This window comes from Acinetobacter sp. MB5 (genome assembly GCF_003261585.1).
In the GTDB taxonomy this organism is placed as follows: domain Bacteria; phylum Pseudomonadota; class Gammaproteobacteria; order Pseudomonadales; family Moraxellaceae; genus Acinetobacter.
In genome coordinates, this window is sequence record NZ_POVU01000009.1 from 57,672 (window position 1) to 99,597 (window position 41,926).

At 41.5% G+C, this 41,926-nt stretch carries 54 protein-coding genes, 3 tRNA genes and 3 pseudogenes (1 of these 60 running past the window's edge); 44 read left to right on the plus strand and 16 right to left on the minus strand.

Features of this window, described 5'->3' with window-relative positions:
- From rplW to C1A47_RS12005, 28 genes and pseudogenes are all read left to right on the plus strand, one after another.
- Positions 1–121, plus strand: partial view of a 50S ribosomal protein L23 gene (rplW, locus tag C1A47_RS11870; protein ID WP_111895254.1) — the end only. It extends 200 nt beyond the left edge of the window; the window shows 121 of its 321 coding nt (coding positions 201–321); its start codon lies beyond the left edge, outside the window; its stop codon occupies positions 119–121.
- An 11-nt stretch (positions 122–132) separates the two neighbouring features.
- Entirely contained in the window at positions 133–957 is an 825-nt protein-coding gene (rplB, locus tag C1A47_RS11875; protein WP_111895255.1) for a 50S ribosomal protein L2, read from the plus strand.
- A gap of 13 nt (positions 958–970) precedes the next feature.
- Positions 971–1,246, plus strand: a complete 276-nt coding sequence (rpsS, locus tag C1A47_RS11880; protein WP_004641066.1) for a 30S ribosomal protein S19 — start codon at positions 971–973, stop codon at positions 1,244–1,246.
- 11 nt (positions 1,247–1,257) lie between these two features.
- Positions 1,258–1,587, plus strand: a complete 330-nt coding sequence (rplV, locus tag C1A47_RS11885; RefSeq protein ID WP_004754247.1) for a 50S ribosomal protein L22 — start codon at positions 1,258–1,260, stop codon at positions 1,585–1,587.
- Position 1,588: 1 nt separating this feature from the next.
- Positions 1,589–2,405, plus strand: a pseudogene (gene rpsC, locus C1A47_RS11890) (30S ribosomal protein S3).
- Positions 2,345–2,758, plus strand: a complete 414-nt coding sequence (rplP, locus tag C1A47_RS11895) for a 50S ribosomal protein L16 (RefSeq protein WP_111895257.1) — start codon at positions 2,345–2,347, stop codon at positions 2,756–2,758. The pseudogene rpsC and the gene rplP overlap by 61 nt, the downstream one beginning before the upstream one ends.
- Positions 2,758–2,955, plus strand: coding sequence for a 50S ribosomal protein L29 (rpmC, locus tag C1A47_RS11900; protein WP_004934539.1), 198 nt, complete (start codon positions 2,758–2,760; stop codon positions 2,953–2,955). Before rplP ends, rpmC begins: the two co-directional genes overlap by 1 nt.
- The gene (gene rpsQ, locus C1A47_RS11905) at positions 2,952–3,209 is read left to right on the plus strand and encodes a 30S ribosomal protein S17 (protein ID WP_111895258.1); all 258 of its coding nucleotides are present in this window, start codon (positions 2,952–2,954) and stop codon (positions 3,207–3,209) included. The genes rpmC and rpsQ overlap by 4 nt, the downstream gene beginning before the upstream one ends.
- A 92-nt stretch (positions 3,210–3,301) precedes the next feature.
- Positions 3,302–3,670 carry a 50S ribosomal protein L14 gene (rplN, locus tag C1A47_RS11910; protein WP_004725701.1) on the plus strand — a complete coding sequence of 123 codons (369 nt, stop codon included), beginning with the start codon at positions 3,302–3,304 and terminating at the stop codon, positions 3,668–3,670.
- A gap of 9 nt (positions 3,671–3,679) precedes the next feature.
- Positions 3,680–3,997 (plus strand): 50S ribosomal protein L24, encoded by a 318-nt coding sequence (gene rplX / locus C1A47_RS11915; RefSeq protein ID WP_111895259.1) that lies wholly within the window; start codon positions 3,680–3,682, stop codon positions 3,995–3,997.
- Between the two features lie 15 nt (positions 3,998–4,012).
- Positions 4,013–4,549 carry a 50S ribosomal protein L5 gene (gene rplE / locus C1A47_RS11920; RefSeq protein ID WP_111895260.1) on the plus strand — a complete coding sequence of 179 codons (537 nt, stop codon included), beginning with the start codon at positions 4,013–4,015 and terminating at the stop codon, positions 4,547–4,549.
- Positions 4,550–4,558: 9 nt separating this feature from the next.
- The gene (gene rpsN / locus C1A47_RS11925) at positions 4,559–4,864 is read left to right on the plus strand and encodes a 30S ribosomal protein S14 (protein ID WP_004754234.1); all 306 of its coding nucleotides are present in this window, start codon (positions 4,559–4,561) and stop codon (positions 4,862–4,864) included.
- 11 nt (positions 4,865–4,875) lie between these two features.
- Positions 4,876–5,271 carry a 30S ribosomal protein S8 gene (rpsH, locus tag C1A47_RS11930; RefSeq protein WP_111895261.1) on the plus strand — a complete coding sequence of 132 codons (396 nt, stop codon included), beginning with the start codon at positions 4,876–4,878 and terminating at the stop codon, positions 5,269–5,271.
- 13 nt (positions 5,272–5,284) lie between these two features.
- On the plus strand, positions 5,285–5,818 hold the full coding sequence (gene rplF / locus C1A47_RS11935) for a 50S ribosomal protein L6 (protein ID WP_111895262.1): 534 nt from the start codon (positions 5,285–5,287) through the stop codon (positions 5,816–5,818).
- Between the two features lie 14 nt (positions 5,819–5,832).
- Positions 5,833–6,183, plus strand: coding sequence for a 50S ribosomal protein L18 (rplR, locus tag C1A47_RS11940; protein ID WP_111895263.1), 351 nt, complete (start codon positions 5,833–5,835; stop codon positions 6,181–6,183).
- A 2-nt stretch (positions 6,184–6,185) separates the two neighbouring features.
- Positions 6,186–6,683, plus strand: coding sequence for a 30S ribosomal protein S5 (gene rpsE, locus C1A47_RS11945; protein ID WP_001141025.1), 498 nt, complete (start codon positions 6,186–6,188; stop codon positions 6,681–6,683).
- A gap of 6 nt (positions 6,684–6,689) precedes the next feature.
- Positions 6,690–6,866, plus strand: a complete 177-nt coding sequence (rpmD, locus tag C1A47_RS11950; RefSeq protein WP_004985357.1) for a 50S ribosomal protein L30 — start codon at positions 6,690–6,692, stop codon at positions 6,864–6,866.
- A 3-nt stretch (positions 6,867–6,869) separates the two neighbouring features.
- Positions 6,870–7,310, plus strand: coding sequence for a 50S ribosomal protein L15 (gene rplO, locus C1A47_RS11955; protein WP_004899362.1), 441 nt, complete (start codon positions 6,870–6,872; stop codon positions 7,308–7,310).
- A gap of 45 nt (positions 7,311–7,355) precedes the next feature.
- Positions 7,356–8,669, plus strand: coding sequence for a preprotein translocase subunit SecY (gene secY / locus C1A47_RS11960; protein WP_171294383.1), 1,314 nt, complete (start codon positions 7,356–7,358; stop codon positions 8,667–8,669).
- Between the two features lie 20 nt (positions 8,670–8,689).
- Positions 8,690–8,806: a 50S ribosomal protein L36 gene (gene rpmJ, locus C1A47_RS11965; RefSeq protein ID WP_000867907.1), complete on the plus strand. Its 117-nt coding sequence runs from the start codon at positions 8,690–8,692 to the stop codon at positions 8,804–8,806.
- 109 nt (positions 8,807–8,915) lie between these two features.
- Positions 8,916–9,272, plus strand: coding sequence for a 30S ribosomal protein S13 (gene rpsM / locus C1A47_RS11970; protein ID WP_045792481.1), 357 nt, complete (start codon positions 8,916–8,918; stop codon positions 9,270–9,272).
- Positions 9,273–9,291: 19 nt separating this feature from the next.
- On the plus strand, positions 9,292–9,678 hold the full coding sequence (gene rpsK, locus C1A47_RS11975; RefSeq protein ID WP_001040166.1) for a 30S ribosomal protein S11: 387 nt from the start codon (positions 9,292–9,294) through the stop codon (positions 9,676–9,678).
- 12 nt (positions 9,679–9,690) lie between these two features.
- Positions 9,691–10,314, plus strand: a complete 624-nt coding sequence (rpsD, locus tag C1A47_RS11980) for a 30S ribosomal protein S4 (RefSeq protein ID WP_111895265.1) — start codon at positions 9,691–9,693, stop codon at positions 10,312–10,314.
- A gap of 18 nt (positions 10,315–10,332) precedes the next feature.
- Positions 10,333–11,340 carry a DNA-directed RNA polymerase subunit alpha gene (locus tag C1A47_RS11985; RefSeq protein WP_004754213.1) on the plus strand — a complete coding sequence of 336 codons (1,008 nt, stop codon included), beginning with the start codon at positions 10,333–10,335 and terminating at the stop codon, positions 11,338–11,340.
- A gap of 18 nt (positions 11,341–11,358) precedes the next feature.
- Positions 11,359–11,724, plus strand: a complete 366-nt coding sequence (gene rplQ, locus C1A47_RS11990; protein ID WP_004754212.1) for a 50S ribosomal protein L17 — start codon at positions 11,359–11,361, stop codon at positions 11,722–11,724.
- A gap of 102 nt (positions 11,725–11,826) precedes the next feature.
- Entirely contained in the window at positions 11,827–13,278 is a 1,452-nt protein-coding gene (locus C1A47_RS11995; protein ID WP_111895266.1) for a flavin-containing monooxygenase, read from the plus strand.
- Between the two features lie 80 nt (positions 13,279–13,358).
- Positions 13,359–13,616 (plus strand): succinate dehydrogenase assembly factor 2, encoded by a 258-nt coding sequence (locus C1A47_RS12000; RefSeq protein ID WP_111895267.1) that lies wholly within the window; start codon positions 13,359–13,361, stop codon positions 13,614–13,616.
- A complete protein-coding gene (locus C1A47_RS12005) occupies positions 13,603–14,037 on the plus strand; it encodes a hypothetical protein (protein WP_111895268.1) in 435 nt (144 codons plus the stop codon). The genes C1A47_RS12000 and C1A47_RS12005 overlap by 14 nt, the downstream gene beginning before the upstream one ends.
- 121 nt (positions 14,038–14,158) lie before the next feature.
- On the opposite strand, the gene C1A47_RS12010 is transcribed toward C1A47_RS12005, so the two are convergent.
- The 4 genes from C1A47_RS12010 to C1A47_RS12025 all read right to left on the minus strand — a co-directional run bounded on the left by C1A47_RS12010 (position 14,159) and on the right by C1A47_RS12025 (position 17,655).
- On the minus strand, positions 14,159–14,623 hold the full coding sequence (locus C1A47_RS12010; protein WP_111895269.1) for a hypothetical protein: 465 nt from the start codon (positions 14,621–14,623) through the stop codon (positions 14,159–14,161).
- 11 nt (positions 14,624–14,634) lie between these two features.
- Positions 14,635–14,856, minus strand: a complete 222-nt coding sequence (locus C1A47_RS12015; protein WP_111895270.1) for a YheV family putative zinc ribbon protein — start codon at positions 14,854–14,856, stop codon at positions 14,635–14,637.
- A gap of 44 nt (positions 14,857–14,900) precedes the next feature.
- A complete protein-coding gene (locus C1A47_RS12020) occupies positions 14,901–16,940 on the minus strand; it encodes a M3 family metallopeptidase (RefSeq protein ID WP_111895271.1) in 2,040 nt (679 codons plus the stop codon).
- 115 nt (positions 16,941–17,055) lie between these two features.
- The gene (locus C1A47_RS12025; RefSeq protein ID WP_205669590.1) at positions 17,056–17,655 is read right to left on the minus strand and encodes a TetR/AcrR family transcriptional regulator; all 600 of its coding nucleotides are present in this window, start codon (positions 17,653–17,655) and stop codon (positions 17,056–17,058) included.
- A gap of 115 nt (positions 17,656–17,770) precedes the next feature.
- Here C1A47_RS12025 and C1A47_RS12030 point away from each other — a divergent pair, with 115 nt between their 5' ends.
- Positions 17,771–18,121: a darcynin family protein gene (locus tag C1A47_RS12030; protein ID WP_111895272.1), complete on the plus strand. Its 351-nt coding sequence runs from the start codon at positions 17,771–17,773 to the stop codon at positions 18,119–18,121.
- Positions 18,122–18,213: 92 nt separating this feature from the next.
- Here C1A47_RS12030 and rnr read toward each other — a convergent pair whose 3' ends face one another.
- Positions 18,214–20,658: a ribonuclease R gene (gene rnr / locus C1A47_RS12035; RefSeq protein WP_111895273.1), complete on the minus strand. Its 2,445-nt coding sequence runs from the start codon at positions 20,656–20,658 to the stop codon at positions 18,214–18,216.
- Between the two features lie 266 nt (positions 20,659–20,924).
- Between rnr and C1A47_RS12040 the strand changes: the two genes are divergently transcribed.
- The 4 genes and pseudogenes from C1A47_RS12040 (at position 20,925) to C1A47_RS12055 (ending at position 21,971) form a co-directional block, all read left to right on the plus strand.
- Positions 20,925–21,014, plus strand: a tRNA-Ser gene (locus tag C1A47_RS12040).
- 9 nt (positions 21,015–21,023) lie between these two features.
- Positions 21,024–21,100: transfer RNA gene (locus C1A47_RS12045), tRNA-Arg, on the plus strand.
- A gap of 56 nt (positions 21,101–21,156) precedes the next feature.
- Positions 21,157–21,768, plus strand: a pseudogene (locus C1A47_RS12050) (HAD-IB family hydrolase).
- 126 nt (positions 21,769–21,894) lie between these two features.
- Positions 21,895–21,971, plus strand: a tRNA-Arg gene (locus tag C1A47_RS12055).
- 67 nt (positions 21,972–22,038) lie between these two features.
- Here C1A47_RS12055 and C1A47_RS12060 read toward each other — a convergent pair.
- Positions 22,039–22,701 (minus strand): nitroreductase family protein, encoded by a 663-nt coding sequence (locus tag C1A47_RS12060; protein WP_111895274.1) that lies wholly within the window; start codon positions 22,699–22,701, stop codon positions 22,039–22,041.
- Between the two features lie 197 nt (positions 22,702–22,898).
- Here C1A47_RS12060 and C1A47_RS12065 point away from each other — a divergent pair, with 197 nt between their 5' ends.
- Entirely contained in the window at positions 22,899–23,396 is a 498-nt protein-coding gene (locus C1A47_RS12065; protein ID WP_111895275.1) for a YcxB family protein, read from the plus strand.
- 18 nt (positions 23,397–23,414) lie between these two features.
- Positions 23,415–24,068: pseudogene (locus tag C1A47_RS12070) on the plus strand (fumarylacetoacetate hydrolase family protein); the annotation flags it as partial.
- A 29-nt stretch (positions 24,069–24,097) separates the two neighbouring features.
- On the opposite strand, the gene C1A47_RS12075 reads toward C1A47_RS12070, so the two are convergent.
- Positions 24,098–25,381 carry a YihY family inner membrane protein gene (locus C1A47_RS12075; protein ID WP_111895277.1) on the minus strand — a complete coding sequence of 428 codons (1,284 nt, stop codon included), beginning with the start codon at positions 25,379–25,381 and terminating at the stop codon, positions 24,098–24,100.
- A 112-nt stretch (positions 25,382–25,493) separates the two neighbouring features.
- Between C1A47_RS12075 and wrbA the strand changes: the two genes are divergently transcribed.
- On the plus strand, positions 25,494–26,084 hold the full coding sequence (wrbA, locus tag C1A47_RS12080; RefSeq protein WP_111895278.1) for an NAD(P)H:quinone oxidoreductase: 591 nt from the start codon (positions 25,494–25,496) through the stop codon (positions 26,082–26,084).
- Positions 26,085–26,176: 92 nt separating this feature from the next.
- Here the strand turns inward: wrbA and C1A47_RS12085 are convergent, their stop codons facing one another.
- The 3 genes from C1A47_RS12085 to C1A47_RS12095 form a co-directional block, all read right to left on the minus strand.
- A complete protein-coding gene (locus C1A47_RS12085) occupies positions 26,177–26,752 on the minus strand; it encodes a xanthine phosphoribosyltransferase (RefSeq protein ID WP_111895279.1) in 576 nt (191 codons plus the stop codon).
- A 94-nt stretch (positions 26,753–26,846) separates the two neighbouring features.
- A complete protein-coding gene (locus C1A47_RS12090) occupies positions 26,847–27,557 on the minus strand; it encodes a DUF3108 domain-containing protein (protein WP_111895280.1) in 711 nt (236 codons plus the stop codon).
- A gap of 94 nt (positions 27,558–27,651) precedes the next feature.
- Positions 27,652–28,308, minus strand: coding sequence for a hypothetical protein (locus C1A47_RS12095; RefSeq protein ID WP_111895281.1), 657 nt, complete (start codon positions 28,306–28,308; stop codon positions 27,652–27,654).
- A 208-nt stretch (positions 28,309–28,516) separates the two neighbouring features.
- On the opposite strand from C1A47_RS12095, the gene C1A47_RS12100 reads away from it, so the two are divergent.
- On the plus strand, positions 28,517–29,398 hold the full coding sequence (locus tag C1A47_RS12100) for an energy transducer TonB (protein ID WP_111895282.1): 882 nt from the start codon (positions 28,517–28,519) through the stop codon (positions 29,396–29,398).
- A gap of 28 nt (positions 29,399–29,426) precedes the next feature.
- Here the strand turns inward: C1A47_RS12100 and C1A47_RS12105 are convergent, their stop codons facing one another.
- The 4 genes from C1A47_RS12105 to miaB are packed head-to-tail and all read right to left on the minus strand — an operon-like array spanning position 29,427 to position 32,817.
- Positions 29,427–29,726, minus strand: a complete 300-nt coding sequence (locus tag C1A47_RS12105) for an antibiotic biosynthesis monooxygenase family protein (RefSeq protein WP_111895283.1) — start codon at positions 29,724–29,726, stop codon at positions 29,427–29,429.
- A gap of 21 nt (positions 29,727–29,747) precedes the next feature.
- A complete protein-coding gene (ybeY, locus tag C1A47_RS12110) occupies positions 29,748–30,227 on the minus strand; it encodes an rRNA maturation RNase YbeY (RefSeq protein WP_111895284.1) in 480 nt (159 codons plus the stop codon).
- Positions 30,228–30,236: 9 nt separating this feature from the next.
- Entirely contained in the window at positions 30,237–31,319 is a 1,083-nt protein-coding gene (locus C1A47_RS12115; RefSeq protein ID WP_111895285.1) for a PhoH family protein, read from the minus strand.
- 40 nt (positions 31,320–31,359) lie between these two features.
- Complete coding sequence (gene miaB / locus C1A47_RS12120) at positions 31,360–32,817, minus strand: tRNA (N6-isopentenyl adenosine(37)-C2)-methylthiotransferase MiaB (RefSeq protein WP_111895286.1); 1,458 nt, start codon at positions 32,815–32,817, stop codon at positions 31,360–31,362.
- A gap of 254 nt (positions 32,818–33,071) precedes the next feature.
- On the opposite strand from miaB, the gene C1A47_RS12125 reads away from it, so the two are divergent.
- From C1A47_RS12125 to C1A47_RS12140, 4 genes are all read left to right on the plus strand, one after another.
- Positions 33,072–35,039 carry a lytic transglycosylase domain-containing protein gene (locus C1A47_RS12125; RefSeq protein ID WP_111895287.1) on the plus strand — a complete coding sequence of 656 codons (1,968 nt, stop codon included), beginning with the start codon at positions 33,072–33,074 and terminating at the stop codon, positions 35,037–35,039.
- A gap of 73 nt (positions 35,040–35,112) precedes the next feature.
- The gene (locus C1A47_RS12130) at positions 35,113–35,733 is read left to right on the plus strand and encodes a ribonuclease I (protein WP_171294381.1); all 621 of its coding nucleotides are present in this window, start codon (positions 35,113–35,115) and stop codon (positions 35,731–35,733) included.
- A gap of 269 nt (positions 35,734–36,002) precedes the next feature.
- Entirely contained in the window at positions 36,003–36,989 is a 987-nt protein-coding gene (locus tag C1A47_RS12135; protein WP_111895288.1) for a malate dehydrogenase, read from the plus strand.
- 142 nt (positions 36,990–37,131) lie between these two features.
- Positions 37,132–37,383 (plus strand): DUF2789 family protein, encoded by a 252-nt coding sequence (locus tag C1A47_RS12140; RefSeq protein ID WP_111895289.1) that lies wholly within the window; start codon positions 37,132–37,134, stop codon positions 37,381–37,383.
- 50 nt (positions 37,384–37,433) lie between these two features.
- On the opposite strand, the gene C1A47_RS12145 is transcribed toward C1A47_RS12140, so the two are convergent.
- Both C1A47_RS12145 and C1A47_RS12150 read right to left on the minus strand, forming a co-directional pair.
- A complete protein-coding gene (locus tag C1A47_RS12145; protein ID WP_111895290.1) occupies positions 37,434–37,961 on the minus strand; it encodes a hypothetical protein in 528 nt (175 codons plus the stop codon).
- Positions 37,962–38,040: 79 nt separating this feature from the next.
- Complete coding sequence (locus tag C1A47_RS12150) at positions 38,041–38,643, minus strand: 2OG-Fe(II) oxygenase (protein ID WP_111895291.1); 603 nt, start codon at positions 38,641–38,643, stop codon at positions 38,041–38,043.
- Between the two features lie 120 nt (positions 38,644–38,763).
- Here C1A47_RS12150 and C1A47_RS12155 point away from each other — a divergent pair, with 120 nt between their 5' ends.
- From C1A47_RS12155 to C1A47_RS12165, 3 genes are all read left to right on the plus strand, one after another.
- Positions 38,764–39,621: a 23S rRNA (adenine(2030)-N(6))-methyltransferase RlmJ gene (locus tag C1A47_RS12155; protein ID WP_111895292.1), complete on the plus strand. Its 858-nt coding sequence runs from the start codon at positions 38,764–38,766 to the stop codon at positions 39,619–39,621.
- 39 nt (positions 39,622–39,660) lie between these two features.
- Positions 39,661–40,476: a CDP-diacylglycerol--serine O-phosphatidyltransferase gene (gene pssA / locus C1A47_RS12160; protein WP_111895293.1), complete on the plus strand. Its 816-nt coding sequence runs from the start codon at positions 39,661–39,663 to the stop codon at positions 40,474–40,476.
- A gap of 76 nt (positions 40,477–40,552) precedes the next feature.
- Complete coding sequence (locus C1A47_RS12165) at positions 40,553–41,572, plus strand: DUF6670 family protein (RefSeq protein WP_227539777.1); 1,020 nt, start codon at positions 40,553–40,555, stop codon at positions 41,570–41,572.
- The last annotated feature ends 354 nt before the right edge of the window (positions 41,573–41,926 follow it).

Genomic DNA, 41,926 nt, shown 5'->3' on the forward strand with positions numbered 1-41,926 from the left:
GCGCTTTGGTAAAACATTAGGACGTCGTTCTGATGTTAAAAAAGCATACGTCACCCTGAAAGCTGGCCAAGATGTCGAAATGGCTGACTTGGGCGATACCGCTGAAAGCGCAGCGGAATAAGGACGAAAATTATGCCGATTCAAAAATGTAAGCCAACGTCTCCAGGACGTCGCTTTGTAGAGAAAGTGGTTCATAGCCATCTTCACAAAGGCGCGCCTCATGCTCCGTTGGTTGAAGCAAAAAAACGTACTGGTGGTCGTAATAATAACGGTCACATTACAACTCGTCACGTAGGTGGTGGTCATAAACAGCACTACCGTCTTGTTGACTTCAAACGTAATAAAGATGGCATTCCTGCTACTGTAGAACGTATTGAATACGATCCTAACCGTACTGCACACATTGCATTAGTTTTGTATGCTGATGGTGAACGTCGTTACATCATTGCGCCTAAAGGCTTACGTGCTGGCGATAAAGTACAATCTGGTAACGATGCTCCAATTCGTCCAGGTAACTGCTTGCCACTTCGTAACATGCCAATCGGTTCTACACTACACAATGTTGAACTTAAAATCGGTAAAGGTGCTCAATTAGCACGTTCTGCTGGTACTTCTGTTCAGTTGTTAGGTCGTGATGGTTCTTACGCAATCGTTCGTCTACGTTCAGGCGAAATGCGTAAAATTCATGTTGAATGTCGCGCTGTAATTGGTGAAGTTTCTAACCAAGAAAACAACCTTCGCTCATTGGGTAAAGCTGGTGCTGCGCGCTGGCGTGGTGTTCGTCCTACCGTACGTGGTATGGCAATGAACCCAGTTGATCACCCACATGGTGGTGGTGAAGGGCGTAACAAAGGTATTCAACCTGTGAGCCCATGGGGTCAAAAAGCTAAAGGGTACAAGACACGTACCAACAAGCGTACGACTAAGATGATTATTCGCGATCGTCGCGTCAAGTAAAGGAATCTGATTAATGCCTCGTTCATTGAAAAAAGGTCCATTCGTCGATGCGCACTTGTTTGCTAAAGTTGAAGCTGCTATTGCTGCTAACAACCGTAAGCCGATCAAGACTTGGTCACGTCGTTCGATGATCCTCCCGGATTTTGTTGGTTTAACAATCTCTGTACACAATGGCCGTAACCACGTTCCAGTAATCGTTACTGAACACATGGTTGGTCACAAACTAGGTGAATTCGCGCCAACTCGTACCTATCGTGGTCACGGTGTTGACAAGAAGTCTAAACGTTAATAGGTGCTATGATGGAAGTAACTGCTAAATTACGCGGTGCCGCTATCTCGGCACAGAAAGCTCGTTTGGTTGCAGATCTTATCCGTGGCAAATCAGTTGCTCACGCGCTTAACATCTTAAACTTCAGCAACAAAAAAGCTGCAGTTTTAGTTAAAAAAGCATTGGAATCTGCAATTGCGAATGCTGAACACAATAACAGTTTAGATGTAGACGACCTTAAAGTTTCTACGATTTACGTTGATGAAGGCATTAGCCTTAAACGTATTATGCCACGTGCTAAAGGCCGTGCAGATCGTATTACTAAGCGTACTTGTCACATCACCGTTAAGGTAGGGGTTTGATATGGGTCAGAAGGTTCATCCAATCGGTATCCGCCTAGGTGTTGTGAAACGTCATAACGCTAACTGGTATGCGAATCCGAAACAATACGCTGAATACTTGCTTAAAGATTTACAAGTTCGTGAGTTTTTGACTAAAAAACTTAAGAACGCAATGGTAAGCAATATTCTTATCGAACGTCCAACAGGCGCTGCTAAAGTAACTATTAGCACTGCCCGTCCTGGTATCGTTATCGGTAAAAAAGGCGAAGACATTGAAAAATTACAGCGTGAACTTACCAGCATTATGGGTGTTCCAGCGCAAGTAAGCATCAACGAAATCGATCGCCCAGACTTAGACGCTCGTTTAGTTGCTGAAGCTATCGCTTCTCAATTAGAAAAACGTGTAATGTTCCGTCGTGCTATGAAGCGTGCGGTACAAAACACGATGCGTGCTGGTGCTAAAGGTATCAAAGTTGAAGTTTCTGGCCGTTTAGGTGGTGCAGAGATTGCTCGTACAGAATGGTATCGTGAAGGCCGTGTTCCTTTGCATACACTTCGTGCGGACATCGACTATGCAACTATGCGTGCTGAAACTACTTACGGTACGATTGGTGTTAAAGTTTGGATCTTCCGTGGTGAGATCTTGGGCGGCATGAAACAAGTCATGAACCCAGCTCCAGCTGAAGAGCGTCCAGCTAAACGTGGTCGTGGTCGTGGTGAAGGTCAAGAGCGTCGTGGTCGTCGTTCAGACCGTGCTGCAGACAAGGGAGAATAATCCATGTTGCAACCAAAACGTACCAAATTCCGTAAAGTGCAAAAAGGCCGTAACACTGGTCTAGCACATCGTGGTAGTACAGTATCATTTGGTTCGATTGCGATTAAAGCTACTGAACGTGGTCGTATGACTGCTCGTCAGATCGAAGCTGCGCGTCGTACTATTAGCCGTCGTATCAAACGTGGTGGTAAAATCTTCATCCGCGTATTCCCTGACAAACCAATTACCGAAAAACCATTAGAAGTACGTATGGGTAACGGTAAAGGTAACGTGGAATACTGGGTTTGCGAGATCAAACCAGGTAAGATCCTGTACGAAATTGAAGGTGTGAACGAAGATCTAGCGCGTGAAGCATTTGCTTTAGCTGCTGCTAAACTTCCGTTTAAAACCACTATCGTGACTCGGACGGTAATGTAATGAAAACTAAAGATCTACGTGAAAAATCGGTAGAAGAGTTGAAAGCTTTGCTTGATGAGCAACAGCTTAACCAATTCCGTCTTCGTATGGCAAAGGCAACTGGTCAATTGGGTAAATCTCATGAAGTGCAAGTTGCTCGTAAAACAGTTGCTCGTATTAAGACACTCCTTACCGAAAAACAGGGGAACGGACAATGAGTGAAAAAACAGTCCGCACGTTAACCGGCAAAGTCGTAAGCGACAAAATGGACAAGTCTATTGTTGTTCTTATTGAACGCCGCGTTCAACACCCGTTGTATGGCAAATCAATCCGCCGTTCAACAAAATTACACGCTCATGATGAGAACAATACTGCTAAAACTGGCGATATCGTGACCATCAAAGAAAGCCGCCCAATTTCTAAAACTAAAGCTTGGACTTTAGTGGAAGTAGTTGAAGCAGCTGCTGAGTAATTAGACGTTCTTGTTGCATCATCGGTCAATTTCGAGTACCCTATGCGTCTTTCGAAATTGCGACCGGTGATGCTCGGTTTTGGAGTAGGGCAATGATTCAAACCGAAAGTATGCTCGACGTAGCAGACAACAGTGGTGCTCGCCGCGTACAATGTATTAAAGTACTTGGTGGTTCACATCGTCGTTATGCTTCTGTTGGCGACATTATTAAAGTTACTGTAAAAGAAGCAATTCCACGTGGCCGTGTTAAAAAAGGTGACGTGATGAATGCGGTAGTTGTACGTACAAAATTCGGCATCCGTCGTCCAGATGGTTCAGTGATTCGTTTTGACGATAACGCAGCTGTTATTTTGAACAACAACAAAGCTCCGATTGCAACTCGTATCTTCGGACCAGTGACTCGTGAACTTCGTACTGAACAGTTCATGAAAATCATTTCATTGGCTCCTGAAGTTCTATAAGAGGCGATCATGGCTAAGATTAAAAAAGGCGATCAAGTAATTGTGATCGCAGGTAAAGAAAAAGGCAAACAGGGTACTGTTCTGTCTATTTCTGAAGACCGCGTTAAGGTTGAAGGCCTTAACTTAGTGAAGAAGCATCAAAAGCCGAACCGTGTAACTGGCGCTGAAGGCGGTATTGTTACTCAGGAAGCTTCGCTTCACATCTCTAATGTGGCAATTTTAAATGCTACAACCCAAAAGGCTGACCGTGTTGGTTACCAAGTGATTGAAGGCGTGAAAACTCGCGTTTACAAATCAAATGGTGAACCAGTGGCGGTAGCGAAGTAATAGGTTGAAACGGCAATGGCCAGACTTAAAACACGTTACAATGAAGAACTTAAAGCTAAGTTGAAAGAAGAGCTTGGCATTAAGAATGTGATGGAAATTCCTCGCATTACTAAAATCACTCTTAACATGGGTGTAGGTGCTGCATCAGCTGATAAGAAATTATTAGATGGCGCGCTTTCTGACATGCAAGCTATTGCTGGTCAAAAACCAGTGCTTACTCTTGCACGTAAATCTATCGCTGGTTTTAAAATCCGTGATGGTTGGCCAATCGGTTGTAAAGTTACTTTACGTGGCGAACGCATGTACGAATTCTTGGATCGTTTGATCGCAATTGCAATCCCTCGTATCCGTGACTTCCGTGGTTTCTCAGCGAAATCTTTCGACGGTCGTGGTAACTACTCTATGGGCTTGAAAGAGCAAATCGTTTTCCCTGAAATCGATTTCGACAAGATTGATCGTATTCGTGGTATGGATATTACTATCACTACTACTGCTCGCACCGATGACGAAGGCCGTGCGCTTATGCGTGCATTCGGCTTCCCGTTCAAATAAGAGGTCGATATGGCTAAGAAAGGTATGATTAATCGCGAATTAAAACGCGAAAAAACTGTTGCTAAATTTGCTGCAAAACGTGCTGAATTAAAAGCAACGATTGCAAATGTAAATGCAAGCGACGAAGAGCGTTTTGAAGCGATGATGAAGTTACAAGCATTGCCACGTAATGCATCTCCTGTACGTCTTCGCAACCGTTGTGGTTTAACTGGTCGTCCTCATGGTTATTTCCGTAAGTTCGGTCTAAGCCGTAACAAATTACGTGACACTGTGATGCAAGGTGATGTACCAGGCGTTGTTAAGGCAAGCTGGTAAGGAGCGACTAAATGAGTATGCAAGATACCGTTGCCGACATGCTAACACGTGTTCGTAACGCACAAATGGCTAAGAAATCAACTGTTTCTATGCCAAGCTCTAAACTAAAAGTTGCTATTGCAAACGTATTAGAGCAAGAAGGTTATATTTCAAATGTAGAAGTTGCTGACAATGAAGGCAAAGCTACTTTGACTATTACTTTGAAATATTTTGAAGGCAAGCCAGTTATCGAAACTGTGAAACGCGTAAGCCGTCCAGGTCTTCGCCAATATCGCGGTAAAGATAAACTTCCTAGCGTTAAGCAAGGTTTGGGTATTGCAATTGTTTCTACAAGCAAAGGCATCATGACTGATCGCGCTGCACGTGCTGCGGGCGTTGGTGGTGAAGTTATTGCTTTTGTTTCTTAATAGGTGATTCCTCATGTCTCGTGTGGCTAAAGCCCCAGTAACTGTACCTAATGGTGTAACAGTTACTCAGAACGGCCGGCAGGTCGAAGTGAAAGGCAGTAAAGGTACTTTGTCTTTCAACCTGCATGCGCTGGTCGAGCTAAAACAGGAAGAAGGTAAACTTCAAATTGCTCCAGTTAAAGAGTCAAAAGACGCTTGGATGCAAGCTGGTACTGCTCGCGCTGTATTGAACAACCTTGTTAAGGGTGTTAACGAAGGTTTTGAACGTAAGTTACAACTTATCGGTGTCGGTTATAAAGCTGCGATCAAAGGAAACGTGGTTAATTTAAACCTCGGTTTCTCGCATCCAATCGATTACACATTGCCTGAAGGTGTAACAGCAGAAACTCCAACTGCAACTGAAATCGTATTGAAATCAGCTAACAAGCAATTGTTGGGTCAAGTGGCTGCGAATATCCGTTCTTACCGTTCACCAGAGCCATATAAAGGTAAAGGTGTTCGTTACTCGGATGAAGTTGTTCTTCGTAAAGAAGCTAAGAAGAAATAAGGCGCGAGGTTCTTATGAACGAAAAGAAACAAACCCGTTTGCGTCGTGCGAAAAGCACACGCTTGCACATCCGTGCATTGGGTGCGACTCGTTTGTGTGTAAACCGCACTCCGCGTCACATCTATGCTCAAGTTATCTCAGCAGATGGTGGCAAAGTTTTAGCGCAAGCTTCTACTTTGGATGCATCTTTACGTGCTGGTACAACTGGTAACATTGAAGCAGCGACTAAAGTTGGTGCATTAATCGCAGAACGTGCGAAAGCAGCTGGTGTAACTAAGGTTGCATTTGACCGTTCTGGTTTTAAATATCATGGTCGTATTAAAGCCTTGGCTGATGCTGCTCGTGAAGGCGGCTTGGAGTTCTAATCATGGCGAAAGTTGAACAAAACGAAGGTCTCGTTGAGAAGCTGGTTGCCGTTGATCGCGTAGCCAAGGTTGTTAAAGGTGGTCGTATCTTCTCTTTCACAGCATTGACTGTGGTTGGTGATGGTAATGGTCGCGTAGGTTTCGGTCGTGGTAAAGCACGTGAAGTTCCAGCTGCTATTTCTAAAGCACTTGAAGCTGCTCGTCGTAACATGATTACTGTAGACCTTGCTGGTACTACTTTACAACATCCTGTGAATGCTCGTCATGGCGCAAGCCGTGTATACATGCAACCTGCTTCAGAAGGTACTGGCGTAATTGCTGGTGGTGCTATGCGTGCCGTTCTTGAAGCTGCAGGTGTACATAACGTACTTGCTAAATGTTATGGTTCTACAAATGCTGCTAACGTAGTAAACGCAACTTTTAAAGGTTTGCGTGATATGACTTCTCCTGAGAAAGTCGCTGCGAAACGTGGTAAATCAGTAGAAGAAATTCAAGGGTAATCGATCATGAAAACGATTAAAGTTACCCAGACTAAATCTGCTTCGCATCGCTTGAAAAATCACAAGCTTTGCCTACAAGGTTTAGGTCTGCGTCGTATCGGTCATACTGTAGAAGTGCAAGACACTCCTTCTAACCGTGGTATGATCAATAAAGTCTACTATATGGTTAGTGTAGAGGAATAAGCCATGACTCTGCGTTTAAATGAACTTGCACCTGCAGAAGGTGCTAAGCGCGAACACCGTCGTCTTGGCCGTGGTATCGGTTCAGGTGTTGGTAAAACAGGTGGTCGTGGTGTTAAAGGCCAAAAATCGCGTAAAAGCGGTGGCGTACGTCCAGGCTTTGAAGGCGGTCAAACAGCGATTTATCGTCGTTTACCTAAATTTGGTTTCACTAGCCAAATCGCTCTAAAAACTGCTGAAGTACGTTTATCTGAACTTGCTAAAGTAGAAGGCGATATCGTTAGCCTTGAAACTTTAAAAGCTGCAAACGTAGTACGTCGCGATCAAATTCGCGCGCGTGTTGTACTTTCTGGTGAAGTAACTCGTGCATTCACTGTTAAAGGTGTTGCTTTGACTAAAGGCGCTCAAGCTGCAATTGAAGCTGCCGGCGGTAAAGTCGAGGAGTAATCACTAGTGTCTATGTCTCCTAGTTCATCAGGTCATGTTAACATGATGAAAGGTCAACCATTTTACGTGAAATATCGTGAAATTATTCGCCGGATGGTTTTTCTTATCTGTGCTTTGTTGGTCTTTCGACTAGGATCGCATATTCCAGTACCAGGCATTAATAATGCTGCGCTTGAACGACTTTTTAATGCAAACCAAGGGACTATCCTTGGTTTGTTTAACATGTTTTCAGGTGGCGCATTACAACGAATGTCTATTCTTGCCTTGGGGATTATGCCGTATATTTCTGCCTCTATTATTGTGCAGTTAATGTCTACGGTAATTCCTTCGCTCGAAGCTTTGAAAAAAGAAGGTGAGCAAGGTAAGCGCAAAATTAACCAGTATACGCGTCAAGGCACATTGTTGCTCGCAGTTGTTCAAGCAACGGGGATGTGTGCAGGTTTAATTAGTCAAGGTATCACTTTGACGAATGGCTTAGCATTTTATGTACCGGCAGTCTCTTCTTTGGTTGCTGGAACAATGTTCTTGATGTGGCTTGGAGAGCAAATTACCGAACGTGGTATTGGTAATGGGATCTCAATGATTATCTTTGCAGGGATTGTTGCAAATTTGCCCAATATGGTGATGCAATTTTTCTCAGCCGATAGTCAAACAAGCTTAATTGGTGTGGTTGTTTTTGCTTTGATTGCGCTTGCTGTATTGGCTGCAATCGTGTTTATTGAAAAAGCGCAGCGACGTATTTCAGTGAATTATGCGCAAAAACAGCAAGGCCGTCGTATTTTTACGGCTCAGCAAACCCATTTGCCATTAAAAATTAATATGGCAGGGGTGATTCCTGCAATTTTTGCAAGCTCATTGTTATTATTCCCAGCAAGTTTGGGGCAATGGGTAGGAAGTTCTGATCCGAATGCTGGTGTAGTGAAGCGTACACTGCAAGATTTGGCACTTGTTTTGTCGCCTGGACATACTTTGTATTTGGTGCTCTTTGGTGCGTTAATTATCTTTTTCTGTTATTTTTATACGGCTTTAGTATTTAGTCCAAAAGAAGTAGCAGAAAACTTAAAACGCAGCGGAGCTTATGTGCCTGGTATACGCCCAGGTGAGCAAACTGCTCGTTATTTAGATCATATTCTCAATCGTTTGACTTTTATTGGGGCAATTTACATTACAGTGATTTGTCTGATGCCAATGATTTTACAAAGTGCTTTTAGCATGCCTGTGAATATTGGTGGAACATCTTTACTGATTGTAGTTGTTGTTGTGATGGACTTTATGGCTCAATTGCAGGCCCATTTAACTTCACACCAATATGATAATCAGACGCTCATGAGAAAAACGACTGCTCATCCGAAGGGATAAGCGCACTTAGAGGTTTCATCATGAAAGTACAGGCTTCTGTAAAGAAAATTTGTGGTAGCTGTAAAGTTATCCGTCGTAATGGGGTTATTCGCGTAATTTGTAGCGCTGAACCTCGTCATAAGCAGCGTCAAGGTTAATTTATAATCTAGACCTGTTGATTTCAGTAGGCGAATCGGGTTACTATCCGCCCCTCAAGAATTTGATGGGGCGGTTGATTGTCTCGACCTGCCTTTTTGGAGAAAGTGAATGGCTCGTATTGCCGGTGTAAACATTCCGGATAACAAGCATGCTGTTATCTCCCTCACTTACATTTTTGGTGTTGGTCGCCACACTGCTAAGAATATCTTAGCTGCTGTTGGTATTGCTCCAACAACTAAAGTACGTGAATTGGATGATGCTCAGCTTGATGCGATTCGTGCAGAAGTTGCTAAGGTTCCTACCGAAGGTGACTTGCGCCGCGAAATTTCCATGAACATTAAACGTTTAATGGATTTAGGCTGCTACCGTGGTCTTCGTCATCGTCGTAGCTTGCCTGTCCGCGGTCAACGCACCAAAACTAACGCACGTACCCGTAAAGGTCCGCGCAAACCGATTAAAAAGTAAGATTTCTGGAAGCTAAAAGATGGCTAAAGATACTCGCACACGCAAGAAGGTCACTCGTACCGTCTCTGAAGGTGTTGCACACATTCACGCGTCTTTTAATAACACCATTGTAACGATTACCGATCGTCAAGGTAATGCATTGGCTTGGGCTACCTCAGGTGGACAAGGCTTCCGTGGTTCACGTAAATCAACTCCGTTTGCTGCTCAGGTAGCTGCTGAAGTTGCTGGTAAAGCAGCTTTGGATTACGGTTTGAAAAATCTGGACGTCCTTGTAAAAGGTCCTGGTCCTGGTCGTGAGTCTGCGGTTCGTGCATTAGGTGCAGTGGGTTATAAGATTAACAGCATTACCGATGTGACACCAATCCCTCACAACGGTTGCCGTCCACCTAAAAAACGTCGCGTGTAAGGAGAAACATTCATGGCTCGTTATATTGGTCCAAAATGCAAACTCTCTCGCCGCGAAGGGACAGACCTGCAACTTAAATCTGGCGTTAAACCGTTTGACGTCAAAACTAAAAAGCATGCAAAAGCGCCTGGTCAACATGGCCAAGCTCGCGGAAAGCAATCTGAGTACTCACTACAATTACGTGAAAAACAAAAAGTACGTCGTATGTACGGTGTGTTAGAGCGTCAATTTAGTAATTACTATAAAGAAGCAGCTCGTGTTAAAGGTGCAACAGGTGAGAACTTGTTGAAATTGCTTGAAAGCCGCCTTGATAACGTAGTTTATCGCATGGGTTTTGGTTCTACACGTGCAGAAGCTCGTCAGTTAGTATCTCACCGTTCTATCACTTTGAATGGCCGTCGTGTAAACATCGCGTCTATCCAAGTTAAAGCTGGTGATGTTATTGCTGTTCATGAAGGTGCTAAACAACAATTGCGTATCAAAAATGCAATTGAATTAGCGACTCAACGTGGCATTCCTTCTTGGATTGAGATTGATCATTCTAAGTTTGAAGGTACGTTCAAAGCTGCACCAGATCGTTCAGATCTACCTGCTGAAATCAACGAAAGCTTGATTGTAGAATTGTATTCTAAATAATCCTTGAGGTAGCAATAAATGACGCGTACTGCAAACGAGTTTCTAACTCCGCAAGCGATCAAGGTCGAAGCGGCAAGCGGGACCTCGGCAAAAGTGATTCTGGAACCTTTAGAGCGTGGCTTTGGTCACACTTTGGGTAATGCTTTACGTCGCATTCTATTGTCTTCTTTACCTGGCGCTGCTGTGGTTGAAGTAGAGATAGAAGGTGTCGAGCACGAGTACAGTACTTTAGAAGGCTTGCAGCAGGACATCGTCGAGCTCTTGCTGAACCTTAAAGGATTGTCTATTAAGCTGTTCGATCAAAACGAAGCTTACCTAACATTAGAAAAACAAGGTCCAGGAGACGTAACAGCTGCTGACCTTCGTTTACCTCATAATGTTGAATTGGTGAATCCTGAGCATTTGATCGGCACATTAAGTGCTACAGGCGCATTGAAAATGCGTTTGAAAGTGTCTCAAGGTCGTGGTTATGAAACATCTGACTCACGTTTCCCTGAAGGTGAAACACGCCCAGTAGGTCGTTTGCAGTTAGATGCTTCTTATAGCCCAATCAAACGTGTGTCTTATACCGTAGAAAATGCGCGTGTAGAACAACGTACTGACCTTGATAAGCTGGTCATTGATCTTGAAACCAACGGTACAGTTGATCCTGAAGAAGCAATCCGCAAAGCGGCAACAATCTTGCAACAACAAATTGCAATTTTTGTTGATCTTCAGAAAGATCAAGCTCCTGTTGCTCAAGAACCTCGCGAAGAAGTTGATCCAATTTTGCTTCGTCCAGTAGATGATCTCGAGCTTACTGTTCGTTCTGCTAACTGTTTGAAGGCAGAAAATATTTACTACATTGGTGATCTTGTTCAACGTACTGAAGTTGAGTTATTAAAAACTCCTAACTTAGGTAAGAAATCGTTGACTGAGATTAAAGATGTTTTAGCTTCGAAAGGCTTGCAACTCGGCATGCGTTTAGAAAACTGGCCACCAGCTAGTTTACGCATGGACGATCGTTTCGCCTATCGTAGCCGTTAATTAAGTAGGACTATCACCATGCGTCATCGTAATAGTGGTGTGAAATTAGGCCGTACAAGCAGCCATCGTAAGGCGTTGTTCCAAAACTTAACAAATGCTTTAGTAGAGCATGAGTTAATTAAAACAACTTTGCCTAAAGCGAAAGAACTTCGCCGTGTTGCTGAGCCTTTAATCACTTTAGCTAAAAACGATACAGTAGCAAACCGCCGTTTAGCGTTTGCTCGTACTCGTAATGCAGCAACTGTTGGTAAATTATTTACCGTTCTTGGCCCTCGTTACAAAGAACGTAACGGCGGTTATCTACGTGTTCTTAAAGCGGGCTTCCGTGCAGGTGATGCTGCGCCGATGGCTTACGTTGAGCTAGTAGATCGCGAAGTTAAATAATTTCGCAAAAGAACTTAGTTGTTCGAAAAAGGTCGGTTTATACCGACCTTTTTTTATGGAGAAATCAGTTAGAATAATCCAAAACACAAGATGATATTGCCAATGGAACATCATGTCGATGTATTGATTATTGGAGCAGGAATTTCGGGAATTGGCGCAGCTGTACATTTGCAGCAGTCATGCCCTGAGCTCAGTTTTAAAATTTTAGAACGCCGCTCAAATATTGGGGGAACTTGGGACTTATTTCGCTACCCAGGAATCCGATCTGATTCAGATATGTCGACGCTAAGCTATCAATTTTATCCTTGGTTAAAAAGTCAGACTTTAGCAGATGGTCAAGCTATTCAAGATTATTTAGAAGAAGTCGTAGATCATTATGATTTGTCTACTTTGATTGAATTTGAAAAGCATGTCAAAGCAGCCAATTATGATACTCAGAGCAAATATTGGCGATTGCATGTAGCAAATAAAGAACAATGTACGGAAACTTGGCAAGCACGCTTTCTTATCAGTTGTACAGGTTATTATGATTATGATCAGGGCTATTTACCAAAATTTCCTCAACAAGATAATTTTCAGGGACTATTGATTCATCCTCAGCATTGGCCAGCAGATTTGAATTATCAGAATAAAAATGTGGTCGTGATCGGTAGTGGAGCAACTGCGGTAACCCTTGTGCCAGCATTAGTCAAAACAGGCGCACGACATGTCACATTATTACAGCGTTCACCGAGTTATGTTGCCAAAGTATCAGCACAAGATTCAACGTATCAATTTTTACATCGACATCTTTCTGCAAAATGGGCATATCGTTTTGTTCGTGGCCGAAATATCTTGCTGCAACGCATAGTCTTTCAGATGTCTGAAAGCATGCCAAAACTTACGAAACGTTTGCTACTTAATGCTGTTGCGCAGGAAGTGCAAGGTAAAGTCGATATGCATCATTTCACTCCAAATTATGCACCTTGGGATCAGCGTTTATGTGCAGTCCCAGACGGGGACTTATTTCAGGTGCTACGTGAAGGGGCTGCAAGCATTGTGACAGATCATATTGAATGCTTTACCGCTTCGGGTATTCAATTGAAGTCTGGGAAATATTTGCCTGCAGATTTGATTGTTGCAGCAACAGGGCTACAAATACAATTGCTCGGAGGTCTAAAGCTAACGATTGACCACCAACCTGTTAAACTTTCTGAAAAGATGCTGTATCAAGGGGTATTGCTCAGTGATGTTCCTAATTTTGCATTGATGATGGGTTATAGCAATGCATCATGGACGTTAAAAGTGGATATCGCTGCGCAATATGTATGTCAATTGCTCAAATATATGCGTAAACATCATTATAAGGAAGTTGTTGCACACACAGATTTTCAGCAGAGGACTCAGAACGGTATTATGGGAAAACTGTCTTCAGGTTATTTGAAGCGAGCTACCGATATTATGCCAAAGCAAGGAAAACGTTTACCTTGGCGAATTTCCCATAACTATTTGCTGGATAAATTCATCTTAAAGTATGCAAGTTTCCGCGATAAAAATTTAAGCTTTCGTGACTAAATAAAATCCTGAATTGAGCTATTTCGTTTTTTTAAATTCTTGTTACACTACATGCCATAACAATGGGACTGGAAATCAATATGTCAGACGATATTAGTTTAGAGGAACGTAAAGTCATCTACCGTTCACGTCGTGGATTAAAAGAAATTGATGTATATTTTGATCCGTATGTTCGTCAATATTATTTGCAAGCAAGCCCTGAAGAAAAAGCTTTATTTGCTGAGTTAGTTGATCAGGAAGATCCTGATTTACTGGATTGGTTCATGGAAGTGGGTGAGCCACCACGTACAGAACTTAAAGACTTGATTACCAAATTAAAGAATTATGTTCACCAATAATCTCAGTTTTCAGTTAAAACCAAGCAAGATTGCTTGGTTTTTTCAATTTGGGTGTTATTTAGCATTTGTCTTGCTGAGTTATTCGATATTGCAGTGGTATTTAAGTTTAGTGATTGCGGGCTTAGGCCTTGTGACTTGGTATGTATTTGCACATAAACCTAAAATGATTGCACTGGCTCAGCTTGGTCATGATCTTTGGAGTGTTCAATATCAGCAAGTCAATCAGATTCAGCAACTTGCCCTGAAGCAATTGGTGGATCACCATGTTTATATTGTGCTGTACTGGCAAGAAGAAAAAGCGCCTTGCGTGGTGTGGATAGATCAACTGGATTTACACGCATGGAAACAGCTTAAAGTTTTAGCAAGATTGTACCGTGCACAAATGATTAAAACTGTTGATGATAAGATGGTGAATCGCTGACTTGGATTCTAGAAATGGATGTCAGATTATAAAGATATAAAATGAGTTTTAGAGTTTGAGTAGCATGATGATTTGATTTAATCATCATGCTACTTTTTTAGATCAATAACTTTTAAGAAGACTATTTTTGCTGTTCTGCAAGCTGTTGTTCAAGCAGTTTGATTTGCTCTTGCTTCAACTGAATGAGTTTATCTGCATCAGCATGTTGAGCTTTTAAAGTGGATTCCTGCTGTTTTAACTGCTTTTGTATATCTTCAAGCTTAGAAACTTCTTCTTTAGCTAAAGATGGATTTTGCGGCACAGGTTGTTTGATGACATCTGAATTGACCAATTGTTTTGGTGCTTGATTAGATGTGCTTTGAGTTTCTGATGCAGCAACAGTAGGTTCAGACACGAATGTTTCTGGTTCAGATGCAATTGGCTTTGCCATTGGAGGAGCTTGAGTTTTGTGTTCTACGGTTTTTGGTGTTTGTGATGGTTGAGAGCCAACAAACCACGTTTGCCAAACGAAGACACCTAGACAAATGGCTAACAGAATGCCGACAAGAATCCAAAGTAATAAGAAATTTGATTTATTTGTTTTCATAGTCGTGGCAATTAATGGTCTGACGTGGTTGGTTGACGTGGGCGAAATTGAATTACACCCACTTCATCGGCTACAGCTGGAGTTTCAGGCTCTTCGACATGCGTTGGTCGATTTTCACTGTAGCCACATTCAATACATTCGATCCATTCATGTTCATTTTCAGTCAGCATTACCACACGATCTAACGCTTCACATTTTGGACATTTTGCACCTGCAATGAATCGTTTTTTCATAAGATGATACCTGCACCATGAATCATGAATTTTGAGCGCATAGTTTAAGCGTTTTTAGGCGCTTTCGTCCAACCCTGATGACGTAATAACGCATCAATTTTAGGCTCACGACCACGAAAATGTACAAAAGCGTCCAATGCGGTATCTTTGCCACCTACAGCTAAAATTGCTTTACGGAATTCGTGTCCAGTGGTCATGTTAAAAATACCTTCATTTTCAAAGCGATCAAAAGCATCACTGGCTAAAACCTCTGCCCATTTGTAAGAGTAATAACCTGCCGCATAACCACCAGCGAAAATATGGCTAAAACTGTGCTGGAAGCGGTTATATGCTGTGGTTGGTAAAACTGAAATACGCTGACGAATCTGGTTTAAAGTGTCTTGGATCTGAGCTGTGTTGAGTGCAGGTGTATGTTGATGGATTTCAAGGTCAAATAAAGCAAACTCAAGCTGACGTAAGGTTTGCATGCCAGATTGGAAGAAACGCGCATCTAGCAAGGCATTGAGTAAATCTTGCGGTAAGGTCTGCTTGGTTTCAATGTGTTCACTGATGAGGTCTAGACTAGCTTTGTCCCATGTCCAAAATTCCATAAATTGACTTGGAAGTTCTACCGCATCCCATGCAACACCATGTGTTCCTGCCACTGAAATATTGTCGACTTCGGTAAGGAGGTGATGTAAACCATGTCCAAATTCATGGAATAACGTGGTTACTTCATCATGTGTCAACAGGGCAGGTTGCTCACCTACAGGTGGGGTAAAGTTACATACCATGTAGCAGATTGGTTTTTGTAGGGATCGTGCTGTTTGCATACGTGAGCGGAAGCCACTCATCCATGCACCACCACGTTTGCCATGACGTGCATATAAATCTAAATAGAAACCGCCCAGTACTTGTTCTTGATCTTCAATTTCAAAATAACGCACATCGGACTGCCATACTGGTGCAGCACGTTCTTGAATTTGAATGCCATATAAACGATGTACAATTTCAAATAAACCTTGCACGACTTTGGGTGCAGGGAAGTACGGTTTTAAGGCTTCTTGTGATAGGTTAAATTGTTGCTGTTTGAGTTTTTCTGAATAGAAGCTACTGTCCCAAGGTTGTAATTCATCAATTCCATCTTGTGCGGCAATGGCTTTTAGTTCGGCAATTTCTTGTAAGGCAGGCGTGCGAGCATGTTCAGCCAGTTCATTTAAAAATTCAAAAACAGTCGCGACATTCGGCGCCATTTTGCTGGCAAGTGAATATTCAGCGTAGTTGTCAAAACCGATCAGTTGAGCCATTTCCTGACGTAAACTCAAGATTTCCTGCATAACCTCTGAATTATCAAATTCAGTATGCTGAGACTGCTCGGAAGCACGTGTGGTATAGGCTTTATACAGTTCTTCACGTAAAGTGCAGTCTTGGGCATAGGTCATGATTGCCAAGTAAGATGGAAAATCCAGCGTGGCAACGGCTTGTTCTAATTCACGTTGCTGACCATATTGTTTTAAGAGAGCAACACTACTTTCGGATAAACCTTGTAATTGAGGCTCTTCGAGGGGTTTAAAGTAGGCTTGTGTGGCATCTAATACGTGATTCGAAAAGTCTGAAGACAATTGAGACAAACGCGCAGAAATTTCTGCATAGCGCTGTTTAGCTGCACCTTCAAGTGCCACACCTGAAAGTTTAAAGTCACGTAATGCAAGGCGAATCGCACTTTGCTGAGCAGGGGTTAACGTTGAAAATTCCGTACCATCATGAAGATGCTGGTAAGTCTGATACAGCGCCGTATGTTGACCAAGTTGTGTGTAGTATTCACTGAGGAGTGGTAGTAGTGACTGATAAACTTCACGCGTTACGGCATTGCTCATGACTGAATTTAAATGGGCTAAGACGCCCCAAGACTCACTCATGTTATTTTCAAGGGTATCCATTTGCTCAAGCACTTGAGTTTGAGTAGCAAAATCAGTTGGAGCTTGAGTCAGTTCAACAAGAAACTTTAATCCTGCTTGGATTTGTTGCTGAATTTGCGCTTTTAATTGATCGAGTTGAATTTGATCAAACTGGGGAGTAGGAAGCGTTGCTTGTTGTAATGTCATTCTGTGTGCCAAAAAATATAAACGTTGTTTCTAGATTTAAGGCTTAAAGTGACAGAAATCAAGGGTGATTGGCTAGGTTCTTAAATGAAACGGTGGTTTTCTCATTGAATTGGAATTAAAAAAGTCCTAGATAACCATACACAGCTTTTTTAACTCGTGATTGTAAATTCTCCAAATCTGTTTCACCTGTAATTGCGGCGACATTTATCATGCCTTTACTGAGCGCAATGATATCTCTAGCTGATTTTTGTGAATGAGGGGTTTGAAATTGAACCAGAAGATCCGTCATGACCTCTTCTAGAGAATGCTGAAAATGCATTTCTTCATAATCTTGACCAATGAAAGCAGAAGCGTATTCAAGGCTTAAAGCCAGTTTTGGTCGATTGAATTGATGATCAAGTGATTTTTTAATGATCATGTTTAATATGGTTTTTAAATCTACATTTTTATTATTCTGGATTATTTCCTTAATAGCATAAGAAAGTTGATCTCGTTCTTGTCGAAGTAATTCAACAATCAAAGCCTCCTTTGATGGAAAATATTGATATAGACTGCCAATACTTACGCCAGCTTTTTCTGCAACATGATTGGTATTTAACTCGTTAAATCCACCCGATTCTAAAATGCGAGCAGCAGCCTCTAAAATAATATTAAACGTCACTCGTGAGCGCGATTGGCTAGGCTTTTTACGTGGGTTTGGCGAGTTTGAAAGCATGTTTGGAAACGCGAGTATTGAATGTGAGCAATAACTCATATACTGACTAGGTCGTTTTGCGATGACAAGCAAAAATTTTATCAATAGCACAACATAATTTGTAAATGGCTAACCTATGTCTGAAAAATATACTTTTTTTATGCACCTCAAAGCATTGCCAACTTGGTTACGACTTTCCAGAGAAGATCGCAATAAATTTAATGCGCAAATTATTCAGCCGATATTGAAGCAATATTCAGCAGTCAATCTTCGTTGGTATGATGCGGAAACCTTTACTACAAAAACCAGTGATATCGCTGTTTTTGAAGTCCATTCTCTGCGTGATTATTACTTTATGGTTGATGCTTTAAGAGACTCACCAATGTTTTCTATGCCCTATTTTGAGCTGATAGATATTTTTCCTGCGATAGAAGAGGGGTATCTAGAATATGAGGCATCTAGAGGATTGGATTCTAGTTGTAAATGAATTGATTAAAATTATGTAAAGTGGAAATAAGAAAACCGAGCCAATCGCTTAGCTCGGTTTTCTATATTTCTAATTGATTTTAAAGACTCTATTTAATCCTGCCGAGTTTTGGCATTGGATTTTTTCTTTTTCACTTTGTCTTTTTTCTTGGCTTTGTCTTTGCTTTTCGCTTCAGCTTTCACTGTCGATTTTTTTGCTGGTTTTTTACCATAAGAACTCGGTTTATTTTTGTCCTTTTTCTTGCGGACAGGTTTCTCACCCGCTTCTTGTGGCTCAGCAGAGGGTGCTACAACTTCTGGTTGATTGAAGACTTGCTCACGTAGTGCAGGTTTGCTACTTACACGTGGCGCACGACTGCGAATGGCTCGACCTGCATGACTGATCTGTTTCAGTAATTCAAAGTCAATTTTACGTTCTTCAAGATTTACACCCGAGACTTTAATATTCAACTCATCGCCTAAGCCAAAGATCTGACCACGATTTTGCCCAATCAGTGTTTGGCTGGCAGGGTCGTAGACAAAGAAGTCATCACCAAGTTGGCTAATATGAATCATGCCATCGACATATAAGTCTTTGAGCGTGACAAATAAACCAAACTCAGCCACCGCACTGATAGTACCGACAAATTCATCACCCAAATGCTGTTGCATATAGTGGCATTTTAACCAAGTCGTGACACTACGCGATGCTTCATCGGCACGACGTTCGGTTTGCGAGAAGTGCTCACCCGCATCATCGAGTGCTGCGCCTGAAAGCACAGGTTTTTTCTTGCCTAAATGTGCTTTGATGGCACGGTGCAAGAGCAAGTCAGGGTAACGACGAATTGGAGAGGTGAAGTGGGTATACGCTTCATAAGCTAAACCGTAATGTCCTGCATTTTTTGCGCCGTAGAATGCTTGCATCATCGAGCGTAACAACACCGCATGAATACTGGCTGCATCAATACGGTCTTTGGTGGCTTCGATGACTTTTTGATAATCGGCTTGTGTCGGTTGCTCAGGGAATGGGATACCTAAATTCAACAGCTTCACAAAATCACGAACTTTTTGAATACGTGAAAATTCAGGGGCTTCATGCACACGGTACAGCATTGGAATATCATGTTCCAAAGCGTATTCTGCTGCTGCAACGTTGGCGAGCAACATACATTCTTCAATCAGTTTGTGAGCATCATTACGAGTGCGAGGCAAAATTTCTTTAATGCCGCCCAACTCATCAAACGTCATATAAGTTTCAACAGTCTCAAACTCCATGGCATGACGTTCAGCACGCAAGCCTTTCAGGGTTTGATAGAGTTGGAACAAGATATTGATCGACTTGCGAATTTCACGGTCTTCGGGAATGGCTTGAGAGTCACCTTCCAAATATTTTCCGACTTGGTCATAGGTCAAACGGGCTTTGGAATGCATCACCGAAGGATAAAACTCAAAGCCAGTCACTCGGCCTGCACGCGATAATTTCAAATCACAGACCATACATAAGCGGTCAACGTGAGGGTTTAACGAGCACAAACCATTGGAGAGTGCCTCAGGTAACATCGGCAAGACAAAGTGTGGAAAATACACCGAAGTCCCACGATCTTGTGCTTCATTATCTAAAGGTTTTTCTAAACGCACATAATGGCTGACATCGGCAATCGCCACCACGACACGGTAGCCACCGCCCGAACGTTTCTCTGCATAGACGGCATCATCAAAGTCACGAGCATCTTCACCATCAATGGTGACGAGCGCTAAATCACGTAAATCGACACGTCCTTGAATATCTTTTGCTGAAGGTTCCTTAAAGCTTTCGGCTTCTTTAACCACTTCTTCAGGAAATTCATACGGTAAACCAAACTCTAAAATAGTTTGAGGAATAATGATTTCCGTGTTGGCTTTGTCTGCCATTGATTGAACAATATGTCCTGTCGCCAGCTCTTCACGCGTCGGATAATCATCAATCGCCACACGTAAACTGTCACCAACTTTGGCCTGAGCATGTTCAATCAGTTGTTTTTCGAGCGTAATCGGCTGATGGCTGTTCGGCGTACTTGGTTGAATAAAGTATTCACCTTCATGTTCTGCCAATTTGCCAATCACTTGTTTGACGCGGTGTTGTACAACTTCAGCAATATGTCCCCAAGCTTTACCTTTGCGATCTACCGAAGTTTGACGGACTTTGACGCGGTCACCGTTAAATACCAAACGCAATTCGCGTTCTGGCAGTAACAAATCATCTTGACCATCAATATGTGCTGAGCCGAGTCCTTTACTGTTGATATAAACTGTCGCTTCATGCGTTGGCTGATCTGTCATGAGTTGAAACTTCAAGCCATCCTTGCCCAATTGACCATCTCGTACCATAGCGCTCAGACGATGACTCAGTGCTTCAATGCTTTTTTGATCTTGTAAATTGAAATGATCAACCAATTCAGCATGTGATTGAGGTATTTTGAATTGTTCTAGGCTGGTTAAAATGAGAGTACGGCTAGGAATTGGATTGTCATAACGTTCCGCTTCCGCTTTGGCTTCAGGATCGACCCAGTTTTTCATCATATTGTGTGGCTTCTTATCAGCAGATAGGTTTAGCATAAGTCATGCAGAAATAGACTGCACGCAATTCATTGCAATAATGTGTTGAAGTGTCAGTTTTTTATGCGTATAGCAAATACATAAAATTATGTTAGCAATAAAACTGCATAAAAATTCAGCTAAAATGTGGAAATTGTTTAAAAAATAGATGATTGAATCAAAAAAAGTGAAAAAAACAAAAACTTTACTTGATGAGCTGCATTTTAGTTTGTATTATTGCGTCCTGTTACGGTGAGATGGGTGAGTGGCTGAAACCACGTCCCTGCTAAGGACGCATACGGGCAACTGTATCGAGGGTTCGAATCCCTCTCTCACCGCCATTTACTTACGCGCTCATAGCTCAGCTGGATAGAGCACTTGGCTACGAACTAAGGGGTCGGGAGTTCGAATCTCTCTGAGCGCACCAACTTGATAAAATACCGCTTTTATAAAGCGGTTTTTTTATGTCTGAAATTTATAAAAATAAATCGTAGATATAACAATAAGAATCTCGCACTTTTTGATTTTGACCATACCATTACCCATACAGACAGTTTTGCTCAATTTTTAAAATATTCACTATCTTATCGTAAACTGTTCTTCGGTAGTTTTCGGACTGCGCCGTGGTTTATGGCATTTCGAGCGGGATATGTCAGCGATCAGCAAATTCGAATGAGATTATGTCGAGTTGCCTATAAAAATTACCCTGTTAAAAAACTGGAACAGCAAAGTTTACAATTTTCAAAATCAATTTTGCCGAATTTGCTGCATGAACATGCTAAACAACAAATTGTTTGGCATCAACAGCAGGGCGATCAGGTCGTCGTGGTGTCGTCTTCTTTAGATGTGTATTTAAAAGACTGGTGTCAGCAGTAGGGCATTGACTTGATTTGTAATCAGCTTGAAGTTCGGGCGGGTCGTTATACTGGAGAGTTACAGCAAGGTGATTGTGGTTATGTAGAAAAAGCCAATCGCGTACAGCAGAAGTATAAACTCAGCGACTTTGATGCAATTTATGCGTATGGCGACAGTCCAAATGATCATGCCATGCTGGCATTGGCAGATTATAAGTTTTATCAGTGGCAAGAAATCTAGATTTAAGGTTTATTTTTAAACAAGGAAGTCTAATTTTGCTTAATAACTATTCATTCGCTATTAATTTTCGAAAAAAGGCTAGGTATTTTTTCAAAAGTGCGTATAATGCCCATCCATCAAGACAATGCGCTCATAGCTCAGCTGGATAGAGCACTTGGCTACGAACTAAGGGGTCGGGAGTTCGAATCTCTCTGAGCGCACCAACTTGATCAAGATTGAAAAAACCGCAGATTAAATGCGGTTTTTTTGTGTCTATATTTTATGGTTGCTTTATGCAAACGTTTTAAAGCGTGCTGCATCATCCATAAATGTTTTTTCACCAGCTTCAGCTTCAATTGAACCAAATACCAATTGTGCACGTAATTTCCAGTGTTCAGGAATCGCAAAAGTTTGTGCGACTTCTTCATCAATGATTGGATTGTAGTGCTGTAAAGATGCACCAACATTGTGTTCAGCCAGTGCTGACCATACTGCAAATTGAGCAATTGCGGTTGAATGTTCTGACCAAACTGGGAAGTTATCTGCATAAGCGGCAAATTGTTCTTGCAAGCCTTTTACCACGTTTTGATCTTCATAAAATAAAACGGTGCCTGTACCCGCGGCAAAGCTTTGGATTTTTTGTTGTGTTGCTGCAAAAGCATCGCTCGGTACCAGTTTACGCAGTGTTTCTAAGACGATTGACCAAAAGTTTTCATGAGACTGACCGAATAAAATGACAGCGCGTGAAGATTGTGAGTTAAAAGCTGATGGGCTGGCTTTAACTGCATGTTGAATCAGTGCTTCAAGTTCAGCAGGGGATTGTTGGAGATTGCGGCCAATCGCATAAATAGAACGGCGTTTTTCCATAATTTCCAAGAAAGAAACTGATGCAGTTTCAACTGGAGATTCGACGGGTTGGCTGTTGAAACCAAAGAGTTTAGTAAAGAATGACATTGAATTATTCCTAAAATATATAGTGCATGAGAGTTATTTTAGAGTTTTATATTTAAGGTTAAATATTAAATTTATGATCCAATATTCTATTTATGCAACAATATGAACCCTGTTGCAAAATAGCACAGAGATTGATTTTAAAAGCCAAGGTGATTGTGGTCTAATAGCGATACTTTTTTGAGTATTTGCAGCATGTTATGACAGATCAAAAACCTGCCCTATCTTTGCGTTACGCCCTAAATTTAGAAGAATCACAGGACGGCTTTGGGCTTGCAACTTTTGGTAAAAAACAAATTACCCGTTTTCTTACACCACTGATTAGTCTAGGAATTATTGTCTATGGCTTTTATATCGGTTTTTCTGGTGTAGGTCGTTACTATGTGGGTTTAGGGGTATTCTTTTTAGTATTGCAAATTGCGATGCGTTATTGGTTATTGCCAATGCTTTTCAAACGTCAGTTCGTTAAATATCAGGCAGCGAAAAGCGAGCAGGGTATTGATCTTTATCAGCATTATTTTGAATTGTATTCGGGTGGGCGTAAGCAGCAGTATCCATACAGTGAAGTGCAGAATTTTGCCCAAGGCAAACTGACGTATATGTTGGAACTGAAAACACGTAATGTACTGATCGTACCGAAACGTGCCTTTGCGCAGCCTGATGAACAGCGTCTTTTTGAACATAGTTTTAAAAAATAATCGAGTCATCAAGAGAACAAAGGAAGTCGTATGAGTGTTCGTCCAAATAAAATCGTGTGTGTGGGTCGTAGTTATGCAGATCATGCCAAAGAACTTGGCAATGCTGTTCCAGATCGTCCAGTGCTATTTATTAAGCCTTCGAGCAGCTTAATTGGTTTGGATGACGGTATTTCATGGAATTCGGCACTCGGTAGTTGCCATCACGAATGTGAGCTGACTTTACGTATCGACAAAACCTTGAAAGCTGAGACTGATCCAGTAAAAGCTTTACAAGCGATTGGTGCAGTGACGTTGGGCTTGGATTTAACTTTGCGTGATTTGCAGACTGAACTAAAAAATAAAGGCCAGCCTTGGGAACGAGCTAAATCTTTCGATGGTGCTTGTGTACTTGCCGACTGGGTTGATGTTAGTGAAATTGAAGACTGGAAAAATGTTCACTACACACTTGAAGTGAATGATGTGGTTCGTCAGTCTGGCGATACGGCATTGTTACTGTTCCCAATTGGTGAAATGCTGTGTGATATGAGTCAGGCATTTACCATTGAAGCAGGTGATGTGGTGATGACAGGAACACCAGCAGGCGTGGCAGCACTTGCAGCTGGTGATCAGATTAAAATGACACTGAAAGCGAAAACCCAAGATTTTGTTTGGACAACTTTTGTGAAAGCCTAAGTTGTTCTGAAATAAAAAACCGAGTGTAATCACTCGGTTTTTTTTGGGTCGCTGATTGGTGCAGGCAGTAGGTCTAGTTCAAATAAACTGGAAAGTGGGATGGATAACTGATTTTTTAAATAATCATCTGCGTCATTGAGTAAAGGCTCAAGTGTTTGCATCCAAGTACAATCCTCATGAATGTTGTGGAGGTCTTTACGTAAAGGCAGCGTAAAAGGCAAATTATTATAAAAGCTCCAGAAATCGACTTGTGAAAGATTACGAATCAGGACATATTCGTCTCCATCGGTGCGTTTGATTAGATGCTGACGTTCTAGCAGATCAACATAAGCGGGCCAACGACCAATTTCATTACGTCCTAAAAATTTTAAAGCTTCTTTGTCGTTGAGAGTTTCCCCTAATTTTTGCTTTTTATAAAATAGATCTAAAATATCGAGCAGCATGAGTATGGGATGGCGCTTTTGCCGATTGCCTGTACTAAATGAGGTGAGTGCAAAGCTGACTTCGACTCCGAATAAAATAATATTCCACGACAAATAAATCCAAAGTAGAAAAATGGGGATGGCGGCAAATGCGCCATAGATCAGCTCATAACTGGTAAAGTTCGCCATCATAAAGCCAAAGAAACTTTTTAATAATTGAAAGACCGTTCCGCTAAATATACCTGCGATTGCTGCGGCTTTTATGGGAATTGAGCGATTAGGAATGGTCCAGTAAATAATAAAAAAACCCAAAATAATTAAGATATAGGAAAGAAATCCTAAAAATAGAGTGCCATCGATTTCATAGCCGACAAAGTTATTACTCAAAATGTTGAGTGAAGCGACAGTGGAAGAAATCACAAATGCACTGCCCAATAAAATGGGGCCCAAAGAAATAATGGTCCAATAACGCATAAAACCAATAATTCCACCACGGTGCTGCTTGACTCGCCAAATACGGTTAAATGCTTCCTCAACACTGGTTAACATCATCACGGATGTGAGGAATAAAAACAGAATCCCGATTGCGGTGAGGTTGCTGGACTTTTCAGTAAAAGAATTAAAGACCTGGTCAAAGGCGATACTGCTTTTGGGAAGAAGATTGGTGTAAATTAGATGTTGTAACTGCTGTCGTGCAGGTTCTAGTGCTTTAATTGATGAGATAATCACCAAAAACACAGTGAGCATCGGAACGACTGCAAATAGAGTGGTGTAGGTTAGAGAAGCTGCTTTTTCACGGCAGCGATCATTTTCAAAGCGATTCACCGTAAATAAAAGAAACTGAAACCATTTTTTTTCATAAAATGGTAGGCGCGTCAGAAGTTTTTGCATAACCTTGTTGCCCTAATTGTTTTAATACGAATTTATGTAATATTTCTCTAAGGCTACCCAAAAAAATCACAAAATACCGTATAGTTTTCATTTTTATTATCTTTTAATTCCAATGCAAGCATATATTCTCGTTCTTTATTACAGCAAATATGGTTCAACCAAAGAAATGGCACATCTCATTGCAGATGGTGTTGAAGCCGCGGGGATGTCTGTAAAAATTCGCACCGTTCCGCAATTGGCGACAGCAGTGGAAGTGGCGGCACCGAGCATTCCTGAAGAAGGCGATATTTACTGTAGTTTAGAGGATTTGGCAGGCTGTGCAGGTTTGGCACTGGGTTCGCCAACGCGCTTTGGCAACATGGCGAGTGAAATGAAATACTTCTGGGATCAGACCACAACCTTGTGGCTGAGTGGCGCATTACATAACAAACCTGCCTGTGTCTTTACTTCATCGGGTTCGATGCATGGCGGGCAGGAAAGTACCTTGCTCAGTATGTTACCGCCGTTATTTCACCATGGCATGATGATTTTAGGTTTAAGTAATGCACATCCCGCATTGTCCAATACTAAATCAGGCGGAACGCCATATGGAGCGAGTCATGTGAGTGGGCCACGTCATGATCAAGGCTTAAGTGCAGAAGAAAAAGCATTGTGTGTTGAACAAGGTAAGCGTTTGGGTGAGGTTGCATTGAAACTGCAATAAGAGAATTCATTTTGGTCGATAACTGGGCAAGCATTCCAATCTATCGACCAAATGGTCCAAAAAAAAGAGCGAATCAATCGCTCTTTTTTTATTTAGTCTCGAACAAAGGTCACTTGACCATTGACCAGAGATTCGACACGCGCGAGTGATTCAACACGATAGCCTTTTTCAAGTAACAGTTGTCGACCTGTTTGGAATGATTTTTCAATCACAATACCTACGCCAACTACTTCGGCTTGTGCTTGGTGAACCAGATCAATTAAACCTAAAGCTGCTTGACCATTTGCCAGGAAATCATCAATCACAAGGACTTTATCTGTTGCATGTAAGTACTTGTTTGAAATCGCAATGGTGCTGGTGGTTTGTTTGGTAAATGAATAGACTTTGGATTCGTACAAATCATTTTTCAGGGTTAAAGACTGATGTTTGCGTGCAAAAATCACGGGAACACCGAGTTCTAAACCAGCCATTACCGCAGGTGCAATACCTGAAGCTTCAATGGTGATGATTTTGGTAATGCCTAGATCTTTAAAGCGAGCAGCAAATTCATGTCCAATTTGTTGCATCAAGACAGGGTCGATTTGGTGATTTAAGAAAGCATCTACTTTCAGAACTTGATCAGATAGAACGATACCTTCACTTAAGATTTTCTGTTCTAGTGCTTGCACAGGGAGGAACCTCTAAGGAACGGATGCTTTTTTAAGCAAAGGCGTATTTTAAAAAGCATCCGAAAAATTGCAAGTTAAAATTGCAAAAATGCGTTTATTTGGTCGGTCCTTGATAGCCTGTGAGCAAAATACCATAAGAGCTGCTGCCATCATTATGTGCAACTTTGACGGGTAAATAATCCAGTTTAGGGGCTAACCAGAAAATGGTATTGCGGTCAGAGCCTCCATGATCCAGTTTAACTTTAATCGTGCTAAAAGTACCGTAAGGGGTCGCTAGATTTTCCGTACCTAATTTTACAAACTTACGAGGGTCGACGCCTTTTGCACCCGTGATGAAGTAATTGCTTTTTAAGCCAGATTTTTTTAAATCTTCACGAACTTGTACTTCAGCATTGAGTTCGTCTAAAGCACCTGTTTTCCATGCAAAAGAGCGTGCTTTACCTTTGCGGTTGGTCGCAATGGTTTTTGCATTTGGATTGAAGTTAATTTTGAAAGAGTCGGACAGCCCTATATAGCTTGCATTGCGGCTAAAGTTATTAGAGACGACGTTGTTATCTACCCATGAAAAGTGGCTCGTTTCAGTGGCTGAAGCCAAAATACCTGCTTTTGCTGCAAAGATATAAGTCCAGTTATTGCCATTTTGTTGAAGGGTTCGTGTTGCAGAACCCATATTGTGACCATTATAGGAAAACTGATAAGTGGCCTTAAATGGACTGAGTGCCATGGCTTGACTTGAACAGATTAATGCCGCTCCAGCAAGTACAGCAGCACTAGCAGAAAAAGAGGTAAGTTGTTGCTTGAGCATAAACATATCCTATCGGTTTAAATATTTTATCGTTGCATAGATTAATGGGGAAACCATGAGCAAAAGCATATTTTTTTGTATACGAATCATCGCATCATGTGTTGTTTGGACTGGCTTGAGTTGACTCTGTATTGTTTGACTGAGGCGTTGTTTTACCAAATAAAGCCTCTAGATTGACATTGCCCAAGACCACTAATTCTGCTTCACGTAATACGGCATGATTGACATGAACTTTCGCTAAGGTTTCAATAATTGACGGGTTTTTACCAAGCCAACGGTTCAAATCTAAATACAGTAAATCATCTTTTACCTGAACCACATTGAAGCGCTGTAAAATTGTACCGAGTGGATCTTTATCTAAGACCTTTTGATAAAAAAACAAGGTAAATTTAAAAGCAATTTTTTGGAAAAAGTTTTTATATTTAGCTTCAATGACTTGTGTTTGACTAATTTGTTCAAAAATGAGTAATTGGGTCTCTTTATTCAGTTCCATCTGGAGTAGTTTGAGGTCTACAGACAGCGTTGTATATAAGCCTTTAACATCCAGAGTGGCATACAGGCGTAACCAGTCATCATGTACATCGGCATGAAGATCCTGCAAAATTTTCACGTTATCGGTGACAAAACGCTTAAAAGTTGCATTCAGAAATACTTGTGATAACGCGAACTCACGCTCTTCTTCAATATATCCTCCCGCCTTGCGGTATACCTCGCGGATACGTTTAGAAATACTGGAAATTAGCGTCTGCATAGATCAGGTCCGAAAAATAGTTTTTTATACTAGTTGCAATCTTATTGAATTAGATGAAAAATTCACATCTATTTTTTATACTAGCCATTGCAGAATGAGTATTTGATGTTCGGATGCAGAAAAATAGTATAAAACAGATTTTTTATCTAAAAAAATCGCATAGTTATATGTTACGTGTATTTTAGGCAAGTTTGGTCGTTTTAATGTTATGACAAAGCAACACTCGATTCAGCAAAAAATAGCCCTGTCTTGGTGGAAAGATTCGGTGTTTGTTATCGCGGTCATTTCAGCATTGCTGCTACATTTGACAGTGTTGTGCATCCGCTTTGCGATGCCGCAACCTGATCAGTCGATGCATCAGGAAATTGCCGTGACGATTCGACCAAGCAAAGAAGCAGTCGAAAATGCTGACTTTATTGCGCAGGCAGATCAGCAGGGTTCAGGGATTTTTCACCAGAAACATCGGATGTCGACCAATCTTGCTCCAGCAGATGAGTCTCAGTCAGCTGGCGATCAGCAGTTACAACAACTGGAAATGATTCAACAGCATCGAGAGTTAAAATTTCAAGAAAAAGTGCTGATGACTGTCTTGAGTTGGCAAAAGCAGAGTGAAGACCAGCATCGTAAAAAAGCCATGGATGAACTGAAAAGCCAATATCAGGCAAAAGCGGCGATGGTGGCAAGTTTGGAAGCTCAGTACTTACAACGCCAACAAGATTTTAGTCGCCAGCAAAAAATTAAAACGGTGGATGGTATTCAGGCGAAACGGGATGCTTCAGCCGCCTATTTGAATAAATTCCGTGAAAAAGTTGAACTATATGGAAACCGTTACTATCCAGAAGAAGCCAAACAGCAGCGTTGGTCTGGCGAGGTGCGTTTAATGGTGATCTTGAACAGTGAAGGTGGTGTGCGTGCTCTGCATTTACTGCAAAGTTCGGGACATGCTGTTTTAGATGAAGCAGCCAAAGATTCTGTACGCCGTGGAGCACCTTTTGGGCGTTTCGATGCCAGCATGAAAGATATTTCTGAGTTACGTATTGTAAGAACGTGGCGTTTTGATCCCGCTGAAGCTGAATTTGAAGTGAGATAAAAAAATCGGGAGTGAATCCCGATTTTTTTTATGTGGCTTGATTGATTTGATACTGTCGCTGCAATTCACAGATTTCAACGCTGTAGTTTTTGTACCAGCGTTCTCCTCCGATCTGTTGAGCGATTTGATGTTCAGGATCTTGTTGCCAACGTTGAATACTGGCGAGGTCTGTCCAGTATGACAGTGCAATTTCTTGCTCATTTTCAGTATAGGACTCGAACTTCAAGCAACCATAGTCAGAAAAGGCTTTTTGACGTAATCGCTGTGCAGTCTGGCTATATTCTGAATCGAGCTGTGCAATCTCTGCTTTGAAAATCACCACAAACATCAATTGCACTCCTTTTATTTTTTACTGATCCTGATATGGATTGGCTAAACCGAGTTTGGCTAAAATCTCAATTTCCAAAGCTTCCATTTCCTCAGCATCTTCATCGCTAGTTTCATGGTCATAGCCAAGCAAATGCAGTGTGCCATGCACCAACATATGGGTGAAATGATCGAGCGGTTTTTTATGCTGTTGATCGGCTTCCTGCAAAACGACTGGAATACAGATCACCAAGTCACCCAGTGGAAAAGCATCTAACATGGGGAGGACTTCTTCAGGAATGTCACTTGGAAAGGACAGAACATTGGTTGGTTTGTCTTTTTGACGGTATTGTAAATTCAGTTCATGACTTTCAGCATTATCGACACAAGCAACCCCGATTTCACAATCTTGCTGCATGTCGACATGGCGTAAAGTAGTTTCAATGACTTTTTTAAGATAACCACGTTTTAGCACCAGTTCAGGTGCTAAAACGTCTTGTTGTAATGAAAGATTAAGTTTCAAAATGAGTCCTTAAGCGTCCTGATGTTGGGCGTCTGCCGCCACATCATTTTCTTGAATCAGAGCTTCTTGGCGTGCTTTACGGGCAGCACGTTCTTCAGCACCAATTCGGTGTTGCTCACTGTCCCAACCTTCATAGGCTTCGACAATTTTTTGTACGAGTTGATGGCGAACCACATCACGAGAGTGGAAGCGCGTAATATGAATTTCAGTCACATGTTCTAAAACACGCAAAGCATGAGCTAAGCCTGATTGCTGACCACGTGGTAAATCGACTTGGGTAATATCCCCTGTAATGACGGCGCGGGAACCAAAACCTAAACGGGTGAGAAACATCTTCATTTGTTCAGGTGTGGTGTTTTGTGCTTCATCCAAAATGACAAACGAGTGATTTAGTGTACGACCACGCATGTAGGCAAGGGGTGCAACTTCAATCACTTGGCGTTCGATGAGTTTGGCTACTTTTTCAAAACCAAGCATTTCATACAAGGCATCGTAAAGTGGGCGTAAATAAGGGTCAATTTTTTGACTTAAATCCCCAGGGAGGAAACCTAGTTTTTCACCTGCTTCAACCGCAGGACGAACCAAAAGAATCCGCTGGATTTCGTTACGTTCGAGCATGTCAACTGCTGCAGCAACGGCTAAATAGGTTTTACCCGTTCCCGCAGGTCCAATACCAAAAGAAATGTCACTTTGCAAAATACGCTGTACATAGCGTTTCTGGTTTGCACCACGCGGGTTAATACGCCCTTTACGGGTTTGTAACCAGACGCTGTCCAGCCCAGTATGCTCCTGACCCTCATCATCCATAAGATCACGCTCGGTCTGGCTTCCTTGAATCATCATGTGCAGTTGATCTGCACTAATCGGAGAGGACAGTTCAGCTTCTTCATGAAGTCGCTGTAGTAGGGTTTCTGCTCTCTCCACCGCCTCAATGTCACCATCGATATAAAAAACATCGCCTCGATGGGTAATTTGGACGTCTAAACGTTGTTCAATTTGTTTCAAGTGACCGTTGTAAGCACCGAGCATGCTTTTTAAACGGTCCATTGAAATACCTGGAAAAGATACTGTACGTCGGATCGCTGCAGTCAAGACAATTCCTTTTAAGTGTTGTTTAGTCTATAGCCCTACATTACGCCACGTCAGGCTCAAGATTCAAGAGCTCACCATAGACTAAATTCAAAGTTTTAATCTCGGTAATCTCAATTTCTGCGAAACGACCAACCCAAGTCGCATCTCCAATAAACGTCACTAAACGGGTGTTGTCTGCTGTGCCGACCAAAAGATTTGGGTCTTTATCAGAAACATTTTCAATTAAGACACGTTGCACTGTGCCTAGCATGGCATCAGTTTTGTCGATGCTTGATTGTTTAATAACTTTTTGAACTTGTGCAAGACGGTCTTTTTTCACATCTTCAGGCGTTGTATCTTCAAGTTCTGAGGCAGGTGTCCCAGGACGTTTCGAGTAAATGAAGCTATAAGAGTGATCGAAGTCTAAGTCTTTAATAAATTGCAAGGTTTCAGAGAAATTCTCATCAGTTTCACCTGGGAAACCAATAATAAAATCACTCGACAAATGCATGTCTGGACGAATCTGACGTAACTTGGCAATTTTATCGATATAGATATCAATGGTGTGGTTACGCTTCATGGCCTGTAACACAGCATTTGAACCACTTTGTACAGGCAAGTGTAAATGTGACACCATTTGTGGAAGATCGCGGTAGCACTGAATCAGGTCTTCAGAAAATTCAAGTGGATGCGATGTGGTATAGCGTAGACGACCAATCCCTGGAATTTCTGCAACTAAACGTAACAAATCAGCGAAGGTACAGATTTTACCATCAAAGGTTTCACCACGATAACCATTCACGTTTTGACCTAAAAGACTGATTTCACGAACGCCTTTTTCAGCAAGACCTGCAATTTCCGCCAAGACATCATCAAGTGGACGAGAAACTTCTTCACCACGTGTGTAAGGCACAACACAGAATGAACAATATTTTGAACAACCTTCCATGATCGAAACAAAGGCTTTATAACCTTCAACACGAGGTTCAGGCAAGAAGTCGAATTTTTCGATATCAGGGAATGAGATATCGACCAGTTTAATTTTGTCTTGCTTTGGCTTTTCAACTTGATCGTTGTGTTGATCGAGCATTTGCGGTAAACGGTGCAAAGTTTGTGGGCCAAAAACCATGTCGACATACGGTGCACGTTTTTGAATGTTGTCACCTTCTTGTGAAGCAACACAACCGCCGACACCGATCACAAGATCAGGATTTTTTTCTTTCAGTTTGCGCCAACGACCAAGCTCACTAAACACTTTTTCTTGAGCTTTTTCACGAATTGAACAGGTGTTCATCAAAAGAATGTCAGCATCTTTTGGATCGTTGGTGAGTACATAGCCGTGTGAGTCGCCGAGGAGGTCGGCCATACGGTGACTGTCATATTCATTCATTTGACACCCTTGAGTTTCAATGTACAGTTTTTTCACTGCGCTTGAAACGTCAGAGGTGTGCAAAGGCTGGGAGACAGTGTTTTCTGAGGCAGCTTCGGCACGTGCTGGAATGAAGGTCTGAACCGTCATGTAGGCTCCTGAAAAATAAGGCTAAGTGTTCAGGTCTACATTGGTATGAGCCTGTAACACTTTGGCAGGGAATAAAAGGAGCGATATTTTAGCATTTTTTGTTTTGAAGCTATAGCTCTTTTAGTTTTTATGCAAGGTGTGGAATAGACTGATTTGCTGTGCAAAATGATTACATAACATAACAACAATCGCGTATGTGTTAACATTAAACTGAGGGCAAAAATAGCAGAGCAAGTAAGGGTATATTCGGCTATATGAAAACATTGCGGGTTTTAAGTGCAACAACATATCAATTCTATGGTCGCCTATTTGCTTTGAGCTGTTTTCTCGGATCTAGTTTCGCTGCGTCCGCAGCCGAAGAGCAATTTAATGATGCTTTGCAAGCTGCAAATTCTGGCAATGTCGCATTATTAGATCAATATGCAGCGAACATGCAGCAAGATGTTTTGGGCTATTATCCTGAATATTGGAAACTCAATATGAATTTGGGGTATCAGCCTTCGGGAAATATTGTGGATTTTGCTAAACGCTATCCGCAGTCTGCAATGGCTGAGAAACTGGCTGCTGATTATGTCGAAGAAAAAGTCAAACAAGCGGATTATAGTGATGCTCAACCCGTTATTCCTTATGTGACCAATCCCGATCAAGCCGAAAGCTGTGCCGTTGCACAAGTACGTGCCAAGTCTGGCGATCCACTGGTTTTTGCTGAATTTAAAGATCTCTGGTTAAGCACAGGGGATTTACCTGAATCTTGTCAAGGTCTGGGACGGATGATGCTGACTAGTCCTCTCATGAGTGCGCAAGATAAACAACAGCGTCTATGGGGTGAATTACGTTCAGGTCAAATGAGTAAAGCCCAAACCACTGCTAATGCAATGGGAATCACGCTGTCATTGGATCAGTTAAATCAAATTCAAAGTAGTCCGTTGAACTATTTATGGTCAGCCCCGAAAAATAACGATACAGATTATGCTTATCTGATTTTTGCACTTGCTCGTTTAGCAGAATCCGATTTGGACTCGGGACTGAATGCTGCCAATCGTGCTGCTGAAGGTGTGCCTGAGCCTGTACAGAAATATTTATATCGCACAGTTGCTTATATTGGTGGCACTACAGTACTTAAAAATAATTTTAATCAAATTGTTCTGAAATTCTTTGATGCTAGTTATGGCTTGCCATTTAGTCCTGAAGAAGCCGAAATTTATGCACGACAAGCAGTGCGTTTTGGTGCTTGGGAAAGTGTCATGCGTGCAATTAATAGTATGAGTGTCACGCAGCAACATGAAGACCGTTGGCAATACTGGCTAGCACGTGCTTATGAGCAACGTGGCGATGCCAACTCTAAAAAAATCGCAACAGGAATTTATCAACGTTTGGCTCGCAGTGGTGATGATTATCATAACTTGCTGGCTCAGGCACGTTTAGGTGAAGGTTATCGCGAGGGTTCACAAGCACAGCCGACGGCGAGAGATTTTCAGCGCCTAGATCAAGATATTCATTTCCGCCGTGCATTTACACTGAAAAAAATTAATGCGCCTGATAGTTATACAAATAGGGAATGGAACTGGGCGGTTCGACAAGCGTATTTGCGCGAAGATGATGGCTTGTTACTGGCAGCTGCTCAGCGTGCAGCAGATATGGGTTGGTATGATCGGGCAATTTATGCAGCGAATCGCACTGTCAATAAACACAATGACAGCCTGAGCTATTTAACGCCACATCAAAATACTGTGCTGAGCTATAGTCAAAATGTGGGTCTGGATCCGGCATGGGCATATGGCTTAATGCGTCAGGAAAGTCGCTTTATAACGCATGCCCGTTCCAATGTTGGAGCGGGAGGTTTAATGCAAATTATGCCTGGAACTGCGAAACAAGTCGCAAAAAAAATGGGAGAAACGTATAATCCAGCCGTATTAACGGACATGAATACCAATATCCGTTATGGAACCTATTATTTGTCGATGATTCAGGGACAGCTGAATGATAATGCTGTATTGGCAACAGCAGGTTATAATGCAGGGCCGACCCGTGCGCGTCGTTGGCAGGCGAATACAGGTGCAATTGCTGCGGATCAGTATGTCGAAAGTATTCCATTGTCGGAAACACGTGACTATGTGAAAAATGTGATGACCAATGCAACCCACTACGGTGCAGTTCTAGGTCAGGGAATACAAAATATTGGTAAATGGATGCGTGCAATCCCTGCACGTCTAGAACAATAAGTGTGAGAGATGTAAGACTTTGGTTTTCTACATAGCTAAACAAGAATGTCTAGGACACTCGGCTTCTCTAATCATGAGTGTACTGATCTTTATTGGCTTTATCTTCGTGGTTTCATCGGCACATGCGCAGCCGAGTTCGAGTCGAGGCTATATCTTACATATTCAAATGACACCTGCGGTTTGCGCATTAGATCCAAACCGAAAAAAACAACGTAAATGTTTAGAAGGATATGCACTGACTGTAGCAGGACTGGTTCCTGAAGGTCGCTATACCGAATGTGAAACCAGCAGTTCTGCAATTTTACCGCCGTTACAAGCTCGGGTTGTAGCACGAATTATTCCTGATGAAGCCTCACGCATTCAACTTTGGCAAAGTGTCGGGGGATGCATGTCAATGTCCGCCGTACAATATTTCCGAACGATTATTAATTATGCTCAAAGACTAAAAATTCCTGCAGCTCTGACAGATTCAGCTTCACATAACATCCAGAAAAAAGCTTTACTTACAGAGTTTCTACGTCTGAATTCAGGCATGTCATCTGATGGTGTTGAGTTTTATTGTCAAAAGAATCATGGCACAACGCTGTTGACTCATGTCAGTGTTTGTTACAACAGTAACGGTACCTATAAGGCATGTTCAAGCCATGAAATTTCTAACTGCCCAAAAAAATTCACCATTCAGGGGACATACTAAGTTGATGCAGAGCATTTTATAAGTACTCTGATTTTATTGATTTAGAATTATTAAATAATAAGTCACCTTTCTTTTATTCTGTTGATGAGCAAATTTAGCTATTAACACGCTTCATTTTGTTTAAATTTTCTATCAGACTTTTGTTGCAAATCATTCTATTTTTCATGCATGACCAGCAAGATTGGAGTACAATGATTGCCGTTTATGATTAAGGATTAAATGGAACAACTGTTTAATCATATCAACGATCCTCAATTGGAGATAATTACATGAAGCAACCCGTTCGTGTTGCCGTTACTGGCGCTGCAGGTCAAATCGGTTATAGCTTGTTATTCCGTATCGCAAGCGGTGAAATGTTAGGGAAAGACCAACCAGTTATTTTACAATTGCTTGAAATCCCAGTTGAGAAAGCTCAACAAGCGCTTAAAGGCGTAATGATGGAACTTGATGACTGTGCGTTCCCATTGTTGGCTGGCATGATCGGTACTGACGATCCTAAAGTTGCATTCAAAGATGCTGACTATGCGTTATTAGTTGGTTCACGTCCACGTGGTCCAGGTATGGAACGTGCTGACTTACTTAAAGTAAACGGCGAAATCTTCATTGGTCAAGGTAAAGCACTGAACGAAGTTGCTAGCCGTGACGTTAAAGTACTTGTTGTAGGTAACCCTGCAAACACTAACGCTTACATCGCGATGAAATCTGCTCCAGATCTTCCAGCGAAAAACTTTACTGCAATGTTACGTCTTGACCACAATCGTGCATTGACTCAACTTGCTCAAAAAGCGGGTGTTGCAGTTTCTGACATCGAAAACATGACTGTTTGGGGTAACCACTCTCCAACAATGTATGCTGACTACCGTTTTGCAAATGTAAACGGCGAAAGCTTAAAAGACAAAATCAACGATGCTGACTGGAACGCTAACGTATTCCTTCCAACTGTTGGTAAACGTGGCGCTGCGATCATCGAAGCACGTGGTCTGTCTTCTGCTGCTTCTGCTGCAAATGCTGCAATCGACCATATGCATGATTGGGCACTTGGCACTAACGGCAAATGGGTAACTATGGGTATTCCTTCTGACGGTTCTTATGGTATTCCTGAAGGCGTAATGTTCGGTTTCCCTGTAACAACTGAAAACGGTGAATACAAAATCGTTCAAGGTTTAGAAATCGATGAATTCAGCCGTGAGCGTATCAACCATACGTTGAACGAGCTAGAAGAAGAACGTGCAGCAGTTGCTGACATGGTGAACTAATTTAATCTTTGCAGATTAAGTTGAAAAAGCACTCCATTTTGGGGTGCTTTTTTTATGCCTTTACAGGAAACCAACTGAGAGTTACTCAACAAAAGCAGCGTAATTTTTTAAAATAAAATGATCCAGTGGATGGAGTAGAAAAATGTTTGAACAACAACCCACACTCGAATTGCTATTTCAGCAATTGGGTTTGCCCGCAGAAGCAGGGGCGATAGAAGATTTTGTCAATTCACATCAACTCGCGCAAGATGTTGAACTCGCGAATGCTGTGTTTTGGAATGCGCCGCAACGTGAGTTTTTGCAACATCGTTGCGATCAAGATGATGAATGGGCAATTGTGGTCGATGAATTAAATGAGTTACTACATACCGACGCACAGCATCCGATGTCTTAAGATGGATCGAAATAAAAAAAACCTCTATTGGATATAGAGGTTTTTTTTATTTAATGAAGCTGTTTTTTTACAAGTTCAATAAACCAAACTTCTTGATGTAGTGGTTTAAATTTAGGATGGGCATGTAGAAGTTCATGGTCATATTCTGAACTATTGACATATTTACGTAGCCAATGTTTGGTCATGGCATGTTCTTTTTTCACAATTGCTGCATACGCCAAGAAGAAATAGATATCACCATAAGCTAAATGTGCCAACGGCTTTAAGATCTGCTGGGTAATCAGTGCAAATTTACTGTCTTGATTCAGCTCAAAATAAATCATATAAGCTTTGGCAAGTTGTAAAGATAAATTTATATACAGCTGAATTGGAATTTCCTCAAATTCCACACGCCCTTGTTCTAAAATCGCGAGCGCTTCATGCAGAAAATACAACTGTTCTTGACGATTCTGGCTTAAAGTCACCAATTGCAGGCGTAAATCACCACGCTCCAACGCCAGTTCTGGGCTATTGGCACTTAAATACAGCTGATCAGTTTCTCCAATCCGCGCAATAATCTGTTGGCTGTTCATTAACATGCTGTTTCCTCAATGGCTCATAAACAGTATATGTGGATTTTTCGATACATTTAAAGTCAGTACAGATTAACTGTAGGGACTATGACCAAATTGAGTGATTGCTGCGCATCCATGCCGTGATCGATAAGCGTTGTTGTTGAGCGGCAAGTACCTCATGGAGTAAATCACTTTGAAACAGGGCAATACGATTCGGTTTTGGCTCTAAAATATGCCAGTTTTGTTGTTTATCTTGTAAGCGTAATTGACCGCCCCAGTCTTCCTGCCATTCTGAATGTAAATACAATACCGCAGAAACCATCCGATCATTTTTCTTTTGTGGATTGTCACGGTGTAAGGCATAAAACTCACCTGTGTTGTAACAGGCAAAATGTGCTTCGACTTCACGAATTCCAAAGAAAAAAGCTTGATTAAGCTCCTGAGCGAGTTGCATAAGCGTTGCAACATGTTGTTCTGCAATTGGTAAATTTTCGTTAATCCATAAAATATGATCACTGCGAATTTTGCTCACCACGCCATTTTGAATGGCTGCATCACGAAATTCATTTAAATGGTGCATACATTCTTGGTGAACAGTATGTAAGTATTCTTCGGTGTATGCTTGATCGATGATGCTGAAACCTGATTCATCTAAATCATTGATAATTTTATTTATATTCCAGTTTTTTGGTGGAAGCTCAGCCATAAATCCCCAGTTGAAATTCAAATCTATAGAAAAAGTCAGTTATTTTAGAACAACTGTCCAATCCGCATCGATGTTTTTTTCATGTTAAGATAGCCGTTGATTTTAGGAATTGATAGAAACATGAATTACCGTCACCATTTTCATGCGGGCAACTTTGCCGATGTTATGAAGCATGTGCTTTTGCTGCAACTACTGGCACGTCTCAATGCAAAAGATAAACCTTATCGTTATATCGACACGCATGGTGGTGCGGGAAAATATGACCTGTCTCAAGCCCCTTCACAGAAGTCTGGTGAATATCTTTCAGGTATTCATCGTTTGATGCAATTGCCATCCATTCAAAAGCGCCATGCGCCTGAAGCGGTACAGCAATATTTGAATTTGGTCGAAAGCATGCGTGCTGAAGATGGTCGTGGCGCTTATCCAGGCTCACCTTGGTTTGCATTGCAAGGCATGCGTGATATCGACAAAGCCACCATTTTTGAAATGCAGCGTGATGTCTTCCAGCAGCTTCGCCAAAATATTCGTGACCGCCGTGCAGGGTTGCATGAACGTGATGCTTATGAAGGGTTACTTGGTGTAATTCCGCCAAAAGAAAAACGCGGTTTGGTGATGATTGACCCGCCTTACGAACTTGAACGTAAGGACTTTCCACAATTGGTGGAATTGTTAGTCAATGCCTATAAAAAATGGCCGACAGGTGTATTTGCTGTTTGGTATCCAATTAAAGACCGTGCCATGATTGAACGTTTTGAGAAAAAAATGAGCAAAACGGGTATTCGTCGTCAGTTAGTTTGTGAAATTTGTGTTTGGCCAGATGATACACCAGTCGGCTTAAATGGCTGTGGTATGTTGATTATTAATCCACCTTGGCAGTTTGCTGAACAAGCAGATCAGGCATTACAGTGGCTATTCCCGCATTTGCGCATGCAAGAGAACGGTGGTTCTGTTGCAGTCAAATGGCTGGTGGGTGAATAATACAGTTTTAAATCAAAAAAATACTGGGGAAGCAACAACATGACCAATGTGCCCAAACACAACGGAGATTGTTCAGATGATGCTTATGATGGGCTAACATTTGAAGTAATCGAAGAAGAGCATACGCATGAAGGGCAGCGCATTAAACGCCGTGGGATTTATTTGTGGCCTAACTTGATTACAACAGCAGCATTGCTGTCAGGTTTCTACTCAATTATTTCGAGTATGGATGGACAGTTTATCCATGCAATTTATGCCATCTTTCTTGCTGCATTGTTTGATGGGCTTGATGGTCGTGTTGCACGTGCAATTGGTGCACAAAGTGCTTTCGGTGAACAATTTGATTCGCTATCGGACTTGATTGCCTTTGGTCTAGCGCCTGCAATTTTAATGTATAGCTGGAGCTTGCATGGACTAGGGCGTATTGGTCTCGCTTGCTGTTTTGTCTATACTGCATGTGCTGCATTCCGTTTGGCACGCTTTAATGTTCAAATTGGTGTGGTCGATAAGCGCTATTTTATTGGTGTAGCCAGTCCACTTGCTGCAATTCTTGTGATTTGTCTGGTTTGGGTGAGTCGCGATTATTCACATGCTTTTCATGTTAAAGAATTATCAACTCAAATTGCGTATGCCATTTTTATGGTTGTCGTCGGCTTGCTGATGATCTCGAATATGAAGTATTACTCTTTCAAGCAGATGGATCGCCGCCGTGTGCCATTCGTCGTTATGTTGCCTGTTGTACTGATTTTGGCAGCAATGACATATAACATTCCTGTAGGGATTTTGGTTGTTTCAAGTATTTATGCGCTATCAGGTATTGTGACTACTTTTTTAGCTAGGAAAAAAGTAACATAAAAAATAAAAGTTAATCTTTTGGGAGGTTGTTATGAAGTGGAACAGTTTTTCCAAGTCTGCCAAACAGCCTCCAAATTTGACTAAATTACAATGGTTTCCGAACTCCCAATATAAAACCGTACATTATGGTTTTATTTTTCCGAATTTGCCTGCGCCACTTCATTACTTTAATTTCTTAACCCTGCTGGGTGTTCCCAATATTCCTGTCTTACAAAACTCCTCGGTAATTTCTACCACTGAGTTAGACACGGCTTTAGTTTTTACTTCGTGTAGTTTGAATCATCAGAGTTGTTTACAGACGTATTCGATTCAAGATGAATCTGAGCAAACGTTGGACTACGTGCATTTTGCAGAAGATATTAAGATTATTAAGGGCTATAAAAATTTACAGCTTATTAAAAAGAATAGTGAATTGCAGTTTGAGTTGAATATTCAGTTAAGAGGTCCACGATATAAAAATTATCCCATAAATTTAGGGGTTGCTGAACGATGGCTTTGTCCTGTCAATATGCAAGGTACTTTGCATCATAAACAGCAGCATTATGAAATTGAAAGTATGGGATTGTTCAGTTATGCGCGGACGATACAGTTACCTTTTTCAAATTGGTATTTTTATACAAGACAAATCGTTCACGCTGAACATTGGCAATTTATCTTTTATCAAATTCGAAACCGCTTTAATCAGGTTATTCATAGTAAGTTGATTATTTTTGATCTACATCAACAAAAGACACAGGTTTATACACGTGATGTTGAGCTGGAAATTATTAGAGTCTATCCCAAAGTCATCACTCCTGATGGCTTGAGTATGTATTTGCCACGAGAGTTTATGTGGAATATTCAACATCCAAACCTTCAGTTACAACTTATTGCAACAGCAAGAGGTGATTATAAATTTGGATTTGGTGCTGGATATGTGGGGAGTTTTCATTATCAGCTTAAATTTAATCAAAAATATTATCAGGCAGAAGCAGGGTATTGTGAGTATGTCGATTGCCGAGCTTTAAAATGGCAAGAAATGGGGCATTTTGAAAAAGAAATATTATTGAATTCCGTACATGAATTAGCCTGCCAACCCCTAAAAACGCCGAAATAGGCTACAAAATGAGCGGTTGTTAAAAAAAAGCAGGTTGGGGGGTTGCATGACGTTTTAAATCCTCTATAATGCGTATCCATCGGCGGTGATGCAGATAAAAACTTGTTGATTAACAAGGGCTTAGCTAGATAGGTTAAGTTTTTAAGTTGATTGAATGGGTTTTAAAAATATCGAAATTACCTGTTGACTTTGTTTTAAAATAGAGTAACATAGCCGACCTAGCTTGATGATGACGAATCATTGAGAAGATCATTAAGAGAATTGGAAGAACAACTTGTGTGGATTTTTACTAGTTGATCAGTCGAATATATATTTCATTGATTGAATTGGTAGAAATTTCTCGAAGTTTATTTG

Bases quoted from the DNA above. Each gene is read 5' to 3' on its own strand.
- C1A47_RS12025 (WP_205669590.1), bottom strand. From the start codon at position 17,655: ATGCTTTCAAACTCGCCAAACCCACGTAAAAAGCCTAGCCAATCGCGC.
- rplR (WP_111895263.1), top strand. From the start codon at position 5,833: ATGAACGAAAAGAAACAAACCCGTTTGCGTCGTGCGAAAAGCACACGC.
- miaB (WP_111895286.1), bottom strand. From the start codon at position 32,817: ATGACGGTTCAGACCTTCATTCCAGCACGTGCCGAAGCTGCCTCAGAA.
- rpsH (WP_111895261.1), top strand. From the start codon at position 4,876: ATGAGTATGCAAGATACCGTTGCCGACATGCTAACACGTGTTCGTAAC.
- wrbA (WP_111895278.1), top strand. From the start codon at position 25,494: ATGCAAGCATATATTCTCGTTCTTTATTACAGCAAATATGGTTCAACC.
- C1A47_RS12095 (WP_111895281.1), bottom strand. From the start codon at position 28,308: ATGCAGACGCTAATTTCCAGTATTTCTAAACGTATCCGCGAGGTATAC.
- rnr (WP_111895273.1), bottom strand. From the start codon at position 20,658: ATGATGAAAAACTGGGTCGATCCTGAAGCCAAAGCGGAAGCGGAACGT.
- rpsS (WP_004641066.1), top strand. From the start codon at position 971: ATGCCTCGTTCATTGAAAAAAGGTCCATTCGTCGATGCGCACTTGTTT.
- C1A47_RS12125 (WP_111895287.1), top strand. From the start codon at position 33,072: ATGAAAACATTGCGGGTTTTAAGTGCAACAACATATCAATTCTATGGT.
- C1A47_RS12135 (WP_111895288.1), top strand. From the start codon at position 36,003: ATGAAGCAACCCGTTCGTGTTGCCGTTACTGGCGCTGCAGGTCAAATC.
- C1A47_RS12105 (WP_111895283.1), bottom strand. From the start codon at position 29,726: ATGTTTGTGGTGATTTTCAAAGCAGAGATTGCACAGCTCGATTCAGAA.
- pssA (WP_111895293.1), top strand. From the start codon at position 39,661: ATGACCAATGTGCCCAAACACAACGGAGATTGTTCAGATGATGCTTAT.
- C1A47_RS12140 (WP_111895289.1), top strand. From the start codon at position 37,132: ATGTTTGAACAACAACCCACACTCGAATTGCTATTTCAGCAATTGGGT.
- rpmJ (WP_000867907.1), top strand. From the start codon at position 8,690: ATGAAAGTACAGGCTTCTGTAAAGAAAATTTGTGGTAGCTGTAAAGTT.
- C1A47_RS12005 (WP_111895268.1), top strand. From the start codon at position 13,603: ATGTTCACCAATAATCTCAGTTTTCAGTTAAAACCAAGCAAGATTGCT.
- rplF (WP_111895262.1), top strand. From the start codon at position 5,285: ATGTCTCGTGTGGCTAAAGCCCCAGTAACTGTACCTAATGGTGTAACA.
- C1A47_RS12015 (WP_111895270.1), bottom strand. From the start codon at position 14,856: ATGAAAAAACGATTCATTGCAGGTGCAAAATGTCCAAAATGTGAAGCG.
- rpsE (WP_001141025.1), top strand. From the start codon at position 6,186: ATGGCGAAAGTTGAACAAAACGAAGGTCTCGTTGAGAAGCTGGTTGCC.
- secY (WP_171294383.1), top strand. From the start codon at position 7,356: ATGAAAGGTCAACCATTTTACGTGAAATATCGTGAAATTATTCGCCGG.
- C1A47_RS12060 (WP_111895274.1), bottom strand. From the start codon at position 22,701: ATGTCATTCTTTACTAAACTCTTTGGTTTCAACAGCCAACCCGTCGAA.
- C1A47_RS12130 (WP_171294381.1), top strand. From the start codon at position 35,113: ATGAGTGTACTGATCTTTATTGGCTTTATCTTCGTGGTTTCATCGGCA.
- C1A47_RS12155 (WP_111895292.1), top strand. From the start codon at position 38,764: ATGAATTACCGTCACCATTTTCATGCGGGCAACTTTGCCGATGTTATG.
- C1A47_RS12150 (WP_111895291.1), bottom strand. From the start codon at position 38,643: ATGGCTGAGCTTCCACCAAAAAACTGGAATATAAATAAAATTATCAAT.
- rplN (WP_004725701.1), top strand. From the start codon at position 3,302: ATGATTCAAACCGAAAGTATGCTCGACGTAGCAGACAACAGTGGTGCT.
- rplB (WP_111895255.1), top strand. From the start codon at position 133: ATGCCGATTCAAAAATGTAAGCCAACGTCTCCAGGACGTCGCTTTGTA.
- rpmD (WP_004985357.1), top strand. From the start codon at position 6,690: ATGAAAACGATTAAAGTTACCCAGACTAAATCTGCTTCGCATCGCTTG.
- rpsD (WP_111895265.1), top strand. From the start codon at position 9,691: ATGGCTCGTTATATTGGTCCAAAATGCAAACTCTCTCGCCGCGAAGGG.
- rpsK (WP_001040166.1), top strand. From the start codon at position 9,292: ATGGCTAAAGATACTCGCACACGCAAGAAGGTCACTCGTACCGTCTCT.
- C1A47_RS12090 (WP_111895280.1), bottom strand. From the start codon at position 27,557: ATGCTCAAGCAACAACTTACCTCTTTTTCTGCTAGTGCTGCTGTACTT.
- C1A47_RS12145 (WP_111895290.1), bottom strand. From the start codon at position 37,961: ATGTTAATGAACAGCCAACAGATTATTGCGCGGATTGGAGAAACTGAT.
- C1A47_RS12100 (WP_111895282.1), top strand. From the start codon at position 28,517: ATGACAAAGCAACACTCGATTCAGCAAAAAATAGCCCTGTCTTGGTGG.
- C1A47_RS12000 (WP_111895267.1), top strand. From the start codon at position 13,359: ATGTCAGACGATATTAGTTTAGAGGAACGTAAAGTCATCTACCGTTCA.
- rpsQ (WP_111895258.1), top strand. From the start codon at position 2,952: ATGAGTGAAAAAACAGTCCGCACGTTAACCGGCAAAGTCGTAAGCGAC.
- C1A47_RS12030 (WP_111895272.1), top strand. From the start codon at position 17,771: ATGTCTGAAAAATATACTTTTTTTATGCACCTCAAAGCATTGCCAACT.
- rplE (WP_111895260.1), top strand. From the start codon at position 4,013: ATGGCCAGACTTAAAACACGTTACAATGAAGAACTTAAAGCTAAGTTG.
- C1A47_RS11985 (WP_004754213.1), top strand. From the start codon at position 10,333: ATGACGCGTACTGCAAACGAGTTTCTAACTCCGCAAGCGATCAAGGTC.
- C1A47_RS11995 (WP_111895266.1), top strand. From the start codon at position 11,827: ATGGAACATCATGTCGATGTATTGATTATTGGAGCAGGAATTTCGGGA.
- rplP (WP_111895257.1), top strand. From the start codon at position 2,345: ATGTTGCAACCAAAACGTACCAAATTCCGTAAAGTGCAAAAAGGCCGT.
- rpmC (WP_004934539.1), top strand. From the start codon at position 2,758: ATGAAAACTAAAGATCTACGTGAAAAATCGGTAGAAGAGTTGAAAGCT.
- rplQ (WP_004754212.1), top strand. From the start codon at position 11,359: ATGCGTCATCGTAATAGTGGTGTGAAATTAGGCCGTACAAGCAGCCAT.
- C1A47_RS12075 (WP_111895277.1), bottom strand. From the start codon at position 25,381: ATGCAAAAACTTCTGACGCGCCTACCATTTTATGAAAAAAAATGGTTT.
- rplV (WP_004754247.1), top strand. From the start codon at position 1,258: ATGGAAGTAACTGCTAAATTACGCGGTGCCGCTATCTCGGCACAGAAA.
- rpsM (WP_045792481.1), top strand. From the start codon at position 8,916: ATGGCTCGTATTGCCGGTGTAAACATTCCGGATAACAAGCATGCTGTT.
- C1A47_RS12065 (WP_111895275.1), top strand. From the start codon at position 22,899: ATGACAGATCAAAAACCTGCCCTATCTTTGCGTTACGCCCTAAATTTA.
- rpsN (WP_004754234.1), top strand. From the start codon at position 4,559: ATGGCTAAGAAAGGTATGATTAATCGCGAATTAAAACGCGAAAAAACT.
- rplO (WP_004899362.1), top strand. From the start codon at position 6,870: ATGACTCTGCGTTTAAATGAACTTGCACCTGCAGAAGGTGCTAAGCGC.
- C1A47_RS12020 (WP_111895271.1), bottom strand. From the start codon at position 16,940: ATGACATTACAACAAGCAACGCTTCCTACTCCCCAGTTTGATCAAATT.
- rplX (WP_111895259.1), top strand. From the start codon at position 3,680: ATGGCTAAGATTAAAAAAGGCGATCAAGTAATTGTGATCGCAGGTAAA.
- C1A47_RS12010 (WP_111895269.1), bottom strand. From the start codon at position 14,623: ATGAAAACAAATAAATCAAATTTCTTATTACTTTGGATTCTTGTCGGC.